The 57,365-nt window shown below is 66.3% G+C and carries 46 protein-coding genes and 1 riboswitch (1 of these 47 cut by a window edge); of the genes, 25 read left to right on the forward strand and 21 right to left on the reverse strand.

Annotated features, from left to right (window positions below; genetic code table 11):
- A riboswitch (cobalamin riboswitch) is annotated at nt 1–78 on the reverse strand; it reaches 125 nt to the left of the window's first position.
- Between the two features lie 572 nt (nt 79–650).
- The 8 genes from astA to BTN82_RS10340 form a co-directional block, all read right to left on the reverse strand.
- The gene (gene astA, locus BTN82_RS10305; protein WP_075119018.1) at nt 651–1,685 is read right to left on the reverse strand and encodes an arginine N-succinyltransferase; all 1,035 of its coding nucleotides are present in this window, start codon (nt 1,683–1,685) and stop codon (nt 651–653) included.
- Between the two features lie 55 nt (nt 1,686–1,740).
- The gene (locus BTN82_RS10310) at nt 1,741–2,757 is read right to left on the reverse strand and encodes an arginine N-succinyltransferase (RefSeq protein WP_075119019.1); all 1,017 of its coding nucleotides are present in this window, start codon (nt 2,755–2,757) and stop codon (nt 1,741–1,743) included.
- 190 nt (nt 2,758–2,947) lie between these two features.
- On the reverse strand, nt 2,948–4,291 hold the full coding sequence (locus tag BTN82_RS10315) for an APC family permease (protein ID WP_075119020.1): 1,344 nt from the start codon (nt 4,289–4,291) through the stop codon (nt 2,948–2,950).
- 190 nt (nt 4,292–4,481) lie between these two features.
- Nucleotides 4,482–5,234 carry an N-formylglutamate amidohydrolase gene (locus tag BTN82_RS10320; RefSeq protein ID WP_075119021.1) on the reverse strand — a complete coding sequence of 251 codons (753 nt, stop codon included), beginning with the start codon at nt 5,232–5,234 and terminating at the stop codon, nt 4,482–4,484.
- The gene (locus tag BTN82_RS10325; protein ID WP_075119022.1) at nt 5,218–6,564 is read right to left on the reverse strand and encodes a glutamine synthetase family protein; all 1,347 of its coding nucleotides are present in this window, start codon (nt 6,562–6,564) and stop codon (nt 5,218–5,220) included. The genes BTN82_RS10320 and BTN82_RS10325 overlap by 17 nt, the downstream gene beginning before the upstream one ends.
- Nucleotides 6,561–7,205 carry an isochorismatase family cysteine hydrolase gene (locus tag BTN82_RS10330; protein WP_075119023.1) on the reverse strand — a complete coding sequence of 215 codons (645 nt, stop codon included), beginning with the start codon at nt 7,203–7,205 and terminating at the stop codon, nt 6,561–6,563. The genes BTN82_RS10325 and BTN82_RS10330 overlap by 4 nt, the downstream gene beginning before the upstream one ends.
- Before the next feature lie 2 nt (nt 7,206–7,207).
- Nucleotides 7,208–8,062: a MurR/RpiR family transcriptional regulator gene (locus BTN82_RS10335; protein ID WP_075119024.1), complete on the reverse strand. Its 855-nt coding sequence runs from the start codon at nt 8,060–8,062 to the stop codon at nt 7,208–7,210.
- A gap of 169 nt (nt 8,063–8,231) precedes the next feature.
- The gene (locus tag BTN82_RS10340) at nt 8,232–9,098 is read right to left on the reverse strand and encodes a LysR family transcriptional regulator (protein ID WP_075119025.1); all 867 of its coding nucleotides are present in this window, start codon (nt 9,096–9,098) and stop codon (nt 8,232–8,234) included.
- Nucleotides 9,099–9,192: 94 nt separating this feature from the next.
- On the opposite strand from BTN82_RS10340, the gene BTN82_RS10345 reads away from it, so the two are divergent.
- From BTN82_RS10345 to BTN82_RS10370, 6 genes are all read left to right on the forward strand, one after another.
- A complete protein-coding gene (locus BTN82_RS10345; protein WP_075119026.1) occupies nt 9,193–9,756 on the forward strand; it encodes a DUF4865 family protein in 564 nt (187 codons plus the stop codon).
- A gap of 162 nt (nt 9,757–9,918) precedes the next feature.
- The gene (locus BTN82_RS10350; RefSeq protein ID WP_075119027.1) at nt 9,919–10,482 is read left to right on the forward strand and encodes a histidine phosphatase family protein; all 564 of its coding nucleotides are present in this window, start codon (nt 9,919–9,921) and stop codon (nt 10,480–10,482) included.
- 161 nt (nt 10,483–10,643) lie between these two features.
- On the forward strand, nt 10,644–11,408 hold the full coding sequence (gene cobF, locus BTN82_RS10355) for a precorrin-6A synthase (deacetylating) (RefSeq protein WP_075119028.1): 765 nt from the start codon (nt 10,644–10,646) through the stop codon (nt 11,406–11,408).
- Between the two features lie 458 nt (nt 11,409–11,866).
- Nucleotides 11,867–12,646: an ABC transporter substrate-binding protein gene (locus BTN82_RS10360; protein ID WP_075119029.1), complete on the forward strand. Its 780-nt coding sequence runs from the start codon at nt 11,867–11,869 to the stop codon at nt 12,644–12,646.
- Nucleotides 12,647–12,802: 156 nt separating this feature from the next.
- Complete coding sequence (locus BTN82_RS10365) at nt 12,803–13,915, forward strand: succinylglutamate desuccinylase/aspartoacylase family protein (RefSeq protein WP_075119030.1); 1,113 nt, start codon at nt 12,803–12,805, stop codon at nt 13,913–13,915.
- 92 nt (nt 13,916–14,007) lie between these two features.
- Entirely contained in the window at nt 14,008–14,724 is a 717-nt protein-coding gene (locus BTN82_RS10370) for an alpha/beta hydrolase (RefSeq protein WP_075119031.1), read from the forward strand.
- A gap of 9 nt (nt 14,725–14,733) precedes the next feature.
- Here BTN82_RS10370 and BTN82_RS10375 read toward each other — a convergent pair whose 3' ends face one another.
- Nucleotides 14,734–15,312: a hypothetical protein gene (locus tag BTN82_RS10375; protein WP_075119032.1), complete on the reverse strand. Its 579-nt coding sequence runs from the start codon at nt 15,310–15,312 to the stop codon at nt 14,734–14,736.
- 354 nt (nt 15,313–15,666) lie between these two features.
- On the opposite strand from BTN82_RS10375, the gene BTN82_RS10380 reads away from it, so the two are divergent.
- The 3 genes from BTN82_RS10380 to BTN82_RS10395 all read left to right on the forward strand — a co-directional run bounded on the left by BTN82_RS10380 (nt 15,667) and on the right by BTN82_RS10395 (nt 18,540).
- On the forward strand, nt 15,667–15,984 hold the full coding sequence (locus BTN82_RS10380; RefSeq protein WP_148169499.1) for a hypothetical protein: 318 nt from the start codon (nt 15,667–15,669) through the stop codon (nt 15,982–15,984).
- Complete coding sequence (locus BTN82_RS10385; protein ID WP_075119034.1) at nt 15,960–16,808, forward strand: hypothetical protein; 849 nt, start codon at nt 15,960–15,962, stop codon at nt 16,806–16,808. The genes BTN82_RS10380 and BTN82_RS10385 overlap by 25 nt, the downstream gene beginning before the upstream one ends.
- Before the next feature lie 412 nt (nt 16,809–17,220).
- Entirely contained in the window at nt 17,221–18,540 is a 1,320-nt protein-coding gene (locus BTN82_RS10395; protein WP_075119398.1) for an Nramp family divalent metal transporter, read from the forward strand.
- Between the two features lie 102 nt (nt 18,541–18,642).
- Here the strand turns inward: BTN82_RS10395 and BTN82_RS10400 are convergent, their stop codons facing one another.
- From BTN82_RS10400 to glcD, 4 genes are read right to left on the reverse strand one after another with little or no spacing between them, the layout of a single operon-like run.
- Nucleotides 18,643–19,044, reverse strand: coding sequence for a heme-binding protein (locus BTN82_RS10400; protein WP_075119036.1), 402 nt, complete (start codon nt 19,042–19,044; stop codon nt 18,643–18,645).
- 12 nt (nt 19,045–19,056) lie between these two features.
- Nucleotides 19,057–20,307 (reverse strand): glycolate oxidase subunit GlcF, encoded by a 1,251-nt coding sequence (gene glcF / locus BTN82_RS10405; RefSeq protein ID WP_075119037.1) that lies wholly within the window; start codon nt 20,305–20,307, stop codon nt 19,057–19,059.
- A 17-nt stretch (nt 20,308–20,324) separates the two neighbouring features.
- Entirely contained in the window at nt 20,325–21,389 is a 1,065-nt protein-coding gene (gene glcE / locus BTN82_RS10410; protein ID WP_075119038.1) for a glycolate oxidase subunit GlcE, read from the reverse strand.
- Nucleotides 21,389–22,888 carry a glycolate oxidase subunit GlcD gene (gene glcD, locus BTN82_RS10415; RefSeq protein ID WP_075119039.1) on the reverse strand — a complete coding sequence of 500 codons (1,500 nt, stop codon included), beginning with the start codon at nt 22,886–22,888 and terminating at the stop codon, nt 21,389–21,391. Before glcD ends, glcE begins: the two co-directional genes overlap by 1 nt.
- Before the next feature lie 232 nt (nt 22,889–23,120).
- Here glcD and glcC point away from each other — a divergent pair, with 232 nt between their 5' ends.
- Nucleotides 23,121–23,885 carry a transcriptional regulator GlcC gene (gene glcC, locus BTN82_RS10420; protein ID WP_075119040.1) on the forward strand — a complete coding sequence of 255 codons (765 nt, stop codon included), beginning with the start codon at nt 23,121–23,123 and terminating at the stop codon, nt 23,883–23,885.
- 103 nt (nt 23,886–23,988) lie between these two features.
- Complete coding sequence (locus BTN82_RS10425; RefSeq protein WP_075119041.1) at nt 23,989–24,159, forward strand: metallothionein; 171 nt, start codon at nt 23,989–23,991, stop codon at nt 24,157–24,159.
- Between the two features lie 47 nt (nt 24,160–24,206).
- Here BTN82_RS10425 and BTN82_RS10430 read toward each other — a convergent pair whose 3' ends face one another.
- Nucleotides 24,207–24,434, reverse strand: a complete 228-nt coding sequence (locus BTN82_RS10430) for a DUF6555 family protein (protein ID WP_075119042.1) — start codon at nt 24,432–24,434, stop codon at nt 24,207–24,209.
- Nucleotides 24,435–24,632: 198 nt separating this feature from the next.
- On the opposite strand from BTN82_RS10430, the gene BTN82_RS10435 reads away from it, so the two are divergent.
- The 3 genes from BTN82_RS10435 to BTN82_RS10445 all read left to right on the forward strand — a co-directional run bounded on the left by BTN82_RS10435 (nt 24,633) and on the right by BTN82_RS10445 (nt 26,904).
- Nucleotides 24,633–25,412 carry an AraC family transcriptional regulator gene (locus BTN82_RS10435; protein ID WP_075119043.1) on the forward strand — a complete coding sequence of 260 codons (780 nt, stop codon included), beginning with the start codon at nt 24,633–24,635 and terminating at the stop codon, nt 25,410–25,412.
- Between the two features lie 322 nt (nt 25,413–25,734).
- Entirely contained in the window at nt 25,735–25,908 is a 174-nt protein-coding gene (locus BTN82_RS10440; RefSeq protein ID WP_075119044.1) for a DUF1427 family protein, read from the forward strand.
- Nucleotides 25,909–25,947: 39 nt separating this feature from the next.
- A complete protein-coding gene (locus tag BTN82_RS10445) occupies nt 25,948–26,904 on the forward strand; it encodes a zinc-binding alcohol dehydrogenase family protein (RefSeq protein ID WP_075119045.1) in 957 nt (318 codons plus the stop codon).
- A gap of 194 nt (nt 26,905–27,098) precedes the next feature.
- Here the strand turns inward: BTN82_RS10445 and BTN82_RS10450 are convergent, their stop codons facing one another.
- Nucleotides 27,099–28,142, reverse strand: a complete 1,044-nt coding sequence (locus tag BTN82_RS10450) for a purine-nucleoside phosphorylase (RefSeq protein ID WP_075119046.1) — start codon at nt 28,140–28,142, stop codon at nt 27,099–27,101.
- A 53-nt stretch (nt 28,143–28,195) separates the two neighbouring features.
- Nucleotides 28,196–29,176, reverse strand: a complete 981-nt coding sequence (locus tag BTN82_RS10455) for a nucleoside-specific channel-forming protein Tsx (protein ID WP_075119047.1) — start codon at nt 29,174–29,176, stop codon at nt 28,196–28,198.
- A 505-nt stretch (nt 29,177–29,681) separates the two neighbouring features.
- Between BTN82_RS10455 and BTN82_RS10460 the strand changes: the two genes are divergently transcribed.
- From BTN82_RS10460 to mnmH, 3 genes are all read left to right on the forward strand, one after another.
- Nucleotides 29,682–40,223, forward strand: coding sequence for an autotransporter-associated beta strand repeat-containing protein (locus tag BTN82_RS10460; RefSeq protein WP_075119048.1), 10,542 nt, complete (start codon nt 29,682–29,684; stop codon nt 40,221–40,223).
- Between the two features lie 167 nt (nt 40,224–40,390).
- Nucleotides 40,391–41,425, forward strand: a complete 1,035-nt coding sequence (gene selD, locus BTN82_RS10465) for a selenide, water dikinase SelD (RefSeq protein WP_075119049.1) — start codon at nt 40,391–40,393, stop codon at nt 41,423–41,425.
- Nucleotides 41,425–42,528 carry a tRNA 2-selenouridine(34) synthase MnmH gene (mnmH, locus tag BTN82_RS10470; RefSeq protein ID WP_075119050.1) on the forward strand — a complete coding sequence of 368 codons (1,104 nt, stop codon included), beginning with the start codon at nt 41,425–41,427 and terminating at the stop codon, nt 42,526–42,528. The genes selD and mnmH overlap by 1 nt, the downstream gene beginning before the upstream one ends.
- 124 nt (nt 42,529–42,652) lie before the next feature.
- On the opposite strand, the gene BTN82_RS10475 is transcribed toward mnmH, so the two are convergent.
- Together BTN82_RS10475 and BTN82_RS10480 are read right to left on the reverse strand one after the other, a co-directional pair.
- Nucleotides 42,653–43,708 carry a permease gene (locus tag BTN82_RS10475; protein ID WP_075119051.1) on the reverse strand — a complete coding sequence of 352 codons (1,056 nt, stop codon included), beginning with the start codon at nt 43,706–43,708 and terminating at the stop codon, nt 42,653–42,655.
- Nucleotides 43,709–43,978: 270 nt separating this feature from the next.
- Entirely contained in the window at nt 43,979–44,653 is a 675-nt protein-coding gene (locus BTN82_RS10480) for a histidine phosphatase family protein (protein ID WP_075119052.1), read from the reverse strand.
- 328 nt (nt 44,654–44,981) lie between these two features.
- Between BTN82_RS10480 and BTN82_RS10485 the strand changes: the two genes are divergently transcribed.
- Entirely contained in the window at nt 44,982–45,686 is a 705-nt protein-coding gene (locus BTN82_RS10485; RefSeq protein ID WP_075119053.1) for a glutathione S-transferase family protein, read from the forward strand.
- A 199-nt stretch (nt 45,687–45,885) separates the two neighbouring features.
- Nucleotides 45,886–46,728, forward strand: a complete 843-nt coding sequence (locus BTN82_RS10490) for a PhzF family phenazine biosynthesis protein (protein ID WP_075119054.1) — start codon at nt 45,886–45,888, stop codon at nt 46,726–46,728.
- Nucleotides 46,729–46,935: 207 nt separating this feature from the next.
- On the opposite strand, the gene ppk2 is transcribed toward BTN82_RS10490, so the two are convergent.
- Nucleotides 46,936–47,835, reverse strand: a complete 900-nt coding sequence (gene ppk2, locus BTN82_RS10495; protein WP_410002803.1) for a polyphosphate kinase 2 — start codon at nt 47,833–47,835, stop codon at nt 46,936–46,938.
- A 264-nt stretch (nt 47,836–48,099) separates the two neighbouring features.
- Between ppk2 and BTN82_RS10500 the strand changes: the two genes are divergently transcribed.
- The 5 genes from BTN82_RS10500 to BTN82_RS10520 all read left to right on the forward strand — a co-directional run bounded on the left by BTN82_RS10500 (nt 48,100) and on the right by BTN82_RS10520 (nt 54,313).
- The gene (locus BTN82_RS10500; RefSeq protein ID WP_075119056.1) at nt 48,100–49,035 is read left to right on the forward strand and encodes a Ppx/GppA family phosphatase; all 936 of its coding nucleotides are present in this window, start codon (nt 48,100–48,102) and stop codon (nt 49,033–49,035) included.
- Nucleotides 49,036–49,264: 229 nt separating this feature from the next.
- On the forward strand, nt 49,265–49,678 hold the full coding sequence (locus BTN82_RS10505; protein ID WP_075119057.1) for an arsenate reductase ArsC: 414 nt from the start codon (nt 49,265–49,267) through the stop codon (nt 49,676–49,678).
- A 566-nt stretch (nt 49,679–50,244) separates the two neighbouring features.
- On the forward strand, nt 50,245–51,660 hold the full coding sequence (locus tag BTN82_RS10510; protein ID WP_075119058.1) for a sensor domain-containing diguanylate cyclase: 1,416 nt from the start codon (nt 50,245–50,247) through the stop codon (nt 51,658–51,660).
- A gap of 293 nt (nt 51,661–51,953) precedes the next feature.
- Nucleotides 51,954–53,051 carry a carboxynorspermidine decarboxylase gene (locus BTN82_RS10515; protein ID WP_075119399.1) on the forward strand — a complete coding sequence of 366 codons (1,098 nt, stop codon included), beginning with the start codon at nt 51,954–51,956 and terminating at the stop codon, nt 53,049–53,051.
- A gap of 26 nt (nt 53,052–53,077) precedes the next feature.
- Nucleotides 53,078–54,313, forward strand: coding sequence for a saccharopine dehydrogenase family protein (locus BTN82_RS10520; RefSeq protein ID WP_075119059.1), 1,236 nt, complete (start codon nt 53,078–53,080; stop codon nt 54,311–54,313).
- 82 nt (nt 54,314–54,395) lie between these two features.
- Here BTN82_RS10520 and BTN82_RS10525 read toward each other — a convergent pair whose 3' ends face one another.
- Together BTN82_RS10525 and hchA are read right to left on the reverse strand one after the other, a co-directional pair.
- A complete protein-coding gene (locus BTN82_RS10525) occupies nt 54,396–55,088 on the reverse strand; it encodes a PA1136 family autoinducer-binding transcriptional regulator (RefSeq protein ID WP_261792948.1) in 693 nt (230 codons plus the stop codon).
- Nucleotides 55,089–55,111: 23 nt separating this feature from the next.
- The gene (hchA, locus tag BTN82_RS10530) at nt 55,112–55,990 is read right to left on the reverse strand and encodes a glyoxalase III HchA (protein WP_075119061.1); all 879 of its coding nucleotides are present in this window, start codon (nt 55,988–55,990) and stop codon (nt 55,112–55,114) included.
- 345 nt (nt 55,991–56,335) lie between these two features.
- Between hchA and BTN82_RS10535 the strand changes: the two genes are divergently transcribed.
- The gene (locus tag BTN82_RS10535) at nt 56,336–57,346 is read left to right on the forward strand and encodes a GlxA family transcriptional regulator (protein ID WP_075119062.1); all 1,011 of its coding nucleotides are present in this window, start codon (nt 56,336–56,338) and stop codon (nt 57,344–57,346) included.
- Nucleotides 57,347–57,365 lie beyond the last annotated feature (19 nt).

The following is a 57,365-nucleotide window of genomic DNA, read 5'->3' on the forward strand; positions in this document are numbered from 1 at the left end:
TTGCCTGTGGAAGGCGCACCGGTTTCCCGTTTCACCCCGTGCACGGCGGCAGGGGGCACCTGAAACTGGGCGGCATCTGAACATTCGGCCGACCGTTCGTCAATAACATGGGGCGGTGTTGGCCCTGTAGGAGCGGGGCTTGCTCGCGATGGCTTGGGTCCAGGTGCTGTAGTTTTTGGATGGTGTACATATCCGTTGCTGCGGGTGTGGCGGCTTAGGGTTCCGCCCTTACGGCGGGTCACTTTTGATAGAGCGCAAAAGTAACCAAAACGCTCTTGCCCCTCCATTCGGTGCCTCGCCTAGGCTCGGCATGCCCTCGCTCCGGTCTTGCTCCGGGGGCCGCCGCGAGGGGCCATCCCTGGCCCCGCGCGGCTACCTCGGCATCCCTGCCGAGGTGCCCCCTGCGCAAGACCTGCGCTCGGCCTCTGGGAACGGGGCGGGTAGATCAAAAGCCAAGCGCGACCTGCCGGTCGGCGCGAACCCTGTAGCCGCTGCCGAGCCTGCGAGGCTGCGTACGGCCGCGTAGCGGTCGCAACACCGGGCGCCGCGTTCTTCCTGGTAAAGCGCGTGAGCCGGTTTGGCGAGGACTGCGTCCCCGTACGCCGCCGCGCCGGGGCTTGGCGGCGGCTACAGGGGCGGTGTCGGGGCTGTCAGGCTGCTGCCGCCTTGGCCTGGGTGGCCAATAGCGGTACGGCGCGTACCGAGTCGCCGGGTTGCAGTTGCAGGCGTTTGGCGCTCAGGCGGTCGACCAGCAGGCAGCCGGACACCAAGCGTGCGCGCACGCAGCTGATGCGGCAGCTTTCCAGGCGGCGGTTGTGCACCAGCCAGCTCGGCGCGTCGTCGTCCGGGGTGCCGACCAGCAGGGGCAGGACCTGGCTTTCGCGCACCGCGCGGACTTTCCCCACATCGGCCTCGAGCACCGGCCCACCGTCGAAGATGTCGATGTGGTCCTGATGGGCAAAGCCTTCCTGGCGCAGGATGGTCAGCGCCGCCTCGGTGTTTTCGTGAGCCTGGCCGATCGCGGCCTGGGCTGCGGCGCTGAGCAGGCAGGTGTACAGCGGCTGGCGCGGCAGCAGCTCGGCGATAAAGGGTTTATGGCCGAGGCTGGACAGGTGGTCGGCCTGGACGAAATCCATTTGCAGGAAGTGCCGGCCCAGGCTGTTCCAGAACGGCGAGCAGCCGTTCTCGTCGCCTTTGCCGCGCAGTTCGGCAATCAGCTTGTCGCCGAACAGGTGCGGGAATTCGGCGACGAACAGCAGGCGCGCCAGGGACAGCAGCCGGCCGTTGCTGTCGCGGCGCTGGTCGGGGCGCAGGAACAGCGAGCAGAGCTCCGATTGGCCGGTCATGTCGTTGTTCAGGAACAGCGTCGGGATCTGCCGCTGGATGCCCAGGTGCGGCGCCGAGTTGACGGTGGTGCCGACCCGGTAGCTGTACCAGGGTTCGCGCAGGCCGACGGCGCCGGTCAGGGCGCTGATGCCGATGACTTGCTGGTCCTCGTCCTCGAGGACGAACAGGTAGTCGGCGTCGGCCCGCTCCACCTGCTCGGCGAAGGTCCGCTGGGCCCAGCGGACCCGATGGCTGAGGCGCTCCTGGTTGGCCGGCAGGCTGGTCAGCCCCAGGCCCGCGCGCTGGGCCAGGGCCATCAGCGCGGGGAGGTCGGTCACACGTACCGGACGAACGATCATGATGCAGCTCCTTCTGCGGGCCTTCGCGGGCCGCGAACGCCAACCTGTCCGATATTCATAGGGCGACTAACCGTACCGGGTCGCCGGGTTGCAGTTCCAGGGCCTGGAAGGCATCGGCGTCGAGGTTCACCAGGTCCCCCGGCGCCTCGTCCAGGTGCACCAGGATGGCCCGATAGCCCGCCAGCCGTTCGTTGCTCGCCAGCCAGGCGCGGCCACGGCCGCTGTGCTGGCCGGGGCAGGCGTTGGCCACTCGGCTCTGGCCGATCGAGCGAATGTTGCTGTGGCGGGCGTACAGGGTCGGGCCGCCGTCGAACAGGTCGACGTAGTGGTTGGCCTCGAAGCCCTCGCGCAGCAGGATCTCGAACGCTTCGCGGCCCTGGGGATGGACCTGGCCGATGCAGTCCTGGGCCGCCTGCGGCAGCATCGGGATGTAGATCGGGTACTGCGGCATCAGGTCGGCGAGAAAGTTGCGGTTCTGCAGGCCGCACAGGCGCTCGGCCTCGGCGTAGGGCAGGTCGAAGAAGTGTTTGCCCAGGGCGTCCCAGAACGGCGACTGGCCGTCTTCGCTGCTGTAGCCGACGATCTCGGTGATGCTGGTGTCGGCGAAGCGTTGCGCATGGGCGGCGATGAACAGCAGGCGGGCCCGGGAGAGCAGCTCCGCGAGGGGCGTGCCGACCAGGTCCGGGTCGATATGGAAGCCGCGCAGCAGGCTGTGGTTGCTCAGGTCCTGGCACAGCGACAGGGTCGGCACGCCGTGCTGCACGTTCAATTCCCGCGAGTTGCTGACGAAGGGCCGGTTGCGCAGGCTGTAGAACGGCGCGGAAAATCCGGCCATGGCGAGGATTTCCGAGCAGCCGCGCAGTTGCCCGCGCTCGCGGTCGTGCAGGACCAGAAAGTAGTTCTCCGGCCCCGGCGCCTGCACGCTGGCGGCGAAGGAGGCGCAAGAGTCGAGGATCTTGTCCAGCAGGTGCTGGCGATCGTCGGGCAGGGAGGTCACTCCCACCAGGCTTTCACGGGCCAGCCGTTGCAACTCCGGCAGATCGTCTGGGGCAACTGGGCGTAAGACCAGCATGGATGTACTCCTGTATCAAAATGGTCCGCGCCTGGCCGCGAGGCCAGGGCGCAGAACCTGACAATCACTGTCGGTTTCCACGCATTGGTGCCGTCGCCCGCGTGCGCGGGCGGCGGCAAATGGGCACTGCTCGGCGCCCGTTCGGATTCGCCGAAGCCCCTTCAGGGGGCCGCGGCGGCCGGGTGTTGAATCACAGCGGATCGGCCAGCGCCGTATTGGCGCCCAGCTTGTTGAGGAAAAACAGGTAGACCAGGCCGACGGCGATCCAGATGCAGCCGAGTTTCTGCGCGTCGACCCCCATGTTGTACATGATTGCGCAGACGATCAGGAAGCCGATCGCCGGGCAAATCAGATGCCGGACCACCTGGGCGGATTTCTGCCGGCGCCAGTAGTGGTTGATCACGGTGAGGTGCAGCAGCATGAAGCCGCTCAGGGCGCCGAAGTTCACCAGCGAGGTGAGGGTGTCCACCGAGTCGATGAACAGGTAGCAGATCAGCAGCGAGAGCACGGCCACCAGGTAGATGCTGATGTGCGGCGTGTTGTGCGTCGGATGCACCTTGGCCAGGATCTTCGGCAGCTTGCCGTCGCGGGCCATGCCGAACAGCAGGCGCGACACCGCGGCCTGCGAGGTGATGGCCACCGCCACGCCCCAGGCCAGCGCCGTGGCGACCGCGGTCAGGGTCGCCAGCCAGCTGCCGCCGGCGATTTCGGCGATCTCGTAGAACGCCGTGTCGGCCGACTTGAAGCCCATGCCGGCGGCGAGATCGGTGGCGATCCAGGTCTGCGCGACGAAGATCGCGCCCATCACCAGCAGGGTGATCAGGGCCGCGCGGCCGACGTTCTTGCCCGGCTCGCTCTTGATCTCTTCGGCCAGGGTGGAAATGGCATCGAAACCGAGGAACGACAGCACGGCGATCGACACGCCCTGCATCAGCAGGCCGAAGTGGAAGTTCTGTGGGCTGTACAGCGGCGCCAGGGTCAGTTGGCCGTTACCGGTGCCGCCGTGCAGGGCGTTCCAGGCGTAGAACAGGAAAATCCCCAGCACCACCAGCTGCGCCAGTAGGAAGACGATGTTCATCCGCGCGGTGAAGGTGATGCCGCGCAGGTTGACGAAGGTCGCGCTGACCAGGAACGCGAGGATGAAGCCGACCTTGGGAATGTCCGGGTACAGGTGGTTCAGCGCCATGGCCGCGTAGACGTACAGCAGCGGCGGAATCAGCAGGTAGTCGAGCAGCATCAGCCAGCCGGCGAGGAACCCGACATGGGGGTTGAGCCCGCGCTGGGCGTAGGAGTAGACCGAGCCGGCGATGGGAAAGGCGCGGGCCATGGCGCCGTAGCTCAGGGCGGTGAAGATCATCGCCAGCATGCCGATGATGTAGGCCAGCGGCACCATGCCCGGGGCTTCCTGGTTCACGTAGCCATAGACCCCGAACGGGGCGATGGGAATCATGAAAATCATCCCGTAGACCACCAGGTCGCGCAGCGTCAGGCCGCGCTTGAGTTCCTGTTTGTAGCCGAATTCTTCAATCTCCATGAAGAGGTTCTCCTTGTCAGCCAAAGGGTGGGCGGATGCCTGTCGCCGGGGTCGTCGTGACCCTCGGCGGCAGGCAATGTATTTGAACCTGGCAGGTTTAAAGACACGCCACGGCGGTTTTTATAGTTGTTGTACCGGTACAGCAAACAGCTTGTGCAACGACAGCTTCTTTCGGGGCGCACGCCTTGCCTTACAGCAGCGGCGCCAGGTAATCGGTCCAGCACTGCACGGCCTGCGGGGTGCGCAACAGGTCGTTGCGCACCTCGATCAACACCGAATCCAGGCCGCGGGCGTCGCCGTGGGCCGGCACGGTCATGTCGCTCAGGGCGTCGATCTTGTACGGCTCGTTGCCGGCGATCTTCACGTCATGCACCGACATGCCTTCCAGCAAGCGCTCGGCGTAACGTTCGGCGCGACCGAACAGCACGCCCATCTCCAGGGTGCGGCGCTGGCCGTAGTACAGCGGGGTAAAACTGTGGATGCCCACCACGCGCACCGGCCGGCCCGCGGCCAGGCGCGCGTCGATCAGCCCGCTCAAGCGCGTATGGAAAGGCTTGAACAACTGCTTGCGCCGGTACTCGCGAGTGGCTTCGTCGAGGTTCTGGTTGCCCGGAATCTGGTAGATCTCGCTTTGCAGCGGGATGCTGTCGTGGGCCTGGGTCGGGCGGTTGAGGTCGACCAGCAGCCGCGAATAGTTGGCGAAGATCAGCGTCGCGCCCAGGGTCTGCGACAGGTTTTGCGCCAGCTCCAGGGCGCCCGGGTCCCAGGCGATATGCTCGCGCGCGGCTTCCGGGGTCAGGCCCAGGTCGTCGAGCGCCGCCGGGATATAACGGCTGGCGTGCTCGCAGACGAGGATCAGCGGGTGCTCGGAGTCTTCGCGCAGCAACTGGTAGGCCGGTCGGTTGTAGAGCCCCAGTTCGGTGGATTCAGTACAGGTTTGCATAGTGTTCACAGAGCTCGGCAGGGGTCAGGTGCTCGGTCAGTTTCACTTCCTGGTGTTTGACGGCGAAATAGGTGTCCAGCAGCGGCGCTGGGATGGCGTGCAGCAGTTCCGGGCAGTTGCGCAGGCAGTCCAGCGCTTGGGGCAACGAGGCCGGGAGGGCGAGGATGCCGCGTTCCTGGCGCTGCTCGGCGCTCAGGTCGTGGGGCACTTCGTCGGTGGTGGCGCGCAGCAGCAGGCCTTGCTCGATGCCCAGGCGTCCGGCGATCAGCAGCGCGGCCATGGCCAGGTGCGGCGAGGCGGTGGCGTCCAGCGCGCGGAATTCCAGGTTGTACTGTGGCGCCACAGGCCTGCCGCCGATGCTCACGGTCGGGCAGATGCGCAGCGAGGCTTCGCGGTTGCGCTGGCCCAGGCAGGCGTAGGAGGCGCTCCAGTGATGGGGCTGTAAACGCGCGTAGGAAATCGGCGTCGGCGCGCTGAAGGCGCAGAGCGCCGGCAGGTACTTGAGCACCCCGGCGGCCCACTGCCGGCCCAGGCGCGACAGGCCGTTGGCGCTGTGTTCGTCGTAGAGCACCGGCGCGCCGTCCAGGTCTTGCAGGCTCAGGTGCAGGTGCACGCCATTGCACACCGCTTTTTCGCCGGTCTTGGGCGCGAAGCTGACGCCGTGGCCGAGCTGCCGGGCGATCTCGCGGGTGATCTCGCGCACGTTCACCGCGCGGTCGGCAGCGGCCACGCCGAGGGTCGGACGGCAGGTGATTTCGTACTGGTGCTTGCCGTATTCGGGCAGGAACATTTCCGGCTCGACGCCTGCGGCGCGCAAGGCCGCGAGCAGCCAGCCGCCGAAGTCCGCGCCTTGGCGTTGGGCCTGCAGGGAAAACGCCAGCCGTTCGGGCTGGACGAGGGCGTCGCGCAGGTTGAATTCGTGTTCGAAGGCGGCGTTGATCTGCAAGCCCAGGTCGCTGGCATAGCGCTGCACTTCGTTGCGCAGCAAGGTGCGCGGGCAGGCGGCCCAGGGCTGGCCATCGGTCTCGCAGAGGTCGGCGTGGATGAAGTCCAGCGGCGAGGCGCTGGCGTCCGGGCCGTTGCCGACCAGCACCCGGCTGGCCAGGTCGGGAATCAGCCGCAGGTCGCCGCGGGCGCCCCAGGGGTTGGGTTCGGCAATGCTGTCCTGCGGGGTCAGCGCGCTGTTGGCCGGCACCCAACCGCAGCCGGCGCTGGCGTAGCTGTCCAGTTCGTCGCTAGGGAACGAGCGGCCGCGGCTGACGCCGATCAGGTCGGTGGTGAGCAGGGTGGTCATGGCCACCGGCCGCAGCGCCTGGGTGTCCCGGCTCATGCCTGCATCTCCCGCAGGCGGTCGAGCACGGTCCGGGTGTCGGTGATCCAGCAGTAGCCCTTGATCGCGTTCAGGCAGGCCTGGTGGCGGGCGTCGGTGTAGGTGGCGCAGGCGTCTTCCACCAGGGTCACCAGGTAACCGCGGTCGGCGGCGTCGCGCACCGCCATGTCGACGCACTGGTCGGTGACGATGCCGGCGACGATCAGGTGGCGGGTCTGCAGGTTGCGCAGCACGTAGTCGATGTTGGTCGAGTTGAAGACCCCGGAGGAGGTCTTGGGCAGGACGATTTCGTTCTCCCGCGCCGTCAGTTCGTCGATGATCGCCGCCTGCGGGCTGCCCTTGGGCAGGTGCATGTCCGACAGCTTGTGGTCCAGCGAGCGGTCGCGGCCGTCGGCGGTCAGGCTTTCGATCAGGGTGTGCAGCACGTTCTGCCGCGCCTCGCGCACGGCCGCCAGGAGTTTCTGCTGGTTGGGAATCACCTGCTCGCGGGTACGCTGGAGGAAGTACGCGGCGTCCGGGCCCTGCAAATGCGGGTCGAGTTGCGGGTCGAGCCAGGCCCGTTGCATGTCCACCAGCAGCAGCGCGGTGTGGTCCAGGGCGAACGGCAGGTCGCGGGGCGAGTGATGAGGCAGGCTGAACATCCTTATTTGTCCTCCAGCAGGTGAGTGGCGAATTCGTGACGCAGGGCGTCGATGCCCTCCAGCCGACGATCCAGGTCGGTGCTGCGCCGGGTCAGGCTGGCGATCAACGCCTCGACCTGGGCCAGAGCCGGCACCAGGGTGTCGAAGGCCGAGGCCGACTCCACCGGGGCGCTGATGATCAGGTCCGCCAGTTCCCGCAGGGGCGAGGCGTAGATGTCGGTGAACAGCACCACCCGCGCGTGCCGTGCCTTGGCCGCGGTGGCCACGCGCAGGGCCTGGGCCTGGTAGCGGCGGTAGTCGAACAGCAGGACCAGGTCCTGGCGCTGCACGTCGTACAGGCGGTCCGGCAACTGGCTGTTGTCTTCCAGGGCGAAGCAACCGGTGCGCAGCAGGCGCAGGTGATTGAGCAGGTAGCTGGCGAGGAAGCTGCTGAAGCGCCCGCCGTAGCAATACAGCTGATGCCGGCTGTCCAGCAGCCAGTCGACCAGGATCCGTACGTCTTCGGGCTGGGTCAGCGCCTGGGTCTGTTCCAGGCTGCGCAGGCTGCCTTGCAGGTAATGGTGCCAGGCGTCGTCCTGGTGGGCGTGGGCCCGCGGCTGCAACAGGGTGCTGGGCGAACGCAGGCGGTCGTCCATGTCGCTGAGCAGCGCTTCCTGGAATTCGCCGTAGCCGCCGAAGCCGAGTTTCTTCACCAGGCGCACGATGGTCGGGTCGCTGACGCCGGCGTGTTCGGCCAGCCGCGACATGGGCCCCAGGCCGTTGCGCGGGTAATGGTCGAGCAGGGCGCGCACCACCTTGCGCTCCGCGGGCGTGAGGTCGAGGGCCGGGTCGGTGATCTGGTCTCTGAGGGACGGCATGGAGCGCCTTCGCTAGGGAATGTCGTTTTTGTTTCACTGAAAGTAAAAACAGTATTTATGTAATTTACGCTACATGTCTAGCGAAAAAAGCACTCGGCCAGCGAATGCCCTGGAATGGCGCATGGAAGCCGGCGTTCACTGGGTGTTTGCGGCTTTTCGGCGCAAGGAATCAGCGTGCCAGGGTGCCGCGAAAGGCCGCGCTGAGGGCGCGCAGGGTGGTGTCGGAACGGGCGTCGGTGGGGCGGGCGTGGAGGACGATTTCGCTCACCGGCAAGGCGGGCAGGCCAAGCCGTTCGCCGACCTCGACCGCGTCGGCCGGCGCCACCCGCTGGGCCAGCGCCGCGACGCCGAGCCCGGCGCTGACCGCCGCGCCGACGGCCATGACCCCGCCGCCGACGAACACTTCGGTCCAGGGGATGCCGGCTGCGTCCAGCACCCGCACGGCAAGCTGGCGCACGCCGCAGGGCGCGGCCATGGTCGCCAGGCGCAGCGGGGCGTCCGGGGCCTGTTGCCAGGCCGGCGCGGCGAACCAGCCGAAGCGCTCGGCCACCAGCACTTCGCCGTCCTGGCGCAGGCCCTCGTTGCGCACGATGACCGCGTCCAGCTCATCGCGGTCGAAGGCCGCCGTCAGTTCCCGGGACGAGGCGATGCGGACTTCGATCACCAATAGCGGGTCGTAGGTGGCGATCCGGCTCAGCAGCTGCGGCAGTTCGGGGCCGGCCACATGATCGCTGATACCGATCACCAGGCGCCGCGCCGGCGCGCCCGGCAGGTCGCCCAGGGCCCGCTCGTGGGCGCGCAGCAGGTCGCGGGCGGCCGGCATGAACTGCTCGCCCACCGGCGTCAGGCGCACATGCCGCGGGGTGCGCTCCAGCAGGCGATAGCCGAGGCGTTCCTCCAGGCGCTTGAGCTTGAGGCTGATGGCCGCCTGGGACGTGTCCAGCGCCTGGGCGGCGCGGGTAAAACTGCCGAAGTCGGCGATCAGCACGAAGGCGTGCACGGTGTCGATGTCCAGCGGCCTGAGGGGTTCTGTCATATCGAGTGCTTATCACAGATATATTTATTGATATCTTGTTGTAATTGTTCGGTATGCGCAAGCTGGCAACACTTTCCCGCACCGGAGCACTGCCATGTTAGCCAAACAGTATTCGCACCGCCTGCCCGCCGATTACGACATGGGCGTCATTCGCCACCGCGCCAGGGACCGCGGCCCCTTGTGGGACGAGGTCGACGGCCTGCTGTTCAAGGTGTTCGCCGGGCAGGAGCGCGGCGTGCACGGCGCGCGGCACAACCTGTATGCCTCGATCTACCTCTGGGCCGACCCGGCGGGCGCCGCGCGTTTTCTCATGGGCAGCGGCTTCGACAGCGTGATCGACTCCTTCGGCCGGCCGCAGATCGAATCCTGGTTGCCCCTGGACTGGCGTCGCGGCCCCAGCGATCGGGCGCGGACCCTGTACCGCGAGCGCCTGGCCATCGACCCGCAGGCGGACCGCGCTGCGCTGCTGGCCGAACAGGTCGAACACAACCGGCGGCTTGCCGACGACCCGGACACCTTCGCCGTGTTCGTCGCCCTCGACCTGCAAGCCTGGGAACTGGTGCGGTTCACCCTGTCGACCGGCGTGCCCGACAGCGCGCGCGGCGCCGAACGCTACGAAGTGCTGTACCTGGCCCGCCCCGGCATCCCATTCCTGTAGGCGCGAGCTTGCCCGCGATAGCGATCTACCTGCCACATCCCTGGCCCGGACCGCCACGCGATTGTCCGGGCCGCTGGCATTCGGTTAGGAATCTGGCGGCGACAAATGATAAAAACCCAGCCACATTCAGCACTGCGTCCATTCACCACCGAGAGATTCCCCGTGCAGGCCACCCGCTTGACCCTGATCTGCCATGCCCGCACCGTCGCCTGGAAACGGGCGCGGTTCCCCCTGGACGAACCGCTGGAAATGGACTGGCAGGCACTCGCCGGTTCGCGGGCCGGCGCGTTCGAACGGGCGCCGCGGCTGCTGTGCGGGCCGGAGTTGCGAACGCGGCAGACCGCAGCCCTGTATGGCGCCGCGGTGGAAAGCGTGGCGGCCCTGCGCGACTGTGACCTGGGCCGCTGGCAGGGCCTGGGCCTCGACGCGTTGCAACAGGAGCAGCCCGAGGCCCTGCACGCCTGGCTGGCCGACAGCCACAGCGCGCCCCATGGCGGCGAGTCGGTGGCGCAGCTGTGCCAGCGCGTCGCCGCCTGGCTCGAGGCGCTGAGGGAACAACCGGGGCATGTGCTGGCGGTGACCCACCCGCTGGTGATCCGCGCGGCGCTGGTGCATGCCATGCAGTGCCCGTTGGCCAGTTTCAACCACATCGATATCGAACCGCTGGCCCAGGTCGAGCTGCGCTTCAACGGGCGCTGGCGCTTGCGCCTGGAGCCGCGCGATTAGCGGGGTGGGCGGGTTTTTTTCGCGAGCCAGCTCGCTCCTCCAGGGTTGGCGCAATCATGGTAGGAGCGAGTTCGCTCGCGATAGGCCGCAGGCCGTCCTGTGACGCGCGACCACAACCCAGCCATACTCCATCCCCCGAGCAGCCCCCGAGATCCGCTTCCATGAAAACCCTCCTGATCATCGGCATCGGCGCCGGCAACCCCGACTACATCACGATGCAGGCGGTCAAGGCGCTCAATCGCAGCGACGTGTTCTTCCTGATGGACAAGGGCCAGAGCAAGGACGCGCTGATCGACCTGCGCCGGGAGATCTGCGAACGCTACATCGAGCGGCCCGGCTACCGTTTCGTCGAAGCGCAGAGCCCCGAGCGGCGGCGCGGCGCCGAGGTGGATTACCGGGCCAGCGTCGCCGAGTTGAACCGCGACAAGCAGCGCACCTTCGAGCGCCTGATCGACGAGGAACTGGCGGAGGGCGAAACCGGGGCGTTCCTGGCCTGGGGCGATCCGGCGCTGTACGACAGCACCATTCGCATTCTGCAGGCGATCCTGGCCGAGGGCCGTTGCGCGTTCGAGTTCGAGGTGATCCCCGGCATCACCAGCGTCCAGGCCCTGGCGGCGCAGCACAAGGTGCCGTTGAACCGCATCGGCCGCTCGGTGGAGATCACCACCGGGCGCCGGCTGGCGGCGGGGCAGGTGAGCGACGCCGACAGCCTGGTGGTGATGCTCGACGCCGAGGACTCCTATCGCCAGGTGGCGGACCAGGGCCTCGATATCTATTGGGGGGCCTACCTCGGCACGCCGGAGGAAATCCTGATCGCCGGCAAGCTGGCGGACGTCGCCGACGAGATCGAGCGGGTACGCAAGGACGCGCGCCAGGCCAACGGTTGGATCATGGACACTTATCTGCTGCGTAAACCGCAGGAGTGACGGCGCCCCGCAGGAGTGAGGCGTGCCGGGTTTAGCTGAAATACCGTGTTGCCTGATGGGGCGGCCGCTGCGCGCCCGTGCGCAGCCTCGCTGGCGCTCGACAGCGGCTACAGGCTGGCGTCGTGCGCGGGTAGCCGCTGCCGAGCCTGCGAGGCTGCGTACGAGGTGGGCGGCATTCCGACGCAGTCCTCGCAAAACCGGCGTGCCGGATCGACCTGAAACACCGCGGTGCAGGCATCGAAGCCCGGAAAAATGCCGGGATCGAGGGCATTGTCCAGGGGCCTCGCACCCCCGTGGGGCAGGGTGGTCGATGCCTGGATTTCTCGGTGTTTTTTCTATAAGTATTTGTCGCATAAACACAATTTGCATCCCGGACGCCGCTCTAGACTGCTGGCCACTTCGATTTCCCCCAATCGAACCTTTCTGCCAATAAAAGCCTCCGTCTACGGGAGTTATAAATGAAGAAGCTTGTGCTGTTCGGTGCCCTGGCACTGTCCATGTTGTCCCTGACCGCCGTGGCTGACGATGCCAAGCCGATCCGCATCGGTATCGAAGCCGGCTACCCACCGTTTTCGATGAAGACCCCCGACGGCAAGCTCACCGGTTTCGACGTGGATATCGGCGATGCCTTGTGCGAGCAGATGAACGTCAAGTGCACCTGGGTCGAGCAGGAGTTCGACGGCCTGATCCCGGCGCTGAAAGTGCGCAAGATCGACGCCATCCTGTCGTCCATGACCATCACCGACGACCGCAAGAAGAACGTCGACTTCACCATCAAGTACTACCACACCCCGGCGCGCTTCGTGATGAAGGAAGGCACCGAGGTCAAGGACCCGCTGACCGAACTCAAGGGCAAGAAAGTCGGGGTGCTGCGCGCCAGTACCCATGACCGTTTCGCCACTGAAGTGCTGGTCCCGGCCGGGATCAACCTGGTGCGCTACGGTTCGCAGCAGGAAGCCAACCTGGACATGGTCTCCGGTCGCGTCGACGCGCTGTTGGCCGACTCGGTCAACCTCGATGACGGTTTCCTGAAAACCGACGCCGGCAAGGGCTTCGCCTTCGTCGGCCCCGAGTACAACGATCCGAAATACTTCGGTGGCGGCGCCGGCATCGCCGTGCGCAAGGGCGATACCGCCCTGGCCGAGAAATTCAATACCGCCATCACCGAGATCCGCGCCAACGGCAAGTACAAGGCCGTGCAGGACAAGTACTTCAAGTTCGACGTCTACGGCGAGTAATTCGCCGGGTTGAAAAAGGCGGCTGGCGTTAACGCGCAGCCGCCTTTTTTGTGGGCGCCATTCGACACGGCTCCTACAGGGGAGGCCGTCTTCCAATGGCCCGGTAAATGCCTCAGTCTACGACCCCCGCCGCACTCCAATTTTCCGGAGCCTTTCATGCAACGCATCGACCATAACCTGCCCTGGAGTCACCTGGGCACCCAGCGCCAGCTCAGCGTGTTCCGCTTCGGCAGCGGCAGCCGCAAGGTCTATATCCAGGCCAGCCTGCACGCCGACGAGTTGCCGGGCATGCGCACCGCCTGGGAGCTGAAAAAGCGCCTGGCCGAACTGGAAGCCCAGGGGCAGCTCAAGGGCGTGATCGAGCTGGTCCCGGTGGCCAACCCCATCGGCCTCGACCAGCACCTGCAAAGCAGCCACCTGGGGCGTTTCGAAAGCGGCAGCGGGAAGAACTTCAACCGCGCCTTCGTCGAACTCAGCGGCCCGGTGGGCGACCTGATCGGCCCGCGCCTGGGCAGCGACGCGACGGCCAACGTCGCCTTGATCCGCCAGACCATGGGCGAAGTCCTCGACGGCCTGCCGGCCCCGGCCTCGCAGCTCGAAGGCCTGCAACGCCTGCTGCTGCGCCATGCCTGCGACGCCGAGATCACCCTCGACCTGCACTGCGATTTCGAAGCGGCGATCCACCTCTACGCCTTGCCCCAGCACTGGCCGCAATGGCAGCCCCTGGCCGCGCGCCTGAAGGCCGGCGTGGCGCTGCTTTGCGAAGACTCTGGCGGCAGCTCGTTCGATGAGTCCTGCTCCACGCCGTGGCTGCGCCTGGCCCGGGACTTTCCCAAGGCGGCGATTCCCCCGGCCAACCTCGCCACCACCTTGGAATTGGGCAGCATGGGCGACACCCGGGTCGAACAGGCCCAGGCCAACAGCGAGGCGATCCTGGGCTTTCTCGCCGAGCAGGGTTTGATTGACGGACAGTGGCCCGCCACGCCGGACGCCTGTTGCGAGGGCATGCCGTTCGAGGGCACCCAATACCTGTTCGCCCCGCACCACGGGGTGGTCAGCTTCCTGCGCGAAGCCGGCGAATGGGTGGAGCGCGGCGACGCCATCTTCGAGGTGGTCGACCCGCTGCGGGACATCGTCAGCGTGGTGCGCGCCGCCACCAGCGGCGTGCTGTTCGCCCTGGACCGCAGCCGCTACACCGAGCCGGGCATCTGGCAGGCCAAGGTCGCCGGCCGCGAGCCGATCCGCAGCGGCAAGCTGACCAACGACTGAGCCCCCTGTAGGAGCGAGCTCGCTCGCGATGGCCGCTTGCGGCCCAAAGGATCAGGCAGTGCTTTCCCTCTGGAAAATTGAAGGACGTCCCCATGCTCAAGTTCCTGGCCCTGCTGACACTCTGCGTGGCGAGCGCCGTCCAGGCCCAGGACCGGCTGCACCACGACTTGCCGCTGCCCTACCTGGAACAGGCCCCGGCCGACTCCCGCGACCGGCCGCTGGTGATTTTCCTCCACGGCTACGGCAGCAACGAAGAGGACCTGTTCGGCCTCAAGGATTCGTTGCCGGCGGACTCCACCTACCTTTCGGTGCGGGCGCCGCAGACTGTGGAAGAGGGCAGTTACCAGTGGTTTCACAAGCAGGGCGAAGGGGCTTACGACGGGGTGACCGCCGAGCTGGCCGACAGCGCGCAACTGATTGGCGAGTTTGTCCGCCAGGCCATCGCCAAGTACCACACCCGCGCCGATCGGACGTTCCTGGTGGGATTCAGCCAAGGGGCGATCATGTCTTACGAGGTGGGGCTGCGCCATCCGCAGGCCGTCCGCGGGATCGCCGCGCTGAGCGGGAAGATCCTGCCGGTGCTGCGTTCGCAACTGACGTCGGGCAAGGGGTTGGAGCCGCTGGCGATCTTTATCGCCCATGGCACGGCGGACATGCGCCTGCCCTACAGCGACGGCTCCGAGGCCGCTGGCCTGTTGCGCGGGTTGGGCCTGCGGCCGCAGTTCCATGCCTACCCGGGCATCGGCCACACCATCAGCGCCAACGAGGTCCGGGACCTGAACCGCTGGTTGCTCAGCCTCGAGCCCTGAGCAGAGGGCTTATTGCTTGCCGACGATCTGGCCGATCAGCTTGTCGTGATTGGCCTTGTCGTTGATCCGCGAAATCACCTGCACCACCGCCATGCGGTTGCCCGAGCCGGCCAGCAGGGTCGAGCTCTGGGTCATGCCGCCGCCCTGGGTCGCGGTGCTGTCGACCTGACGCAGGCCGAGGCCGCGACGGGTCATGCTTTTCTCGCTCTGTTTGCTGAAGTCCGGCAGGGCCGCGGCCTGTTGCGAGAGGAACCCCGAGACCGCGTTATCGAGAAAGGCCGTGTCGTTGTCCTTGACCTGCTGCGCATCGGGGATGAGGTTCTCGGCGGCGATGACCACGGTCTTGGTGGCGGCGTTGGTGTACAGGGTGCCGGTGGCGCCGGCGGTGCCGCTGGCTTCGTCGCCGGCCGGCAGCGGGTTGGCGATAAACCCCTTGGGCAGGCTGAACGCGAACTTGCCGCCGAGCATCGAGACCTTCTCGAGCGCGGCGCTTTTTTTCGCCGGCTGGGCCGCGAACGCGCCCAGGGTACTGAAACCGGCCAGCGCTGCGAGGACCAGGATCGCGGCGGGTTTACCGAACAGGGACATGCAAAGACTCCAGTGGGCACGAAAGGCGCGCATCATCCCACGGCGCTTGCGCGGCACTCCAGCGCGATCTGGGGCTTCGGATAAAAGGCCGGCATTCGCGGCGTAGCGGCCTTGGCGGGGGCGAGCCGGGCAGGCTGCCGCGGGGCTCGAACCGACTTATTTCCTGGCGCTATTGACGACCGATCAAAACGTTCTAACCATCCCCGAGCCGCTAATGGCTAAAGAGTGGCCGACTGCTACTTTGGTGATATCAGACGGCAGTTGACCCGCACAAAGGCCTCTCGGGAGTCTTGGGATTCATGGCGCAAGGGGGCAGGCCGGGCTATGCGAATAACTCCATGTTGGGCGCCCTTGTTGTTGGTTTTCTTAAGCGTGCCCGGTTGTTTCAGTGTCGACGCACGCCGCTCCACCGAAGGGGCGACGTACTACCTGGGCCTGGTCAGGCTGACCTCCGATGAGCAGGACAACGTTCAGCGCAACGCCGTACAAAGCGTCGGGGCACGCATAAAGGACGGTTTCACGCTGGGCTACGTCGATGAGCGAAAGCTGCTGGTGCCCCGAGGCTGCCAGGTGATTGTGTTTGTCCGTACCGCGGAAGATTTGCAGCACGCCGATGCGCTTTTTAAAACGCTTAAGGGAGAAGGGCTATGCACGGTTCGGGATTCAGACTGATCGCTCTGTGCTTCGGGCTGGCGGGCCTGGCGGGCTGCTCGGGCCTGGGCAGCAATACCCTGGTGTTCGGCACGGACACCAAGGTCGCTCTGGATGTATCGGGGGATCCGGCCGGGCAGCCGTCCTTCACCCTGGGTTACAAACGGCGCGAAACGATCTGGCTGCCCTTGTCTTCCGGGAATTGGGGCTCACCGACCCATTTGTGCATCATGGACTCGAGCGGCAAGTTGCTGTGCGAGTCCGTCGCCAAGGAGCCCACCAGAGGTTCGCATGTCTGCGTCGAGATGCAGGACGCCAGCAAGGCTAATGCCTACACCTCGGGTAACCAGCCATTGCTCTGCGATTCGTCGGCCAATGTGCGGGGCCATCTCTACCAGGGCACGTCGGCGGACAATGCCCAAACGGATGCCTACTCGGTCATGGCCAGCTTTGGCCTGGACACCTACGGCGGAGACCGGACCGGCGCCAAGGTCGCCCAGTTCATCGCCACGGGCATCGCCGCGCGCAACCTGACCAGCAAGAGCGTCGCGCCGCTGATCAACCCTGAGTCCGCGACGCTGGGCGTTTCTCAAGAGGCGGTAGCGAAAACGAGCAAGTCCCAAAGTGAATACCTGGCCAACATTGCCAGTTACCTGCTCGTTTCAGACAAGGCCGATAAAGCCCGGCTGGATGCGTTGGGCGCCAAGATCAAGCTGAGCCCGGGCAGCCAGACCCTGTTCTCAAGTTATGCGGGACAAACCGAGGCGCAATTGAAGCTCAGCCTGAAGACTGAGTTCTCTTCCGATCTGGAAAAAATGGATAAGGCCCTGGAGGTCGAAGGATAAAATGACTCTATTTATCACGGTCCATTCAAGTCGCGCAGACGCTCAGGCATGGGCTGAGGCCAGGCTCCAGGAACTGCCGGGAGCGATACAGGTGCTGGCGCTCAATGGTCCTTATGCCAGGGTGACCCTGCATGACCATGTACAGAAGCCGCCGGCCGAGCTGGGGAGTGTCATGCATGCGCAATGCTGGGTACTGACGATGGGTACCCAGTAAGCGCAAGCCGCTTCGCTCAACGGGCGATGCTCGACAGGGCCTCGCGCGAACAAGCGGCACCGTCCCTGTAGGAGCGAGCTCGCTCGCGAAAAAACCTCCGGCTCGCCCTGGGCAATGGCCGAGCGTCCCGGGAGAGGCTTGGGTCGCCGCGCCGAAACCTCTAAGCTGGGCCTTCGTTCCAGCCTGCCGGATGCCCGCGTGAAATTCACCCTCCCGAAAATCGGTACCGCACCGTTCTGCCCACCGGAAGTCGCCGGCACCGTCGTGGTCGACCCCCAGGCGCCGCTGCTCAAGCGCCTCCTGCGTTTCGCCGGCCCCGGCCTGCTGATCTCCATCGGCTACATGGACCCTGGTAATTGGGCCACTGCCATCGAGGCCGGCTCGCGTTACGGCTACAACCTGCTGTTCGTGGTGCTGCTGGCGAGCCTGGCAGGCATGGCCGTGCAGTGCCTGTGTTCGCGCCTGGGTATCGCCACCGGGCGCGACCTGGCGCAGCTCTGCCGGCAGCGTTACAGCCCCCGCGCGGCGCGCACCCAATGGTTGCTGGCAGAGGTGTCGATCATCGCCACCGACCTTGCCGAAGTGCTGGGCTGCGCCCTGGCTTTCCACCTGCTGCTCGGGGTTTCGCTGACCACCGGGATCGTCATCACCGCCTTCGATACCCTGTTGATCCTGGCCCTGCAGAACCGCGGCTTCCGCCGGCTGGAGGCGATCATGCTGGTGCTGGTGGGCACCATCGGCCTGTGTTTCTTCGTCGAGCTGTTGCTGATCAAACCCTACTGGCCGGACGTGGCGCGCGGCTTCACGCCGTCGCTGGCGGCGATCAGCGACGCGGCGCCGCTGTACCTGGCGATCGGCATTCTCGGCGCCACCGTGATGCCGCATAACCTGTACCTGCACACCTCCATCGTGCAAACCCGCCTGGTGGGCCGGGACGAAGCCAGCCGGCGCGACGCGATCAAGCTGGCGCGCATCGACACCCTCGGTTCCCTGGCGCTGGCGCTGCTGGTCAACGCAGCGATCCTGATCCTCGCCGCCGCGGCTTTCCATGGCAGCGGGCACACCGAAGTGGTGGAGCTGCAGGACGCCTACCACCTGCTCGACCCGCTGGTGGGCGGGGCGCTGGCCAGCGTGCTGTTCGGCGTGGCCCTGCTGGCCTCGGGGCAGAGTTCGACCTTCACCGGGACCATCGCCGGCCAGGTGATCATGGAGGGCTACCTGAACCTGCGCCTGCCGTGCTGGCAGCGCCGCCTGATCACCCGCGGCCTGGCCCTGGTGCCGGCGTTCGTCGGCGTGTGGCTGCTGGGCGACGGCGCGGTGGGCCAGTTGCTGGTGCTGAGCCAGGTGGTGCTCAGCCTGCAACTGCCGTTCGCCCTGTACCCGCTGATCCGCATGACCGGCGACCGGCAACTGATGGGTGTGTTCGTCAACCGCTGGCCGACCCGGGTGCTGGCCTGGACTCTGTTCGCGGTCATCAGCGGGGCCAATGCCTGGTTGATTGCGCAGTGGGTGGTGTAGGGCTGGCGGGCCCTATCGTGAGCAAGCTCGCTCCTGCATGGACCGCGCAGAACCTTGTAGGAGCGAGCTTGCTCGCGATGGACCGCATAGCGGTCCCAATCTTCAATCCAATGCCTGCGCCGCGAACAGCGCCACCTGCGCATCCTGCCCGGACTTGACCCCGGACACCCCGACGGCGCCGATCACCTGGCCGTCGAAGCGCACCGGCACGCCACCTTCCAGCGAGGTCAGCAGCGGCGCCGAGAGAAACGCGCTGCGCCCGCCGTTGACCATCTCTTCGTACGCCCTGGACTCGCGGCGCCCGAGTGCGGCGGTGCGGGCTTTTTCCAGGGCGATGTAGGCGCTGATCGGCGCGCAACCGTCGAGACGTTCGAGGGCCAGCGGGTGGCCGCCGTCGTCGACGACAGCGATGCTCACGGCCCATTGGTTGCGTTCGGCCTCGTCGCGCGCGGCGATCAGGATGCGCTGGACTTCGCGTTGGCCCAGTACGGCTTTGCTGTGCATGGCGTGCTCCTTTCAGGGGGTAGGGGGATGCGAGGCGGGGCTCGACGGCGGCAGGGCGGCCTCGACCAGTTCGATCCAGTGCCGCACCGGGGTCCGGCCGGCGCCGTCGAGGTGGGTCTGGCAGCCGATATTGGCGGTGACGATAACCTCGGGCCGGCCGCTTTCCAGGGCATTGAGCTTGTTGTTGCGCAGTTGGCGCGCCAGTTCGGGCTGGGTCAGCGAGTAGGTGCCCGCCGAGCCGCAACACAGGTGGCTGTCGGGCACGTCCGTGAGTTCGAAACCCAGGCGCTTGAGCACGGCTTCCACCGCGCCGCCGAGCTTTTGCGCGTGTTGCAGGCTGCACGGGCAGTGGAAGGCCAGGCGCCGGTCGCAGCGGGCCTGCAGTTGCTCCAGCGGTTCGTCGCGCAGCACTTGCACCAGGTCCCGGGCCAGGGCGCTGACCCGCTTGGCCTTGGCCGCATACCGTGGATCGTGGGCCAGCAGGTGGCCGTAATCCTTGATAAAGGCGCCGCAGCCGCTGGCGGTCTGGACGATGGCTTCGGCGCCGTTTTCCAGGTGCGGCCACCAGGCGTCGATAGTGTTCCGGGCCCGGTCGAGGCCGGCTTCTTGAGCGTCCAGGTGATAGTCCACGGCGCCGCAACAGCCGGCTTCGCTCACGGCTCGCACGGCGATGCCCAGGCGGTCGAGGACCCGTGCCGTCGCCGCGTTGGTGTTGGGCGACAGGCTCGCTTGCACACAGCCTTCCAGTAGCAACACATGCCGCGCGTGGGCCGTGGCCGGGCGCGCCTTGGCTGGCGGTACCTGGCGTGGCAGTTTGTTCTGCACGGCGGCCGGCAACCACGGACGCAACGTGGTGCCGCTGCCGAGCAGCGCCTTGAACAGCGTAGGGTTCGGCGCCAGGGCGCGCAGGCCCTGGCGCAGCAGGCGCTGGCCGAGAGGACGCGGCACGCTGGCGTCGACCACGGCGCGGCCGATGTCCAGCAGGTTGTGGTAATCGACCCCGGACGGGCAGGTGGTTTCGCAGTTGCGGCACGACAGGCAGCGGTCCAGGTGCAACTGGGTCTTGGCGGTGGCCGGCTGGCCTTCCAGTACTTGCTTGATCAGGTAGATGCGCCCTCGGGGCCCATCCAGCTCGTCGCCCAGCAGTTGGTAGGTGGGGCAGGTGGCGTTGCAGAAGCCGCAGTGCACACAGCTGCGCAGGATGCTTTCGGCTTCGGCGGCGCGGGGCAATTGGCGCGCCTGTTCGCTCAGGGTGGTTTGCATGGGTGAGCGTGCTCCGTTCAGATCTCGGCGTACATCCGGCCGGGGTTGAAGAGCCCTTGCGGGTCCAGTTGCGCCTTGAGCTGGCGGTGGTAGCGCAGCAGCGGCGCCGGCAGCGGCTGGAACGGGCTGTCGAGCAGGCCATGGGTGTAGCAGGTGGCATGGCCGCCGACGCGCTCGACGCGTTCGTGGATACGTTGCGCCGGGGCGGCGGACTTGAGCCAGCGCTGGGCGCCGGCCCAATCGATCAATTGCTCGCCCGGCAGCTCCAGGGGACCGGTGTTATGGGGCAGCGACAGGCGCCACAGCGGCAGGCCTTCGTCGAAGAACGCCAGGCGCTGCTCGTTCAGGTCGCTCCAGTAAGCGCTGTGCAGCGCTTCGCCGCCGAGACGGTCGCGGGCCGCGGCCACCGAACCTTCGCCGCCCTCCAGGCGCACATTCAGGCACCGCCCATCGTGGCTGGCGGCGCTGATGGGCAGCGGCTGCTGGCCCCATTCGGCGAGCTTGGCCAGGGCCTTGGCGCTGTCCATTTCCAGGCTCAGGCTCACGCATCGGCGCGGTTTGGGCAGGACCTTGAGCGACACTTCGGTGAGCACCCCGAGGCAACCGTAGCTGCCCGCCAGCAAGCGCGAGAGGTCGTAGCCGGCGACGTTTTTCATCACCTCGCCGCCAAAGCGCAGGTGCTGGCCGGTGCCGCTGATCAGCCGGGTGCCGAGGACGAAATCGCGCACCGAACCGGCCCACGGCCGGCGGGGCCCGGACAGGCCGCTGGCGACCATGCCGCCGACGGTGGCGCCCTCGCCGAAGGCCGGCGGTTCGCAGGCCAGCATCTGCCCGGCGGCGTCCAGCGCGGCCAGCAGTTCGTTGAGCGGCGTGCCGGCGCGTGCCGTCACCACCAGTTCGGTCGGGTCGTAGCTGACGATGCCGCGATGGGCGCGGGTGTCGAGCACCTCGCCGGCGCCGATACGGCCGAGAAAGGCCTTGCTGTTGCCGCCCTGGATCAGCAGCGGCGTGTTGCCGGCCAGGGCCTGTTCGACCTGTTCTTGCAGCGCGGCGCTGGCGTCGTGGTCCATGGGGGCCGTCATCAGAAACGCTCCAGGTCGGGGAAGGGCAACTGCCCGGCGTGCACGTGCATGGCGCCGAATTCGGCGCAGCGGTGCAGGGTCGGGACGTTCTTGCCGGGATTGAGCAGGCCGCTGGGGTCGAAGGCGCGCTTGACCGCGTGGAACAGGCTCAACTCGTCGCCGTTGAACTGAGCGCACATCTGGTTGATTTTCTCGCGGCCGACTCCGTGTTCGCCGGTGATGCTGCCGCCGACCGCCACGCACAGTTCGAGGATCTTGCCGCCCAGGGCTTCGGCGCGGTCCAGCTCGCCGGGCCGGTTGGCGTCGAACAGAATCAGCGGGTGCATGTTGCCGTCACCGGCGTGGAACACATTGGCCACCCGCAGCCCGTATTCGGCGGACAGCGCGGCGATGGCCTTGAGCACCCCCGGCAACTCGCGCCGCGGGATGGTGCCGTCCATGCAGTAGTAGTCCGGCGACAACCGGCCCACCGCCGGGAAAGCGTTCTTGCGCCCGGCCCAGAAGCGCACTCGTTCGGCTTCGTCGCGGGCCTGGCGGACTTCGGTGGCGCCGGCCCGCTCGAGCACCGCGCGGACCCGCTCGCAGTCGTCGTGGACATCGGCTTCGACGCCGTCCAGCTCGCACAGCAGGATGGCCTCGGCGTCCACCGGGTAGCCGGCGTGGATAAAGTCCTCGGCGGCGCGCAGCGCCAGGTTGTCCATCATTTCCAGGCCGCCGGGGATGATGCCGGCGGCGATGATCTGGGCCACCGCGCGCCCGGCCTGTTCGACCGAGGCGAAGGCCGCCAGCAGCACCTTGGCCAGCGGCGGGCGGGGCAGCAGCTTGACCGTGACCTCGGTGATGATGCCCAGCAGCCCCTCGGAGCCGGTGAACAGCGCCAGCAGGTCGAAACCCGGGGTATCGAGGGCGTCGCTGCCCAGGGTCAGGCGTTCGCCCTCGACGCTTAAGATCTCCACCTTGAGCAGGTTGTGCACGGTCAGGCCGTACTTCAGGCAATGCACGCCGCCGGCGTTTTCCGCGACGTTGCCGCCGATGGAGCAGGCGATCTGCGACGACGGGTCGGGGGCGTAGTACAGGCCGAACGGCGTGGCGGCCTGGGAGATCGCCAGGTTGCGCACCCCGGGCTGGACCCGCGCGGTGCGGGCGGCAGGGTCGATATGCAGGATCCGGTTAAAGCGCGCCATCACCAGCAGCACGCCGCTTTCCAGGGGCAGGGCGCCGCCGGACAAACCGGTGCCAGCACCACGGGCGACCACTGGCACGCGGCGCTCGTGGCAGATCCGCAGCAGCGTCTGCACCTGCTCGATCTCGCGCGGCAGGGCCACCAGCAGCGGTGTGCTGCGATAGGCCGAGAGGCCATCGCATTCGTAGGGCTTGAGGTCTTCGGCCTGATGCAACAGGTCGAGGTCGGGCAACTGCTCGCGCAGGGCCTTGAGCAGCGCGTTTTTGTCGACCCTGGGCAGGGCGCCGTCGACGCGTTCGTCGTAGAGGATATTCATCGGTTGTCAGCGACCCCAGCATTGTTTTTATGGGCGGTCGGCGGGCGGGCCGCGCTGTTGCATGATTGGCCCGGCTGGCCTTACTGTCCACGGGGCCGGGTGCTGGTCGAACCAGTTTGTTGCGCCGGGCGTGCCTGGATTTCTATAAAAATAGCGGTATTTCAAAGGGATGGCGGCAAGTTCCGGGCGAACGGGTTTTTACCGGATGGCTGGTCATACCAGTGGAGGGCGCATGCACAAGAACGATTCGGGCCGGCACCAGGTGGCGGATGTGGTCTGCGAGCGCATCGAGCGATTGATCGTCGACGGCGTGTTGAAAACCGGTCAGTTGCTGCCCTCGGAGCGCCGGCTCACGGAAAAGCTCGGGGTGTCGCGCACGGCCCTGCGCGAGGGCCTGAAGCTGTTGCGGGCGCGGGGCATCATCGAGACCGAACAGGGTAAGGGTTCCTTTGTCGCCCAGCTGTCGGGGCAGGGCCCGCCCTCGGCGCTGATGCACCTGTTCAGCTCCCAGCCGCGCACCCTCTACGACCTGTTCGAGGTGCGCAGCCTGCTGGAGGGCGAGTCGGCGCGGCTGGCGGCGCTGCGCGGCACCGACGCCGATTTCGTGCTGATCGGTCGTGCCTACCAGGCGCTGCTGGATGCTCACGACCAGACCCTGGAGGCCTCGGCCCACGCCCGGCTGGACCACGCGTTCCACTTGGCGATCTGCGAGGCCTCGCACAACCCGGTACTGGTGCAGACCCTGCGCTCGCTGACCGACTTGCTGCTCAATTCGGTGTTCGCCTCGGTCAACAACCTCTATCACCGCCAGGCGCAGAAACGCCAGATCGACCGCCAGCACGCGCGGCTCTACAACGCCGTCACCGGGCGCCTGCCGGAACAGGCGCGCAAGGCGGCCATCGCGCATATCCAGGGGATCTGCGACAACCTGCGGGAAATCGAAAACGAGGAGCAGCGCCTGGTGCGCGCCACGTTGCGGCTGGAAGGGTGGAACTGAGGCCTGGGCGAGCGCAAACCCGTGGCGGCGCCGGGCAGTCACTACACTGCTAGAGGCGCGGTAGCCATCGCGCCGTCGACGACCACCACAAAGGAGTCATCCCATGTCCAACCAGACCTGTGCCTGCCCGAGTTGCACCTGCAAGGTCGGGCCCCATGCCGTCGTGCGTCACGGCAAACACTACTGTTGCCAGGCCTGCGCCAACCACCACGCCAACGGCGAACCCTGCGCGTCCACCGAAGGCTGCGGCTGCGCCAAGGGCGCGCACCACTGAAGGCCCGATCACCCTGGCCGCCGAGGCGGGCAGGGTGAACCCGGCGTTCAGGTCGAGGGCCGCCAGGTGACGTTCTCGATGCCGAATTTCTCCGCCAGGGGCTTGCTGGTCTTCTTCACCCGCTCCAGGCCGAAACGGCCGATGCGGCCGAGGCCGGCGTCGCAACTGGCCCAGTGCCAGGCCTCGGCGTTGTCCATTTTTTCCGAGCGGATGATGAAAGACTTCGGTGCGCCGTGCAGGGTGTAGTCGATGACGAAAAGTTTTGCGTTGTTCATAGAGCCTCTGATCCTCCCTGTGATGGTTTAGTGACCCACAGGGTTTGGAAAAAATTCATTCGGATTGTCGAGCGGGATGACTGGCGGCAGGGCCGGCGGACGAGGTTGACCGGCTTGCGGTGGCGGTGCGCGTTCGCGGTTTTCCGGGCGCCGCGGCGCGGTTAACATGGGCCCTCCCGTTCGACGACGATGCCCGCCATGGCCCTTGCCGCACCCCCCGACCTGAGCGATACCGATGTGCCGGTGCAACCCCTGGCGCGTACCTACCCGCGCGGTTTGTTCATCGAGCCCCACGAACATGCCTGGGGCCAATTGCTGTACGCCATGAGCGGGGTGATGTGGGTCGAGACGCCGAACGAGGCGCTGGTCGTACCGCCGCAACGGGCGGTGTGGTTGCCGCCGGGCGTGCCCCACGGGATTCGCGTGGTCAGCGACCTGCAGATGCGCAATATCTACCTGCGCCCGTGCCTGGCGGCGACCCTCGACAGCCAGGTGCAGGTACTGCAGGTGGACAACCTGCTGCGCGAGCTGATCGTGCGGCTGGTGGAGCAGGTCGCCGCGCCGCAGCCCGACTACTACGAGGCGCTGGTGGGCCTGGCGCTGCTGGAACTCAAGCGCGCGCGGCGCTCGCACTTGAAGATCGTCCTGCCGGACAGCTCCGACCGGCGCCTGATCAGCCTGTGCCAGGCGGTGATGGCCGCGCCGTCCCTGGACATTCCCTTCGAGCGCCATGCCGAGGCGGCGGGCGCCAGCGTGCGGACCCTGGCGCGGTTGTTCAAGGAGGGCCTGGGCATGGGGTTCGCCGAATGGCGCCGCCAGGTGCAACTGGCCACGGCCGCCGCGGAGCTGATCCAGGGCGTGCCGGTCAGCCGCATCGCCCGCGAGTTGGGCTACGCCCCCGGCAGTTTCAGCGACATGTTCCGCCGCGAACTGGGGCTGGCGCCGTCGCAATATGCCGCCGGTGAAGCTCGCGCCTGAACCCCGCGTCATCCCTGCCGTCGCGATTATCCTGACCGACCGCGTTCTCAGGTTTTGCGCCTGCTGCGTCGGAATGCCGCCCAAGTCGATCGCAGCCTCGCGGGGCTCGGCAGCGGCTACAGGGGCGGCGCTGGGCTTTGTGTAGCCGCTGCCGCAGGCTGCGTACGGCCCGCAGGGCAGCGGCGAGCTCAAGACCGCTGAAGGCCCTGCAGATTGGCCGAAATCCTGAAGTGCTTGGCCGGTTGCCGAGGACGGCGCTCCCTAGACTCCCGGCATGCCCAATCGGCGCCGTTCAAGCACGGCGCCCTGCACGGAGTCCGTCATGAATTACCTGATTTCCCTGGCGATCGGCCTTGGCGTCGGCCTGCTCTACGGCGCCCTGGACGTTCGCTCGCCGGCGCCGCCGGCCATCGCCCTGGTGGGCCTGCTGGGCATGCTCGCCGGCGAACAGTTGTGGCCCATGGGCCGGCAGCTGGTGAGCGGCTGGCTGTCTTGAACCCCTTGCTGTCTTTTATCCCCGTTGATGGAGGTGCCGATGCACGCCCTGCAATTTTCCAAGACCGGCGATCTTTCCTCGCTGCACTACGTCGAGGTGCCGACCCCGGTGCCGGCGGCCGATCAGGTGCTGGTGCGGATCAAGGCCGCGGGCCTCAACCCCAGCGATGTGAAGAACGTGCTCGGGCGCTTTCCCTACACCACCTTGCCGCGCATTCCCGGGCGCGACTTTGCCGGGGTGGTGGTGGAGGGGCCGCAGGCGCTGCTGGGCCAGGAAGTCTGGGGCACCGGTAAGGAGCTGGGTTTCTATGCCGACGGCGCCCATGCCCAATACGTGGTGCTGTCGGCCAAGGGCGTGGCGCATAAACCCACGCACTTGAGCTTCGCCCAGGCCGCCAGCCTCGGCGTGCCTTACACCACCGCCTGGGATGCCCTGGAACGCAGCGGGGTGAACGCTGGCACCACGCTGTTGGTGATCGGCGGCGGCGCGGTGGGCAATGCCGCGTTGGCCCTGGCGAAGGTTCGCGGGGCCCGGGTGCTGGCCGCCGCGCGCCGTCCGGAGCAGGTCCAGGCCTTGCAGGCGCAAGGGTTCCAGGCCTTGCAGCTGGATAAACCGGAAACCCTGGGCGCGCAGGTCAATGAGGTGTTCGCGGGCGGCGCCGAGGTGATCTTCGACACCACCGGCTTCTGGCTGCCGGCCGCGGTCGCGGCGCTGGCGCCGTTCGGCCGCATCGCCATCATCGCCGCGCCGGTGGACGGCCACGTGCAATTGCCGGCCCTGGCCCTGTATCGCAAGGGTGGCTCGGTGGTGGGGATCAACTCGTTGCTGTACGGCGTGCAGGCCTGCGCGGCGATGCTCGAGCAGTTCGGGCGCTTCTTCGACCAGGGGTTGCTGCCGTTGCCGCAGGGGTTGCTGGAGTCGCCGCTGGAGCAGGGCGTCGCGCGTTATCACGAGGTCAACGCGGGTAGCGGCGAGAAGGTGATCCTGCTGCCGTAAGGCAAGCGCAGCGTTCTGTAGCCGCTGCCGAAGGCTGCGCAAGGTCCGAAGGACCTCGGCGGGTCGGTAATCGCTGCGCCCCTTCGGGTCGATCGCAGCCTGCGGCAGCGGCTACAGGTGGGCCGGTGTGCCTCCTGTTAGGAGCGATGGCGTCGGCCCGGGCAACCCGCTCATGAAGGTCGCCGGGCCTGCGATCAGGCCTCGGGCACGCCGTTCTCCCATGCCGACCAGTTCTTGAGGATGTCCTGCACCAGCGGATTACCGGTGCGATAGAGGTTTTCCAGGGCCGGGACGAAACCGCCCTGGTCGGCGTACTTGAGCAGGTTGTCGACCTCGCTGCCGCCCGGTTCGGGGCGGTCGAAGTCGGAGCCGGCGCGCACCACCGCCAGGCGCTGGATGTCCACCCGGCCTTCGCGGCTGGCACGCAGCAGGGCCTCGAAGGTCGAGTTGTCTTCCTGCTGGGTGGTGCAGTACTCGCCCTTGTTGTCGGTCAGCAGGCGGGCCCAGGTTTCGGCCCGCTCGCTCAGGCGCGTGCCGGAAAACCAGGTGTTGCCCGCCAGGGTGTCGCACTGGGTCACCACCGGCGGCTGGTTGGCCGGCGCCGCCGGGTACTTGAGGCGCCAGGCCGCCGATTCCTTGCTTTCGCTCAGGGCCACATGGCGCGACAGGGCGAACGCCTTGGCCTGCAGTTTCGGGTTGAGCTCGAAGACCTCGGTCTTGTAGTCCAGCGGCGGTTTCTCGTTCGGCCCCTTGGTGTTGATCCCCAGGTAGCCGGTCGGCCAGTCCTTGGGCGCATCGCGCGAATCCAGCTCCCACTGGGTGCCGAATTCCACCAGGTAATGGGCCCAGGCGGCGGTGCCGATGGTCCCGTGTTTCGGGCTGATGCCGGCGATCCCGGCGACCAGGAAATAACTTTTGCGCAGGTCGAACTGCGGCGACAGGGCCAGGGCCAGGGTCGAGGCCGCGGCATTGGTCTGGCCCATGCCGGTGACGAGCAGGCAGACCTCCTTGTCGTTGCAACGAATGACCGGATATTCCGCGGACAGGCCCGGTACGCGCACTTGTTTTTTCAGCTCCAGGCGCTCGACCCAGTGCTGGGCCTCGGGGGCGAACATGGTGATCAGCATCACCTTGGGTCTGATCGGCGCGGACGCCGTTTCGGTCGCCCAGGCGCCGCAGGAAAGCAGGGTGCTGGCAGCCAGGCCAACCGACAGGGAAAGACGGGTCATTGCATTCATAAAACCTCCATGGCTCTTAACGTATGGCTTGGCGCTTGAAGCTCGCCGCTGCATTAAAACTGATAACCGATACCCGCGTAGTAACCCCAGCCGTTGGAACGGGCGCGGAAATCGCCGTCGCCGAAATTCAGCTCGCTGCCGTCCTGCCAGTTGCCGCCGTTGTGGAAGTAGCGGCCGACCAGGGTGAAGCGCAGGTGGGTGAAGGAGTACAGCAGCACGTTGGTGGCCACCGTGGCGTTGGCGGTACGGGCCGGGTTGTCGTTGTGCAGGTCGGAGCCGAAATCGAAGTTGGTGAAGCCGATGTAGGTCAGCGAGGCGCCGTTGCTGAAGGTGTCGATGGGCACGATGTATTTGAGTTGGGCGCGGTAGCCGTCCCACGAATACTCGTTGCTGGCGCCGTAGTTTTCCCACTGGTAGCGGCCGTAGAAGTTGGCCGACAGGTTGACCCGCGAATGGGTGTCGATGTCGGTGCCCAGGCCGCTGTACAAGGTGTTGGCGCGGTTGGCGCTGTTGCTGCCGTGGTCGTAGATCCAGTCGAAGGCCACGTACCACTCCTTGAACGGGCCGATGGCCAGGCTGCGCCCGGCGAGGTAGTCGATGGAGATCCGCGGTTCGTGCTCCATGAACAGCGGCGAGCCATGGTCCCACGCGCCTTTGTCATGGCTGTTGCCGATGCCGAGGATCTTCGGCACGTCGATATAGCCGTACAGTTCGAACGGCCCCTTGCGCCCGAAGTACTCGTATTCCAGGTAGACGTCGTCGGCCGGCTGCGGGCCGAAACTGATGTCCTTGCTACCGATCAGGGTCAGGTCCTGGTTGTACCAGTCCGACAGATACGCCCCTTTCTTGGGCGGGCTGGCCTCCGGGCTGAGGGTTTCGCCCTGGGCCGAGTCATCGACGCCGGTGTTCTGGGGGGCGCCGGGGAGGTTTTCCCGGGCCTGGGCAGCGCTGCTGAGTACTCCCGTAACGGCGCTCAGTAGCAGGGAAACAGCCAGCGTGCGACAGGACGCCGAGGAAGAAAGAGGTCGATGCATTGAAAATCCCTGTTCGTGCAATAAAAAGCCAAGGCTGGCCGGGTTGAGGCGAACGTGCACGGATTGTCCGGACAATAAGTTCGCGCAAACGTTTGCATATGCTGTACCAACCTTGGCCGCCCGCACGAAAAATGTTCTGCAGTCAGCCTGTTCCGACCGATTGATGTTCAGTGGTTTCGCAAATCGTCGAACGGCAAGGGGGGAGGGTAGGCAGCGGGGTAATTGTGAAGAAACGTGTCTGTTTTGATAAGGCTTAAAATATTCAACTTATTGATATTTAAGTATTTATTGGATTTTATCGGCGTTTTTTCAGTCAATTCTTACCATAGTATTAATGCTATTTAATCCCCGCCGCACGCTCAAAGCTCGTCTAGGTTTCTGGCACGGAGCACATTTCGCCACGGTCAGGTATTCGAAGTCAGTGCGTGTGGATTCAAGACGTTTTCGAGCGAGCGCTACACGCATTCATGGATGAACGGCTTGGCCCCTTAACAAGGAGTTGAGCGTGGAAACAGTTCAGGTCAGGGACGCTGTCAATCATCTTTCCCCCCTTTCTTTGGCGGTTCGCCTGGGTCTCGCCGGGTTGCTGCTCAGCCTGGTCAGCCCATCGGCGATGGCCACCTGTTCCACCGTCGGCAGCGTGGTGACCTGTACCGGGGTGCCCAGCCTGCCACTGTTTCTGAACAACTTTTCCAGCGCCACCGATGGCCTGACGGTCAACGTCAACAGCGGCGCGCAAATGAACGCGACCCTGGGCGGCAAGGTGCTGAACCTGACCGGCAGCACCCTGACCCTGAACAACTCCGGGACCCTCGATCCGGCGTTGCTGGGCCTGGTTTCGGTGCTGAGCGGCGGGGCTTTCCTCGGCAACGGCGCGGCGGGGGTGGTCAACGTCACCAACACCGTCACCGGGATCATGCGCGGGACCGGGCAGTTGCTCGGCCTGAACCTGAGCAGCCTGGACGGCGCTGCGCTGAACATCAACAACGGCGCCGGCGGCACCACCACCATCGTCAACAACGGCACCATCACCTCGACGGGGCTGTCGCTGCTCAGCGTGACCCTGGCGGATACGCCGGTGGTGGCGGTGTACGGCGGCTCCCAGGTGAACATGACCAACAACGGCACGCTGGAGGGTCGGGTGGCCTTCCAGAGTTCGGCCGGCGGCAACACCTTCGTCAACACCGGCGCCATCCTGGGCGGGGTGTCGATGGGCGAGAGCAGCACCAACACCTTCACCGCGGTGACCGGCTCCAGCGTCAGCGTGGGCGACGGGATCAACATCAGCCTCGGCCTCGGCGGCCTGCCGGGGATCGACCTGACATTCGCGCCCACCGGCAAGGTCGACGGCGGCGCGGGCGGCACCAACACCCTGATCCTGCAGAACACCATCGGCCCCGGCGGCGGCACCAGCGGCAGCGGTACGGTGTCGAGCGACAACTACATCAACTTCAACAACCTCACGCTCAACAGCGGCACCTGGACCCTGCAAGGGCCTCTGGTCAGCGGCAGTGCCACCCTCAACGGCGGTGTGGCCCTGTTCAACAACAGCGGTACCTTCGGCAGCGGCGCACTGACCAGCAATGGCGGGATACTGCAGGCCAGCAGCGGCGGCCTGACCCTGAGCAACCTGATCACCCTGGCCAGCGGCGGCCTCACCGTGCAAGGCGGCAACGACATGAGCCTGGCCGGAGTGATTTCCGGCAGCGGCGGCCTGACCAAGAACGGCGCGGGCCAACTGACCCTCAGCGGGGCCAACACCTTCACCGGCAACACCAGCATCGGCGCCGGTTCGGTGCAACTGGGCAACAACCTGGCGTTCGGCAGCGGCACGGTGAGCATCAATGGCGCGGCGACGCTGTCGACGCCCGGCACCGTCAGCCTGAACAACCTCGTGACCCTCAACAACAGCATGATCGCCACCGGCGCCGGCAGCCTGACCCTGGCGGGGCTGATCAGCGGCAGCGGCGGCATCACCAAGAGCGGCGCGGGCAGCCTGGCCCTCAACGGCAGCAACACCGGGTATTCCGGGACCACGACCCTGAGCGCCGGTACCCTGAGCGTGGGCAACAACAATGCCCTGGGCAGCGGCGGCCTGACCGTGAGCGGAGCCGCCAGCCTGGACAGCAGCACCGGGGTGAGCCTGGCCAACGCCGTGACCCTCAACGCCAACCTGACCACGCCGGGCAGCAACGCCTTGACCCTGGGCGGCGTACTGTCCGGTACCGGCGGCCTGATCAAGAACGGCAGCGCCGACCTGACCCTGAGCGGCGCCAACAGTTTTTCGGGGGGCACCTCGCTCAACGGCGGCAAGCTGCTGGTCGGTTCCGGCACTGCGCTGGGCAGCGGCGCCCTCAACGCCGGGGCGGGCACCACCCTGGACGCGACCACGGCCCTGAGCCTGGGCAACGCCATCAACCTGAGCGGCAACCTGACCCTGGGCGGTAGTCAGGCGCTGAGCCTCGGCGGGGTGATCAACGGCGCCGGCGGGTTGGTCAAGGACGGGGCGGCGGCCTTGACCCTGGGCGGCGCCAACGGCTACCTGGGCGGCACGTCGCTCAACAGCGGTTCGCTGATCCTCGGCTCGAACACGGCGTTGGGCCTGGGGGCGCTGAACACGGCGGCCGGCACCACCCTGGACACCAACACCAGCGTCGTGCTGGGCAATGCCCTGAACCTCACCGGCAACCTGAACCTGGGCGGCAGCGCCAACCTGACCCTGGGCGGCCTGGTCGGCGGCAGCGGCGGCTTGACCAAGAACGGCGCGGCCAACCTGGTCCTCAACGGCGCCAACACCTTCCTCGCCGGCACCACCCTCAACGGCGGCACCCTGACCCTGGGCAATGCTGCGGCGCTGGGCAGCGGCGCGCTGACCGTGGGCGGCGCGGCGACCCTCGACAATAGCGTCGGTATCAGCCTGGCCAACGATGTCGCGCTCAATGCCGACCTGACCCTGGCCGGCAGCAACGCCCTGACCCTGGGCGGCGTGGTCAGCGGCGCCAGCGCGCTGGTCAAGAACGGCGCGGCGACCCTCACGCTCAACGGTGCCAACACCTTCCAGGGTGGTATCACCCTGAATGCCGGCGGCCTGACCCTGGGCAACGGCGCGGCGCTGGGCAGCGGGGCCCTGACCGTGGCGGGCGCCAGTACCTTGAGCAGCAGCGGCGCGCTGACCGCGAACAACGCCGTGCACCTCGATGCCAACCTGACGGTGAACGCCGGCAACCCCCTGACACTGAGCGGGGTCATCGACGGCGCCAACGGCTTGATCAAGAGCGGCGCTTCGAGCCTGACCCTGAGCGGCAACAACAGCTACCAGGGCGATACCGCGCTGAATGCCGGTACGCTGCTGGTCGGTTCCAATACCGCACTGGGCACCGGTGCCCTGAACGCCGCCGCTGGCACCACCCTCGACGCCAGCGCCGCGGTGAGCCTGGGCAACGCCATCAACCTGGGGGGCAACCTGACCCTCGGCGGCAGCCAGAACCTGACCCTGGGCGGCGTGGTCAATGGCGCCGGCGGTTTGATCAAGAACGGCGCGGCCGACCTGATCCTGGGCGGCGCCAACGGTTTCCTGGGCAACACCGCGCTCAATGCCGGGCGCCTGGTGGTCGGCGACAACGCCGCGCTGGGCGGCGGAGCCCTGAATACAGCGGCGGGCACCACCCTGGATGCCAGCACGGCCGTGACCCTGAACAACCAGGTGAACCTGGGCGGCGGGTTGAACATCGGCGGAACTGCCGACCTGGGGCTCAGTGGCCTGGTCGCCGGCGCCGGCAGCCTGATCAAGAATGGCACGGCCAACCTGACCCTCGCCGGCAACAACACCTATGCCGGCGGCACCACCCTGAATGCCGGGACCCTGACCCTCGGCAGCAATTCGGCGCTGGGCAGTGGCGCCCTGACCGTGGCCGGGGCGGCCAACCTGGACAGCAGCGGCGCCTATGTCCTGAACAACAACCTGACCCTGAATGCGGCCCTGAGCGTGCTCGGCAGCAATGACCTGAGCCTTGGCGGCGTGATCAGTGGCAGTGGGCAACTGGTCAAGAACGGTGCCGGCAACCTGACCCTCAACGGCATCAGCACCTATGCTGGCGGCACTACCTTGAACGCCGGGACCCTGACCCTCGGCAACGGCAGTGCCCTGGGCAGCGGCGCCCTGACCGTGGGTGGCGCCGCGACCCTCGACAACGGCGCGCCGCTGAGCCTGGCCAACGATGTCGCGCTCAATGCCAACCTGACCCTGGCCGGCAACAATGACCTGGTGCTGGCCGGAGTCGTCAGCGGCAGCGGCGGGCTGATCAAGAACGGCCTGAGCGACCTGAGCCTGTCGGGCAACAACACCTTTACTGGCGCCCTGGACATCAACGCCGGTAGCGTCAGCACCCTGAGCACCGGTGCCCTGGGCAATACCTCGGGGGCCAACATCAGTGCCGGGGCCAGCCTCAACCTGGGGGCCGACAGCAGTCTGGCCGGCCTGACCGGCAGCGGCGGGGTGCAGATCGCCGGGGGCGTCACCCTGAGCGTCGGCGGGGCCAGTTCCAGCAGCACTTTCGACGGCGGTCTCAACGGCAGCGGCGGCCTGACCAAGGTCGGCAGCGGCACCCTCAATCTCACCGGCATCAATGGCCTCACCGGCGCTACCCAGGTCAACGGCGGCACCTTGAATGTCAGCGGTTCCCTGGGCAGCGCCAACGTCGGCGTCGCCAGCGGCGCGACCCTGACCGGCAGCGGCTCGCTGCTGGGGGCGCTGAACGTCGCCGACGGCGGCCACCTGGCCTTGAGTTCGGGCAGCCTGCTGTCGGCGAACTCGCTGCTGTTGAACGCCAATGCCAACCTCGATGCGAGCCTGGGGGCGCCGTCCACCACCTCGCTGCTCAATGTCGGTGGCAACCTGACCCTCGACGGCAAGCTGAACGTCAGCGACGCCGGCGGCTTCGGCGTGGGCGTGTACCGCCTGATCAACTACACCGGCAGCCTGGTGGACCTGGGGCTGGACATCAACAGCGTGCCCCTGGGTTTCAGTCTCGGCGACCTGCAAGTGCAGACCTCGGTGGGCAACCAGATCAACCTGCTGGTGGCCGCGCCGAATACCAACATCCGTTTCTGGGACGGTAGCCAGACCGTCGCCAACGGCAGCGTGGACGGCGGCAGCGGCACCTGGAACGCCGCCGGCAGCAACTGGACGTCGGCCAACGGCACGCTCAACCAGGCCTGGGCCGGCGACTTCGGGATCTTCCAGGGCACGGCGGGCACTGTCACGGTCGATGGCCCGCAGAGCTTTACCGGTCTGCAATTCACCACCACCGGCTATAACCTGGTGGCTGGCGCCGGCGGCGTGCTGACCGCGGTCAACGGCACTGGCGGCAATACCGCGATTCGCGTCGACCCGGGCGTGACCGCGACCCTGGGCGTGGGCATCAATGGCAGCGGCACCCTGGCCAAGCTCGACGCCGGCACCCTGGTGCTCAACGGCGCCAATACCTACAGCGGCGGCACTGCGCTGAACGGCGGGACCCTGGTGGTCGGCAACAACACTGCGCTGGGCAGCGGCCAACTGACCGCTGCCGCGGCGACCACCCTGGACAGCAATGCCGCGGTCAGCCTGGGCAATGCCGTCACCCTCAACGGCAACCTGACGGTCGCCGGCAGCAATGCCCTGGCCCTGAACGGCGCCATCGGCGGGACTGGTGGCTTGATCAAGAACGGTGCGGCCAGCCTGACCCTGGGCGGCAACAACAGTTACCTGGGGCCGACCGCGTTGAATGCCGGCGGCCTGATCCTGGCGTCCAATACGGCGCTGGGCAGCGGTGCGCTGAATGCCGCCGCCGGCACCACCCTGGATGCCGGCAGCGCGGTCAGCGTGGCCAATGCCGTGAACCTGGCCGGCAACCTGGGCATCGGCGGCAGCGCCGACCTGACCCTGGCGGGGGCGGTCAACGGCGCCGGCGGCCTGACCAAGAACGGCGCGGCCAACCTGGTCCTCAACGGCGCCAACGGTTTCCTCGGCGGTACCACCCTGAACGCCGGGACCCTGACCCTGGGCAATGCCGCGGCCCTGGGCCTGGGCAACCTGACGGTGGCCGGCGCCGCGACCCTGGACACCAACACCGGCCTGACCCTGGGCAATGCGGTGGTACTGAACGCCAACCTGGGGATCGGCGGCAGCCAGGCCCTGACCCTGGGCGGCGTGGTCAGCGGCACCGGCGCGCTGGTCAAGAACGGCGCGGCCACGCTCACCCTCGACGGGGTCAATACCTACCAGGGCGGTACCACGCTCAACGCCGGCGGCCTGACCCTGGGCAACAGCGCGGCGCTGGGCAGCGGTGCCTTGACCGTGGCGGGCAGCGCGACGCTCGACAACAGCGCGCCGCTGACCCTGGGTAACGACCTCAACCTCAATGCCGGGCTAAGCGTGGCCGGCAGCAACAACCTGACCCTGTCCGGCACCCTGGCCGGCAGCGGCACCCTGACCAAGAACGGCGCGGCCGACCTGACCCTCAGCGGCAACAACAGCTTCTCCGGCCAGCTCAACGTCGCGGCCGGCAGCCTGAGCACCCTGGGCGGTTCGGCGCTGGGCAACAACGCCGGGGTCAACCTGGCCAACGGCACCCAGCTCAACCTGGGCGGCTCGGCGAGTATCGCCAGCCTCACCGGCAGCGGCTCGGCGCTGGTGGGGGCGGGCAACACCCTGAGCATCGGCGGCAACAACCTGAGCAGCAGCTTCGACGGTGTCCTGAGCGGCAGCGGCCAACTGAGCAAGCTCGGCAGCGGCAGCCTGACCCTCAGCGGCAGCAATACCCTGACCGGCGACACCAGCATCAACGCTGGCACCCTGAATGTCAGCGGTTCCCTGGCCAGCGCCAATGTGGCGGTCAACAACACCGCGACCCTGACCGGTAGCGGCAGCCTGAGCGGCGCCGTGACGGTGGCCGATGGTGGCCATCTGAGCCTGAGCAGCGGCACCACCCTGAGCGTGGGCTCGCTGGTGCTGGCGCCGAACGCCAACCTGGATGTGGGCCTGGGAACCCCGGTGCTGGGTGGTGGTACCTCGCTGCTCAACGTCGGCGGCAACCTGACCCTCGACGGCACCTTGAATGTCAGCGATATCGGCGGCTTCGGCAGCGGCGTGTATCGGCTGATCAACTACACCGGGGCCCTGACCGACAACGGCCTGACCGTCGGCAGCGTACCGGGCAGCGTGGTGCCGGGCGACTTGCAAGTGCAGACCGCCGTGGGCAGCCAGGTCAACCTGCTGGTGACCGCGCCCAATACCACCGTGCAGTTCTGGGACGGCGGCCAATTGACCGGCAACGGCGCCATCGACGGCGGCAACGGCACCTGGGCCAGCGGCACCACCAACTGGACCAATGTCGACGGCACCCTCAACCAGGGCTGGGGCAACAGCTTCGCGGTATTCCAGGGCACGGCGGGCAACGTCACGCTCAACGGCGCGCAAAGCATCACCGGCATGCAGTTCGTCACCGATGGCTACAACCTGCTGAACGGCACCGCCGGCTCGCTGACGGCGGTCAATGGCAGCACCGGCAATACGGCGATCCGCGTCGATCCGAACGTCACCGCCACCATTGGCGTGGCCATCAACGGCGCCGGCACCCTGGCCAAACTCGACGCCGGCACCCTGGTGCTCAACGGCAACAACGCCTACACCGGCGGTACCGCGCTCAACGGCGGCAAGCTGGTCCTGGGCAGCAACAGCGCCTTGGGCAGCGGTACGCTGACCGCGGCCAACGGCACCACCCTGGACAGCAACGCCGCGGTCAGCCTGGGCAATGCGGTGGTCCTCAACGGCGGGTTGAGCGTGGCCGGTTCCAGCGACCTGACCCTGGGCGGCGCGGTCAGCGGCAGCGGCAGCCTGCTGAAGAACGGCGCGGCGAACCTGACGCTCAACGGCAGCAACAGCTATCAGGGCGGTACCACCCTGAACGCCGGCAGCCTGACCCTGGGCAACAACGCGGCCCTGGGCACGGGGGCCCTGAGCGTCGGCGGCAATGCGCAACTCGACAGCAGCGCCGCCCTGCAACTGGCCAACGCCATCAACCTGGGCGCGCAACTGACCCTGGCCGGCACCCAGGACACCACCCTCAGCGGCGCCATCGGCGGCAGCGGCAGCCTGGTCAAGAACGGCGGCGGCGCCTTGCTGCTCAGCGGCGCCAACAGCTACACCGGCGGCACCACCCTCAACGGCGGCAGCACCACGGGCGATACCGCCAGCCTGAAGGGCACGATCCTCAACAACGCGGCGCTGACCTTCGCCCAGAACGGCAATGGCACCTACAGCGGCAACCTTGGCGGTAGCGGCACCCTGACCAAGAGCGGCACTGGCGAGCTGTTGCTGACCGGCACCAACAGTTTCAGCGGCACCACCCAGGTGCAGGCCGGCTCGTTGCGGGTCAACGGGACCTTGAACAGCGCCACGGTGAATGTCGCCTCTGGGGCATCGGTGGGCGGCAGCGGGCAGTTCGGCGGGACGCTGCAACTGGCCAGCGGCGCCACCCTGAGCGCTGGCGGCGCGGCCACGCCGTTGTCGGTCGGCGGCCTGAACCTTGCCTCCGGGACGACGCTGGACTTCACCCTGGGGCAAGCCAGCGGTTCCACCACGGTGGTCGATGTGGCTGGCAACCTGACCCTTGACGGTACCCTCAACATCACCAATGGCGGCGGGTTCGGCGTCGGCATCTATCAGCTGTTCCGCTACGGCGGCAGCCTGACCGACAACGGCCTGGTCTACGGCACATTGCCCGCGGGCGTGCTGCCGGCGAGCCTGACCCTGCAGACCGCCCTGGCCAACCAGGTCAACCTGCTGGTGCAGGGCGCGCCGGGCACGGTGCAGTTCTGGAACGGTGGCAAGACCACCGCCGACGGCACCATCACTGGCGGCAGCGGTGTCTGGGGCCCCGGCACCAACTGGACCGACCCGAACGGCACTCAAAGCCTGGGTTCCAACAATCAGTTCGCGGTCTTCGGCGGGCAGGGCGGCACGGTCACCGTGGTCGGCAACCAGGGCTTCACGGGCCTGCAGTTCCTCGACGCCGGCTACAGCCTGGTCGCCGGAGCGGGCGGCAGCCTGAGCCCGACCAATGCCGCCGACGGCACCCTGGCCGCGGTGCGGGTCAACGCCGGTGTGACGGCGCAGGTCGATGTGCCTCTGGTGGGCAGCGGCGGGATCGAGAAACTCGACGCTGGCACCTTGCTGCTGACCGGGGCCAACACCTACAGCGGTGGCACCACCGTCAGCGGCGGGACCCTGGCCGGTAACACCACCAGCCTGCAAGGCCGCATCCTCAACAACGCGCGCCTACTGTTCCTGCAGAACGGCGCAGGGCGTTTCAACGGCGTGCTCAGCGGTACCGGCAGCTTGGTCAAGCAGGGCAGCGGCCTGTTGTTGCTGACCGGCAACCAGCCGTTCAGCGGCAGCGTCGCGGTGGAGCAGGGCGTGTTGCAGGTCGGCGATCGCAGCACCCCGAGCGTGCTCGCCGGCCAGGTCACGGTGGCCAACGGCGCGGGCCTGAGCGGTAACGGCAGCGTCGGAGCGCTGGACAACCATGGCCTGACCCAGTCCGGCGGCAGCGCCGGCACCCTGAGCGTGGCGGGCAACCTCAGCAATGCCGCGGACGGCGTGCTGGACCTGACCGTGACGTCGCCGACCAGCACCCCGCTGGTCGTGGGCGGCACCGCGACCCTCGGCGGCGGCCTGCAAGTGCGCTCGCTGGCGCCTTTCAGTGGCAACACCAGCTACTCGCTGATCACCGCCGGCGGCGGGGTCAACGGCACCTTCAGCAGCACCGACCTGCCGTCGCTGGCCTTCCTCGACACCTCGCTGGTGTATGGCGCCAACCAGGTCAACCTGGCGGTCAGCCGTAACCAGACCGCTTTCGCCGATGTGGCGGCCACCGCGAATCAACGGAGTGTCGCGGCAGCGCTGGAGCACTACGTCGGTGCCGAAGGTTCGGGGGGCGACGTGCTCAACGACCAGGTTCTCAACCTGAGCCGCGCCGGGGCCCGCTCCGCGTTCGACAGCCTGTCGGGGGAGATCCACGCCAGTACCGCCAGTTCGCTGCTCGAAGACTCGCGTCATGTCCGCGATGCCCTCAACGATCGCATGCGCCAACCGGGCTGTGGCACCGACGAGGACGAGCTGCGGCGCACCCTGGCACCGGGGGAAAACCGCCTGAGCCGCGAAGGCTGCCAGGGTCAGGACGAACTGGTCGGCTGGCTGCGGGTACTCGGGTCGTGGGGCGACATGGAAGGCGACAGCAACACCGCCGGCCTGGATCGCAATCTGTCCGGCTTCATGCTCGGCACCGACCGCCAGTTGGGCGATCAGTGGCGCGGCGGGGTCGCGGCCGGCTACACCCACAGCGATATCGACGCCCAGCGTCGCCAATCCGATGCGACGATCAACAGCACCCATCTGGCGGCCTACCTCAACTCCCAGCACGACGCCCTGGCGGTACGCCTCGGCGCGGCCTACAGCTGGCACCGCATCAGCACCAAGCGCAACGTCAGCGTCGGCAGCTACAACGATCGCCTGAAGGCCAACTATGACGCACGCAGTGCCCAGGTCTTCGGCGAGGTCGGGTATGCCCTGGAAGCGGCGGGCGTGGCGCTGGAGCCCTTCGTCGGCCTGGCGTATGTCGACTACGACAGCGATACCGGCCGCGAAAAAGGCGGTGCCGGGCGCCTGAGCGCCAAGTCGAGCCAGGACATCACCTTCTCCACCGTGGGCCTGCGGGCCGGCAAGCGCATCACCCTGGGCAACGGTTCGCAGATCACTCCGCGCGCCGCCCTGGGCTGGCGCCATGCCTACGGCGATACCAAGCCCGATGCCGACCTGACCTTCATCGAGGGCGGTGGCTCGTTCACCACCCAGGGCGTGCCGATCGCCAAGGACAGCGCGTTGGTCGAGGCCGGCCTGGACTACCAGATCAGCCCCGCGGGCAAACTGGGCATCGGTTACTCGGGCCAGCTGTCCCACGACAACCGCGACCATGCGATGACCCTCAGTTTCACCCTCGGCTTCTGATTGTCCGAACGCTCCTTGTCACCGCCCGAAAGGGCGGTTTTTTTTCCGCTCTGCTGTTCGCCTGGAGCGCAAGGAGGATCGACAGGCAACGGCACGCGGGCAGCACTCAAGGTGGAGGGCGAAGGGCTCTGGTAGAATCGCCGGTCCACGAATTCCAGAGGTGTCCCATGAGCGAGCCGATTCGCCTGACCCAGTACAGCCACGGCGCGGGTTGCGGTTGCAAGATTTCTCCCCAGGTGCTGGAGGTGATTCTGGCCGGCAGCGGCGCGCAGAACCTCGACCCGAAACTCTGGGTCGGCAACGCCTCGCGCGACGACGCGGCGGTGTACGCCATCGACGAAGAGCGCGGCGTGGTCTCGACCACCGACTTCTTCATGCCGATCGTCGACGACCCGTTCGACTTCGGGCGCATTGCCGCGACCAACGCCATCAGCGACATCTACGCCATGGGTGGCGACCCGTTGATGGCCATCGCCATCCTCGGCTGGCCGGTGAACGTACTGGCGGCGGAAGTCGCCCGCGAGGTGATTCGCGGCGGGCGCGTGGTGTGCGACGCCGCCGGCATTCCCCTGGCCGGCGGCCATTCGATCGACGCGCCGGAACCGATCTTCGGCCTGGCCGTGACCGGCCTGGTGCAGAAGCGCCACATGAAGCGCAACGACACCGCCAGCGCCGGCTGCCTGCTGTACCTGACCAAACCCCTAGGCATCGGCGTGCTGACCACCGCCGAGAAAAAGGGCAAGTTGCGCGGCGCCGACATCGGCCTGGCCCGCGACTGGATGTGCACCCTGAACAAGCCCGGCAGCCGCTTCGGCAAGCTCGACGGCGTGACCGCGATGACCGACGTCACCGGTTTCGGCCTGCTCGGGCACCTGGTGGAAATGGCCGACGGCAGCGGCCTGACCGCGCGCATCCATTACGACCGGGTGCCGCGCCTGCCGGGGGTCGAGTACTACCTGGACCAGGGCTGCGTACCGGGTGGCACCCAGCGCAATTTCGACAGCTACAGCAGCAAGCTCGGGCGTATCCAGCCGCTGCACAAACTGGTGCTGTGCGACCCGCAGACCAGCGGCGGGCTGCTGATCGCCGTCACCCCCGAGGGTAACGCGACCTTCCTCGCAGCGGCCGCCGAACTGGGCCTGGAACTGGCGCCGATCGGCGAACTGGTGGAACGACAGAGCCACGCGGTCGAGGTGATCTGATGCCCATCGATATCACCGACTACCGCGACATCTTCCTCAACGACCGGCCGATGATGGATACCCGCGCGCCGATCGAATTCACCAAAGGCGCGTTCCCCGGCGTGCTCAACCTGCCGCTGATGACCGACCACGAACGCCAGCGGGTCGGCACCTGCTACAAGCAGCAAGGCCAGCAAGCGGCGATCGTCCTCGGCCATCAACTGGTGTCGGGGGCGACCAAGGCCGAGCGCATCCAGGCCTGGGCCGATTTCGCCCGGGCCCACCCCGACGGCTACCTGTACTGCTTCCGTGGCGGCCTGCGTTCGCAGATCGTCCAGCAGTGGCTCAAGGACGAGGCCGGCATCGATTACCCGCGGGTTGGCGGCGGCTACAAGGCCATGCGCACGTTCCTGCTCGATACCCTCGAGGGCGCGGTGGCCGAGTGCGATTTCGTCCTGCTCGGCGGCATGACCGGGATCGGCAAGACCGAGGTGCTCAAGCAATTGGCCAACGGCCTGGACCTGGAAGGCCACGCCAACCATCGCGGGTCCAGTTTCGGCAAGCGGGCCAGCGGCCAGCCGTCGAACATCGATTTCGAGAACCGCCTGGCGGTGGACCTGCTGAAAAAGCGCGACCGCGGCATCGCCGGCTTCGTGCTCGAAGACGAAAACCGCATGATCGGCAGCTGCGCCTTGCCGCTGCCGCTGTACCAGGGCATGCAGCGGTTTCCCATGGTCTGGCTGGAAGACAGCCTGCAAGGGCGGGTCGAACGGATTCTGCGCGACTACGTGATCGACCTGTGCGCGGAGTTCGTCGCGGCCTATGCCGAGGACGGTTTCGCGCGGTTCTCCGAGCGTCTGCTGGAGAGCCTGAACAACATTCGCAAACGCCTGGGCGGCGAGCGCCACCAGCGCCTGTACCGGCTGCTGGAGGCCGCGCTGGCCGAGCAGGCCCGCAGCGGCAGCGTGGACGTGCACCGGGCCTGGATCGAGGGGTTGCTCAAGGAGTATTACGACCCGATGTATGCTTTCCAGCGCGAAAGCAAAGGCGCACGGATCGAGTTCGTCGGCGAGCAGGCGGCGGTGCTGGAGTACTTGCGCGAGCGGGCTCGCCAGCGCGCTTGAGTCAACAGAAGGGCAGGGCCTTTGGCCCCATCGCGAGCAAGCTCGCTCCTACAGGGTTGGTGTTGTTCCTTGTAGGAGCGAGCTTGCTCGCGATGACGTCCGTCAGGACGCCATCAATCCATGCCTACAGCAATGCCGCGCCGATCAACCCGCTGACCACGCCAACCAGCATGGTCAACCCGGCCACCGTCACCAGCACCCGGGCGTCGAAATCCTTGCGCAGCATCAGCAGCGACGGCAGGCTGATGCTCGGCAGGGTCATCAGCAGCGCCACCGCCGGGCCGGTGCCCATGCCCAGGGTCATCATGGTCTGCACGATGGGGATTTCCGCCGCGGTAGGAATCACGAACAGGGTGCCGACAATCGCCAGCGGCACCAGCCACAGCAGGCTGTCACCAATCGCGCCCTCGACATGGGGGAACAGCCAGACCCGCGCCGCGCCCAGCACCAGCACCGCCAGCACATAGACCGGAATGGTGCTCCAGAACAGTTGCCAGAGGCTGCGCGCCCAGCGGCTGAAGAACCCGCCGGCGTTATCCGCGCTGGCCTCGGCCACGGCTTCCACCGCGGCTTGCGGCAGTTGTTCGGGACGCGAGATGCGCTGGGCCACCAGCGATACCCCGAGCACCAGTACGATGCCCGCCACCAGCCGCAGCGCGGAAAACCCCCAGCCCAGCACGAAACCCATGAACACCAGGGTCGCCGGGTTGAGCACCGGGTTGGCGATCCAGAAGGCCAGTGCCGCACCCACCGAGACATTCTGCCGGCGCATGCTCGCCGCCACCGGCGCCGCGCAGCAGGAACACATCATGCCCGGCAGGGCGAACAAGCCGCCGCGCAGGGTCGAGCCGAAACCGGCGCGGCCGAACAGGCGCAGCAGCCAGTCACGGGGGATCAGCACCTGCAAGAGCGAACCGAGGATCACCGCCAGCACCGCGGCCTTCCAGATCGCCAGGAAATACACCTGGGCGTAGGCCAGGGCAGCGTTCAACGGGGAGCTTGGCTGATCGTTGATGATCGAGGCGCCGATGCTGTGGCTGTCGGCGGCGACAAAGGCCTTGGCGTAGTAGGGCGACCACTTGACGAAGTACAGGCCGACACAGGCGACCAGGACAAACAGGGCGGGTTTCCACCAGAACGACCAGCCCCGAGTGGGGCTGGCAGGGGCAAGGCTGGACATCGAGGCAATTCCGGACAAAGACAGTAGGCGGCAATCTTAACGCAACGCCCCGGGCGGCGCTCTTGTAGCCCAGGCAACGCCGTTTACCCGAATCACCGCGTACCCGGTTTCGCGCCTGCTGCGCAGGCGTACAGGATTGTCTGCCGTTTTTACCTCTGTAGGAGCGAGCTTGCTCGCGATGGGGCGCCAGCCCCTGGGGACGGGCAACCGTTTGTGTGTTTCGGTGCTGGCGCTATCGCGAGCAAGCTCGCTCCTGCAAAAAACGGGGCATCAGGTCGGGCAGTTTTCCTCGCCGTTATCCAGGCCCTGCTTGTAGCTGCGGCTGTCGAGGGTGGCCTTGCCGTTGTGCCAGGTCAGGGTCAGCACGTACAGCGAGTCGAAATCGTTGGAGGCCCAGTCGTCGGTGATGGTGCGTTTTTCGCCGACGGCCTCGCGCGCCACCTTGTTGATCAGCTCCGGCAGGTAGCCGTGGGACCAGGCGGTGTAGATGGTCGAGTTGTGGTAGCGGTCGTGCAGCAGTTCGTCGGCCAGTTCGCTGGTGTCGTTGGCCGAGAACTCGATGTTCACCGGCAGGCCGAGCTTGATCGCGCTGGGGCTGATGGTCATCAACGGGCGGATGTAGCTGTAGGAGTTGTCGAGCTCGCCTTCCTCGACGTTGCGCGTCGGGTTGGCGGCGAACACGTAGTTGGCCTTGCCGAATTTCTCCGGCAGCAGGGACGCCAGGTCGATGGCGCGGTTCAGGCCCTGGCAGTTGAGCTGGCCGAGGCCGCCGGCGGGTTTTTCCGCATGGCGCAGGAAGACCAGGGTCTGGGTGCCGTCCACCGGCTGGGCGCGGCTTTCGCTGGACTCCAGCGACAGCAGCAGCGCACTGGTCAGCAGCAGCGCCGGGAAAAACACATAGGACCGGCGTTGCAGGCGTTGGGTGAAACTCAGCAGGTTCTTCATTGATTGTGGGTACTTCAAGCGCAATCGGTTAAGGCTGACAAACCTTTCCACGGCGAGCTCCCGGCTTCGCGTGGTTTTCCCTGTCATCGAACGGGCGTTCTGCCCGCAGGTAGCTCAGAGTCCCGGGACCGCTTTTGGTTCGATCCTGGCGAGACGCCGCGCATGAACCCGTTACTTTATCCGCACCGTACTCCGGCTGCCGGGGAGCTTAACCACCGGATGTTTCCAATTTAAGAATGCACGCCGCCGACCGATGCCTATAATCAAGCGCCGTCGCCGCCCGGTCCCGGGCCACGGTCTTTCATCTGACTGTCATCGGAAGCCTGTCATGACCGACCTCTCTGCATTCCCCATCACCCAGAAATGGCCCGCGCAGTACGCCGACTGGATCCAGCTGTATTCCTTGCCGACCCCCAACGGCGTCAAGGTCTCGATCATGCTCGAAGAGATCGGGCTGCCCTACGAGCCGCATCGCGTCGGTTTCGAGAGCAATGACCAGATGTCCCCCGAGTTCCTCTCGCTGAACCCGAACAACAAGATCCCGGCGATCCTCGACCCCCACGGCCCGGGCGACCAGCCGCTGGCGCTGTTCGAGTCCGGGGCGATCCTGATCTACCTCGCGGACAAGAGCGGGCAGTTGCTGGCCCAGGACTCCGCCGCGCGCTACGAAACCTTGCAGTGGCTGATGTTCCAGATGGGCGGCATCGGCCCGATGTTCGGCCAGCTGGGGTTCTTCAATAAATTCGCCGGCAAGGACTACGAGGACAAGCGCCCGCGCGACCGTTACGTTGCCGAATCCCGGCGCTTGCTGAGCGTGCTCGAAGGCCGCCTGCAAGGCCGCGACTGGATCATGGGCGAGCGCTATACCATCGCCGATATCGCCACCTTTCCCTGGGTGCGCAACCTGATCGGTTTCTACGAAGCCGGCGACCTGGTGGGCTTCAAGGACTTCCCTAACGTACAGCGCGTGCTCGAGCGTTTCCTCGCCCGACCGGCGGTGATCCGCGGCCTGGAAATCCCCAAGCCCGTCTGACTTCCACCTGACCCTGTCGCCGCTGCCGCAGGTTGCGAACGGCGGCGCGGCTTGTCTGGCACAACGCGTCGGCCTCTTTTGCGACGACTGCGTCGCCGTACGCAGGCTTCGCCAGCGGCTACAGGGCGCGATTTTGCCCCCGCCTATTGAGCTACAGGCTGGCCATTTTCTGTCTCATCTCATCAGCCAAGGACCCGCAATGAGCCGTTTCGATTTCAAGCAGGTGGATGTCTTCAGCCGCGAGCCGCTCAAGGGCAATCCGCTGGCGGTGGTGCTCGGCGCCGACGAGTTGAGCGAGGCGCGCATGGCGGCCTTCGCCAACTGGACCAACCTCAGCGAGACCACCTTCATTCTCGAACCCCGCGATCCGCGCGCCGACTATCGCCTGCGGATCTTCACCACCCTGGGCGAGTTGCCGTTCGCCGGCCATCCGACCCTCGGCAGTTGCCATGCCTGGCTCGAGGCCGGCGGCGTGCCCAAGGGCGAGGAGATCGTCCAGGAGTGCGGCGTGGGCCTGGTGCGTATTCGCCGCAACGGCGGCGAGCTGGCGTTTCTTGCGCCGCCCCTGCTCAAGTCCGGTCCGGTCGAGACCGGGCTGCTGGAGCAGGTGTGCCAGGGCCTGCGGTTGGCGCCGGGGGCCATCGTCGACGCGCAATGGGTGGACAACGGCGCCGGCTGGCTGGCGGTGCTGCTGGCCGAGCGCGATCAGGTGCTGGACATGCAACCCGACCATGCCCGGCTCAAGGGGCTGGCGGTGGGGGTGATCGCGCCCTGGAACGCCGAGCGTGACGGCGACGCGGCGCAGTTCGAGGTGCGCGCTTTTATTTCTGGCGACGGCATGCCCGAAGACCCGGCCACCGGCAGCCTCAACGCCGGCATTGCCCAGTGGTTGCTGGGCGCCGGTCTGGCGCCGGTGTCTTACGTGGTCAGCCAGGGCCTGAGCATGGGCCGCGCCGGGCGCATCCAGGTCGAGCAGGTGGGCGACGAGATCTGGATCGGCGGCGCGACGGTGACCTGCATCGAGGGCAGCCTGCGCTTGTAGAACGACGTTCTCGAACTCGAACCGCTCAGGCGCGCAGGGGAAGCGCCGAGCAAAAAAAAACCGCCCAGGAGGGCAGCTTTAAAGGAGAGCACGCGGTGTAGATAAGCCGAGTGTCGCCGTGAATAATGACAAAATGATGACAGTTGCAGGGGCCTGGCTGCACTCGGACAGCCAGGCAAGGGCGGCGAGGTTGTCCGGCGACCCGCCTCAATACACCTGCGGCACGATCAGTTCCGGCGGCGTCGGGCTGCGGCTGTAGTCTTCCTGGCGCAGGCGTTGCGGCAGCTCGATCATCGGTTGTTCGACTTCCTCGTACGGCATCTGCCCGAGCAGGTGGTGAATGCAGTTGAGGCGGGCCTTCTTCTTGTCGTCGGCCTGCACCACCCACCACGGCGCCTCGCTGATGTGGGTGCGCTCCAGCATGATTTCCTTGGCCTTGGTGTAGGCCTCCCAGCGCCGGCGCGACTCCAGGTCCATCGGGCTGAGTTTCCATTGCTTGAGCGGGTCGTGGATGCGGCTGAGAAAGCGCAGGTGCTGCTCCTGGTCGGAGATGGAGAACCAGTACTTGATCAGCTGGATGCCCGAGCGGGCGAGCATCCGCTCGAACTCCGGCACGGTGCGGAAGAACTCTTCGTACTGGTCGGCGTTGCAAAAGCCCATGACCTGCTCGACCCCGGCGCGGTTGTACCAGCTGCGGTCGAACAGGACGATTTCGCCGGCCGCCGGCAGGTGCGACACGTAGCGCTGGAAATACCACTGGGTGCGCTCGCGGTCGTTGGGCGCGGGCAGGGCGGCGACCCGGCACACCCGTGGGTTGAGGCGCTGGGTGATGCGCTTGATCACGCCGCCCTTGCCGGCGGCATCGCGGCCCTCGAACAGGATCACCACCTTGTGCCCGCTCTTGACCACCCAGCTCTGCAGCTTCACCAACTCGCCCTGCAGGCGGAACAGCTCGCTGAAATAGTGGCGCCGCGCTTCCTTCTCGCTGCTGTCCTGGATGTGCTCATGGAACAGCTCGTCGAGGTCGTGTCCGTCCTCCAGCAGTTCCAGTTCCAACTCTTCGTCACTGTGATCGAGCAGCTCGCGATGGATGCGCTGCATCAGCATTTCCTGGGTCGAAGGCATGGTGAATAACTCGCGTCGAGGGTGGCGGCGCCGATGTTAAGCGGGGTTTATGACGAAGTGGTGGCGGGCCGGGCGCCTGGAAAACGTCTGCCTGGGGGGCTTTTTCGCGGTTCGGGCGCGTTCCTTGCAAAAGCCGCGCGGCTGTCATCTTGGCGTCATGGAGGCCATGGCAAGATCGCCGCAACCCCCTTCGAGCAGTCGGCAGGCCGCGGCCTGCCAGTGGATGAACCGGCAAGGAACCCCCCCATGAAAGGCGACGCCTCGCTGTTCGCAGCCATCGATCTTGGGTCCAATGCGTTTCGCTTGATGATCGGCCAGCCGGTCATGCGCAACCAGGGGTTCATGATCCAGGAAGTGAAGACCCTGCGCGAGCCGGTGCGCCTGGCCGAAGGCTTCCAGGGCGGCACGCTGGACGAGCTGGCCCTGGACCGGGGCTGGCAGGCGCTGGCGCGTTTCGGCAAGAAGCTGCGCGGTTTCGAGGCCGGGCGGGTGCGGGCGGTGGCCACCAGCGCGGTGCGCGAAGCCGACAACGCACCGCTGTTTTTGGCCAGCGCCGAGCGTCACCTGGGGTTTCGCATCGATGTCATTTCCGGGCACGAAGAGGCGCGGCTGGTGTATGCCGGCGTGGCCCACACCGTGCCGGGCAGCGAGAGCATGCGCCTGGTGGTGGACATCGGCGGCGGTTCCACCGAGCTGATCCTGGGGCAGGGCGCCCAGCCCCTGCTCACCGAGAGCATCGCCATCGGCAGCGGCACCTTCGGCACCCGCTATTTTTCCGGCGGCGCGGTGTCGGCCCAGGCCCTGCAGGAAGCCGAGCGCGTGGCCAGCCTGCAGTTCGAGAAAGTCGCCCGGCGCTATCGCGAACTGGGCTGGCAGCAGGCCATCGGCTCGTCCGGGACCGCACGGCTGCTGGCCAAGGTGCTCAAGGCCAACGGCCTCAACGACTACGGCCAGGACGGCATCACCTACGGCGGGTTGTTGCGCCTGTCGCTGCGCCTGCTCGACGCGGGGCACGTCAAGCGCCTGCGCCTGGCGGGCCTGCCGCCCCACCGCCAGAGCATCCTGCCCGGCGGCCTGGCGGTGATGCTGGCGGCGTTCAAGGTGTTCGGCGTCGCCCACATGACCCCCTCCGAGCCAGGCCTGCGCCTGGGGGTGTTGCACGGCCTGATTTGTAACAACTGATTGCCGGTTGTTCTCCGCCTCCAGCGCTCCGGTGGGGCCTGCCTGCCGCCGGCGCCGGGCTCTGGCCCAATCTTTTTCCTCTTCTCAAATCGCGTCGGCGTCGACCGGCGCCGCGGCGTTCGCGCACCTCATCGGTCGGTAATCTGCCCGGCGAAACCATTGGCTGTCATAAAAAGTGCGATGAGCGAGGGCACTATCCCTGCTGTCCGAAACAGGGGGAAGCCATACCATGAGCGACACACGCCGCGTGCTGTTCGTCTGCGCCAGAAACGATGCCCGCTCGCTGATGGCCGAGGCGCTGCTGCGCCACGCCGATGCCGAGCATTTCGAAGCCTTCAGCGCCGGCCTGGTGGCCGGCGAGATCGACCCGCGCACCCTGGAGTCCCTGGAACATATCGGCATCGACACCGACGGGCTGCGCAGCAAGTCCCTCGACGAGTTCGCCGGGCAGCAGTTCCATCATGTCATCACCCTGTGCGACAAGTCGTCGGAAGAGGCGGCGCGGATGCCGTCCTCCGGCGAGGTGCTGGTGTGGAATTTCGCCGACCCGGCCACCAGCGACACACATGAACCGTTCCGCCACACCCTCCAGGAGATCCACGATCGCCTGCACATGTTCATCACCGTGAAGACCCGCTCGTGATGGCAAGGCGCATCGATCCTCGCTGCACTGAGCCGCCGATCCTGCCTCGCTGACCCGCACGGCCGGTTGTGCACCGGCCGCCCCGTCCCGAATCAAGCCCCCCGGCTAGCGCTGTCGCCGCCAGCGTCCGGCCCAGGGGCATCGTTTACCGGGGTTCCCTGCCTGGGGTTTCGCGAACCGCCGGACGTCTACACTTATCCGCAGGCCTCGCAGGGCTGCCGCCTGGGCGCATTCAACCAGTAAGAACAACGGTCTCGGGAGAAACCTGATGTTCGCCACCACCGAGCCCTGTCGCTCCGGTGTTCGCTGGCAGGTTGCCGGGCCAATGGCGCCAAGCAGCTGCGCAGCGCCTTATCCATCTGCCGCACGCCCGCAGCGGCAAAGGGCGCACGGAACCTCGGTACATCGCCAGGGTCAACGGCAGCGCTTCCCGGTAACCTCCCGAGCCCGGGCCGACATAAAGAAATGAAGAATGAGGGCGATCTCCTTGGTCTGACGAGGCGAAAAACGCGTTTACCCTCTGTCGGGAACCCTACGACCCATAACCATAAAACAGGGTGCCGGTGATGCAAGAAGTGGTAACCAAGGTGTTCTCAGGCCTGGACAAGATAAAAGTCTCGGTGGCGGTGTTTGTCCTGTGTGTGTTGGCGGGGGCTTTGATTGTCGTCAAGTTGAACGCAGCCGCGCGTGAGGCCGAGTCGGCCCACACCCTGCAAATAGCCGGCAGTTACGCCAGCTCGATCGAGAAAGTCATCCAGCACGCCTTGTCGTCGACCAATACCTTGGCGGTGATGGTCCATCAGGGGGAGGGCAGCGTGCCGCACTTCAATCGGCTGGTGCGCTACATGCTGCCTATGTACAAGGGCGCTTTCGCCTTGTCGCTGGCGCCGCAGGGCGTGATCCGGCAAATAGAGCCGGCCGCGCCCAATATCCTGGTCAAGAACCATGATCTTTTCGAGGGCAAGGACCGGGTCGACGTCATCAAGAACATTCGCGAGGGCGAGTTGCGCTTTCGCGGGCCGTTCACCTTGATCCAGGGGCCGCAGGGCGCGATCGGGACATTGCCGGTGTTCCTGCAAGAGCCGGATGGCAAGAAGTACTTCTGGGGTTTTACCGTCGTGACCTTGAAGTTTCCGGATGCCTTCGCCGACTCCGATTTGCCGTCTTTGGAGCAACTGGGTTATGCCTACAGGTTTTCCGGGGTGAACCCGGAAACCGGGCAGGAAGAACTGATCCAGGCATCCGCCGCGCCCTTGGATGTGGAGGCTGTACGCATTCCGCTGACCCTGTACGAAGCGCAGTGGGAACTTCGGGTTTCGCGGATCGCCGACTGGCGCAATACCGGCCTGCTGCTGTTCGAGGCGTTGCTTGTCCTGCTGGGGGCAACGCTGGTGGCCTGGCTCGCGTACTCCCTGACGGCCCTGGATCAGCAGCGCAAAAAGCTGCAGGAAATCGCCATGTACGACCCCTTGACCCACCTTCCCAACAGAAGGCTGCTGGGCATGAAGCTCGATGAGATTCTCGACAGAGCGCAAGGGCGCAACGCCAAGGTGGTGGTCTGTTATCTGGACCTGGACGGCTTCAAGTCGGTCAACGATAACCTGGGGCACGCGGCGGGCGATCAGTTGCTGAAAATAGTCGCCGATCGCCTGCAGTCCTGTTTGAGGGTGTGCGACCTCCTGGCGCGGGTGGGGGGCGATGAGTTTGTGGTCGTCTTGGATGACCTTGGGTCGATCGACGAAGTGGCGCCGATTCTCGACCGGATCATTCATGTGGTCGGCCAGCCCCTGACGATCTCGGGGGTGAGGGCCGACGTCTCCGCCAGTCTCGGCGCGGCGTTCTACCAGACCCATGGGGTGGAGGCGGACCAGCTGTTGCGTGCCGCGGACCAGGCCATGTACCTGGCCAAGAAACTGGGGAAAAACAGGTACGTGTTCGCGCAAAGCGAAGGACCGGGCAGGGTCGCCCAGATCGACCGATGACCGCCCGTCGTGGGGCTGCCTGCGCACCGGGCGCGCAGGGCGGTTCGAGCCCTTAGCGTATTTGTCATCAGGCCGTGGTTTTCTAGCCATCGACAGCGTGCACGGCGCACGCGACGCCAGGGATGATGCCCCCCGGGGTATCCGCCGGGGCCCGGAACGGACCCGCGGGCGGCGCGCGCCGCAGATGAGACTCAGCGTTGACTCGGCGAACTGACTGTCCGCCCTTTCGATATGCCGCCAGGGAAGGCACAATGCGCATCCTTTTTTTGGCTGGCCTGGCCGGAGGCCTCGAAATGATCAAAACGCCGTATTACCTCATCGACAAACAGAAACTGCTCGGCAACCTGGAAAAGATCGCCTACGTGCGCGAACAGTCCGGGGCCAAGGCCCTGCTGGCGCTCAAGTGCTTCGCCACCTGGTCGGTGTTCGACCTGATGGAGCAGTACATGGACGGCACCACCTCGTCGTCGCTCTACGAGCTCAAGCTCGGCCGGCAGAAGTTCGCCGGCGAGACCCACGCCTACAGCGTGGCCTGGGCCGACGACGAAATCGACGAGATGCTCGAGAACTGCGACAAGATCATCTTCAACTCCATCGGTCAGTTGCAGCGTTTTGCCGCCGCCTCCGAGGGCAAGGTCCGCGGCCTGCGGGTCAACCCCCAGGTGAGCAGCTCCGACTACCTGCTGGCCGACCCGGCGCGTCCGTTCAGCCGCCTGGGCGAATGGGACCCGGTCAAGGTCGAAGCGGTGATCGAGCAGATCACAGGCTTCATGTTCCACAACAACTGCGAGAACGGCGACTTCGGCCTGTTCGACCAGATGCTGGGCACCATCGAGGAACGCTTCGGCCACCTGCTGCACAAGGTCGAATGGGTCAGCCTCGGCGGCGGCATCCACTTCACCGGCGAAGGCTATGCCCTGGACGAGTTCTGCGCGCGCCTCAAGGCGTTCTCCGAGAAATACGGCGTGCAGGTCTACCTGGAGCCGGGCGAAGCGGCGATCACCCAGAGCGCCTCGCTGGAAGTCACCGTGCTCGACACTCTCTACAACGGCAAGCACCTGGCCGTGGTCGACAGCTCCATCGAAGCGCACATGCTCGACCTGTTGATCTACCGCCTGAACGCCAAGCTGGCGCCCAGCTCGGGCGAACACACCTACATGGTGTGCGGCAAGTCCTGCCTGGCCGGAGACATCTTCGGCGAATACCCATTTGATCGTCCGCTGACCATCGGCGATCGGCTGTCGTTCGTTGACGCAGCGGGCTACACCATGGTCAAGAAAAACTGGTTCAACGGCCTGAAAATGCCGTCCATCGTAGTGAAACAACTCGACGGCAGCGTCGAGGTGGTTCGTGAGTTTGGTTTCGAAGACTACCTGTCCAGCCTCTCGTAAGCGGGCAGAAAGGAGAGATAAAGAAATTGAAGAAGAACGTTCTTATCATTGGTGCAGGAGGTGTCGCCAAGGTGGTGGCCCACAAGTGCGCGCAGCACAACGACGAACTCGGTCGTATTGCTATCGCGTCGCGCAACATCTCCAAATGCCAGGCCATCATCGACAGCGTCAAGGCCAAGGGCAGCCTTAAACAGCCCGCACAAATCAAAGCGTTTGCGCTCAATGCGCTGGACATCGAAGCGACCAAGGCGCTGATCCGCGAGACCGAATCGCAGATCGTCATCAACGTCGGCTCGGCCTTCCTCAACATGTCGGTGCTACGTGCCTGCATCGATACCGGCGTGGCTTACCTGGACACCGCGATCCACGAAGAACCGGGCAAGGTCTGCGAGACGCCGCCCTGGTACGGCAACTACGAGTGGAAACACCTCGAGGAATGCCAGCAGAAGAACGTCACCGCCATCCTCGGCGTGGGCTTCGACCCGGGCGTGGTCAATACCTATGCGGCGCTGGCCAAGCAACAGTATTTCGACCGCATCGACTCGATCGACATCCTCGACGTCAATGCCGGTTCCCACGGCAAATATTTCGCCACCAATTTCGATCCGGAAATCAATTTCCGCGAATTCACCGGGCAGGTATGGAGCTGGCAGGACAGCCAGTGGACCAGCAACACCATGTTCGAAGTCAAGCGCACCGACGACCTGCCGGTCGTGGGCTCGCAGAACCTGTACCTGACCGGCCACGACGAAGTGCATTCGCTGTCGAAGAACCTCGACGTGCCCAACGTGCGCTTCTGGATGAGCTTCGGCGAGCACTACATCAATGTGTTCACCGTGCTGAAAAACCTCGGCCTGCTCTCCGAGCAACCGGTCAAGACCGCCGAAGGCCTGGAAGTGGTGCCGCTGAAACTGGTCAAGGCCGTGCTGCCCGATCCGTCCTCGCTGGCGCCGGGCTACACCGGCAAGACCTGCATCGGCGACCTGGTCAAGGGCACCAAGGACGGCCAGCCGCGCGAAGTGTTCATCTACAACGTGGCCTGCCACGAAGAAGCCTTCGCCGAAACCGACAGCCAGGGCATCTCCTACACCGCTGGCGTGCCGCCCGTGGCTGCGGCCCTGCTGGTGGCCCGTGGCGAGTGGGACGTGCAACGCATGGTCAACGTAGAGGAACTGCCGGCCGAGCCGTTCCTCAAGGCGCTGGACGTGATGGGCCTGCCGACCCGGGTCAAGGACGAGCACGGCGATCGTCCCTGGAACTGAGTGCGCTCGGGTTCTGGAAATAACGCTGTAAAAAAAGGTGCGCCCATTCGGGCGCACCTTCGTCGACTCTTCCCGCTTTTGTTCAACCCTCTATTTCGCCGTTACGAATCGCCATCCTGATGGCTTGGGCTGTCGTCGCCACTCCCAGGCGTCGTCGCGCCGAGCGCAAATGATTTTCCACCGTACGCTCCGACAAGCCGAGGGTTGCCGCAATATCCGCGTGCCGCCGTCCGGCCGCTGTCCACGCCAGCACTTCACGTTCTCGCCGCGAAAGGCTTCCCAACGCTTTGCCCGCTGGCGCCTCGAGCAACCGGCGCGCGGAGAAAAAAGCCGCCGCCGCGACAAGGCTCAAGCCCAGGCGCACTCGCGCCGATCCATCCACCGACTCGCCGCCCAGGCTCATGGCGCCTTCAAGCCCCAGCGGGCCGAACACCGGCACCTGCAACCCCTGAACCCCCGGGCCGCCGGGAGAACGAATCACCTGGTAGCGCTCCTTTCCCTGGCCTGGCTCTTTCTTCCAGAAGAAGGCTTCGCGGGCATTCAGGATATGGCGAGTCACCGGGCAACGCCGAACGTAGGTCTGGGCATCGACGCCTTGACCGTCGCCGAGCCAATCACCTTCGACCCAATAGATTCGCTCAACCACGTCCTCGTTTGCCGAAGACGCGGAAAACAGCACGAATCGGTCATAGCCGTAGGGCCCTGCGAACCCGCGGACAGCCGCCTGGATCGACTCGAGCTTGCGCGCTGACTCGATCTCGAGAGCGGCGCGCATGGCCGCCTCGGCAGCCCCGTCGTTCACCCTGCCGCGACCTCTTTGAGGAGTGCGTCAGCGGCCAGCTTGCCCAGGTTATTGCCCGCCAATGGGCTGTCGCCCGTCAGCAGCTTGCGGTCCCTGAGCGTTGCCCCGGAAATATCCTGATTGACGATCTCGACCCCCAGCGCCTGCAACTGCTCGCCGAACTTCCAGGTCAGGTGCCCCGGCATGTAGCCGATGTCGGGCGTCTGCGCGTCGAGGGCGTCGGGAAACGCGCAGATCTTGTAGCCGGAGAAAATGTAGGAATGCTTCGACTCATCGATGCCCGCCGCCAACAGCGCCGCCGGACCGTGGCACAGGGAAATGACGAACTTGTCCTGGTCGACCGCCCATTGCAGGACAGACTTCACCTCGGCGCTTTCCGGCAAGCCGATCAGGGCACCGTGGCCGCCCGGTATGAAGACACCGATGTAGTCCGAGTCTTCGCCCAGGGCCTGTTCAATCACGTCAGCCAGCTTGAGCGGTTGCTTGAACTGCTCACGGTACTTGGCGTAGAAGCCCTTCACCTCGGTGTCTTGCGAGGGCATGGCCCAGAACTCGAACTTCACCGGGTTTCCGGACAGCGTCGCGACATCGAAAGTGAAACCGGCCTTGTCGAGGTGATACATGGGCAACAGGGTCTCGACCGGGTGGTTGCCGGTGGAAAACATCGTGCCGTTGTCGGTGAGCAGATAGCGCTCATCGGCGCCGATCAGCAGAATCTTCCAGCGGCCGCCTGTGTAGGGATTGGGGTAGTCGGCATCACTGAGATCGGATGTGGGAGCGGTGAATTGGCTGAGCGAATAGGGCGAGGGGAAAAAAGCATTGTCCTCTGCCTGGTCCGGGGTTGGGCGCTTGTCGTCACTCTGCGGGGTAGCCATGGTTTTCTCCTTCGAATGGGCCGGTGCGAGATCCATCCTAGTAGTGCGACATAGCTCCCGCAATGAGGGATTTCCCTCAACGGGATGGGCGAAAGCCAAACCCGGGCGGCCTGGATCGAGGCCCCTCCAGGCCAATCACAGCGCTGCATCGGATTGCGAAACGCACATAGGTATCTGGTCATGCCCCAGGCCCTGAACGACCCCCAACGGACACTGATGCCCGCTTTGGCTTTACCCGGATCCCTGGCGAAAATTCCGGAATACGCCAGGTTGCAGTCGCCACGTCGGGCCAAGCAATCTGTGGTATTTGTTACGCGAACTCCCCCCACCCCGAGGTGATCGCGTATGCCCGCCGAGCCTGTCGCTCCCTTCTCGATCCTCATCGTAGTGTTCCCTCACTACAACCTGGCCGCGACCTCGGCGTTTATCGATCCGTTTCGCGCGGCGAATTACTTGAGCGGGCACACCCACTTCCATTGGGAAGTGGTGTCGATGGCCGGCGGTGCGGTGGTGGCCAGCAACGCGATGTCGGTCGACACCCAGGCGTTGGCGCAGGTGCAGCAGGTGCCCGACATGGTGCTGCTGTCGTCCAGCTGGAATCCCGAGACCCTGCACAGTCCGGCCCTTGGCGCCGCGTTGCGGGGGTGGGCGAGGGCGGGGGTGTTGCTGGGGGCGCTGGACACCGGGGTGTATCTGTTGGCCGAGGCCGGGCTGCTCAATGGCAAGCGCGCCACCGGCCACTACGAGCATATCGATTCGTTGAAGGAACTGTACCCGGAGGTGGAGATCTGTGAGGACATGCTGGTGATGGATGGCAAGCGCATCACCTGCTGCGGCGGCGCGGCCTCCACCGATTGTTCGTTGCATATCATCCGCTCCCTGCACGGCGACACCCTGGCCAACGAGACAGCGCGCTACCTGTTCCACGAACGCCTGCGGCCGCTGGGCACCCAGCAGAACCCGGAGGCGCCGCAGCCGCTGGGCAATACCGTACCGGACCTGGTGAAACAGGCGATTCGCATCATGGAGCAGAACCTGGAGGAGGCGGTGGCGATTCCCGCCATCTGCGAGCGCATCGGTATCTCCCAGCGGCAGCTGGACCGGCTGTTCCACCAGATCGTGCAGAAGAGCCCCGCGCTCTATTACCGTGATATCCGCCTGGATCGCGCCCGTTGCCTGGTGACCCAGACCGACATGTCGCTGATGGAAATCGCCGTGGCCTCGGGCTTCCCCAATCAATCCCATTTCAGCCGTATCTATCGCGAGCGCTTCGGTCTCACGCCGCGCCGCGACCGGCTCGACGGGCGCATCCCGTTCGAGTTCCGGGCCTGGCCGATGCACCAGGTCACCTCCTGAGGCCGCCGTTCCCGGCTTT

Origin of the sequence: Pseudomonas chlororaphis, assembly GCF_001921865.1 — a bacterium.
Lineage (GTDB): Bacteria > Pseudomonadota > Gammaproteobacteria > Pseudomonadales > Pseudomonadaceae > Aquipseudomonas > Aquipseudomonas chlororaphis_D.

What these genes read in the sequence shown, in the direction of transcription:
- hchA (WP_075119061.1), bottom strand. Translation starts at nt 55,990, where the DNA reads ATGGCTACCCCGCAGAGTGACGACAAGCGCCCAACCCCGGACCAGGCA.
- BTN82_RS10485 (WP_075119053.1), top strand. Translation starts at nt 44,982, where the DNA reads ATGACCGACCTCTCTGCATTCCCCATCACCCAGAAATGGCCCGCGCAG.
- BTN82_RS10365 (WP_075119030.1), top strand. Translation starts at nt 12,803, where the DNA reads ATGCAACGCATCGACCATAACCTGCCCTGGAGTCACCTGGGCACCCAG.
- ppk2 (WP_410002803.1), bottom strand. Translation starts at nt 47,835, where the DNA reads ATGCTGATGCAGCGCATCCATCGCGAGCTGCTCGATCACAGTGACGAA.
- BTN82_RS10440 (WP_075119044.1), top strand. Translation starts at nt 25,735, where the DNA reads ATGAATTACCTGATTTCCCTGGCGATCGGCCTTGGCGTCGGCCTGCTC.
- glcE (WP_075119038.1), bottom strand. Translation starts at nt 21,389, where the DNA reads ATGACGGCCCCCATGGACCACGACGCCAGCGCCGCGCTGCAAGAACAG.
- BTN82_RS10325 (WP_075119022.1), bottom strand. Translation starts at nt 6,564, where the DNA reads ATGAGCCGGGACACCCAGGCGCTGCGGCCGGTGGCCATGACCACCCTG.
- BTN82_RS10480 (WP_075119052.1), bottom strand. Translation starts at nt 44,653, where the DNA reads ATGAAGAACCTGCTGAGTTTCACCCAACGCCTGCAACGCCGGTCCTAT.
- BTN82_RS10525 (WP_261792948.1), bottom strand. Translation starts at nt 55,088, where the DNA reads ATGCGCGCCGCTCTCGAGATCGAGTCAGCGCGCAAGCTCGAGTCGATC.
- BTN82_RS10400 (WP_075119036.1), bottom strand. Translation starts at nt 19,044, where the DNA reads ATGCACAGCAAAGCCGTACTGGGCCAACGCGAAGTCCAGCGCATCCTG.
- BTN82_RS10535 (WP_075119062.1), top strand. Translation starts at nt 56,336, where the DNA reads ATGCCCGCCGAGCCTGTCGCTCCCTTCTCGATCCTCATCGTAGTGTTC.
- mnmH (WP_075119050.1), top strand. Translation starts at nt 41,425, where the DNA reads ATGCCCATCGATATCACCGACTACCGCGACATCTTCCTCAACGACCGG.
- BTN82_RS10310 (WP_075119019.1), bottom strand. Translation starts at nt 2,757, where the DNA reads ATGCTGGTCTTACGCCCAGTTGCCCCAGACGATCTGCCGGAGTTGCAA.
- BTN82_RS10375 (WP_075119032.1), bottom strand. Translation starts at nt 15,312, where the DNA reads ATGTCCCTGTTCGGTAAACCCGCCGCGATCCTGGTCCTCGCAGCGCTG.
- BTN82_RS10345 (WP_075119026.1), top strand. Translation starts at nt 9,193, where the DNA reads ATGTTAGCCAAACAGTATTCGCACCGCCTGCCCGCCGATTACGACATG.
- BTN82_RS10490 (WP_075119054.1), top strand. Translation starts at nt 45,886, where the DNA reads ATGAGCCGTTTCGATTTCAAGCAGGTGGATGTCTTCAGCCGCGAGCCG.
- BTN82_RS10430 (WP_075119042.1), bottom strand. Translation starts at nt 24,434, where the DNA reads ATGAACAACGCAAAACTTTTCGTCATCGACTACACCCTGCACGGCGCA.
- BTN82_RS10435 (WP_075119043.1), top strand. Translation starts at nt 24,633, where the DNA reads ATGGCCCTTGCCGCACCCCCCGACCTGAGCGATACCGATGTGCCGGTG.
- BTN82_RS10500 (WP_075119056.1), top strand. Translation starts at nt 48,100, where the DNA reads ATGAAAGGCGACGCCTCGCTGTTCGCAGCCATCGATCTTGGGTCCAAT.
- glcC (WP_075119040.1), top strand. Translation starts at nt 23,121, where the DNA reads ATGCACAAGAACGATTCGGGCCGGCACCAGGTGGCGGATGTGGTCTGC.
- glcD (WP_075119039.1), bottom strand. Translation starts at nt 22,888, where the DNA reads ATGAATATCCTCTACGACGAACGCGTCGACGGCGCCCTGCCCAGGGTC.
- BTN82_RS10475 (WP_075119051.1), bottom strand. Translation starts at nt 43,708, where the DNA reads ATGTCCAGCCTTGCCCCTGCCAGCCCCACTCGGGGCTGGTCGTTCTGG.
- BTN82_RS10340 (WP_075119025.1), bottom strand. Translation starts at nt 9,098, where the DNA reads ATGACAGAACCCCTCAGGCCGCTGGACATCGACACCGTGCACGCCTTC.
- astA (WP_075119018.1), bottom strand. Translation starts at nt 1,685, where the DNA reads ATGATCGTTCGTCCGGTACGTGTGACCGACCTCCCCGCGCTGATGGCC.
- BTN82_RS10385 (WP_075119034.1), top strand. Translation starts at nt 15,960, where the DNA reads ATGCACGGTTCGGGATTCAGACTGATCGCTCTGTGCTTCGGGCTGGCG.
- BTN82_RS10320 (WP_075119021.1), bottom strand. Translation starts at nt 5,234, where the DNA reads ATGCAAACCTGTACTGAATCCACCGAACTGGGGCTCTACAACCGACCG.
- BTN82_RS10515 (WP_075119399.1), top strand. Translation starts at nt 51,954, where the DNA reads ATGATCAAAACGCCGTATTACCTCATCGACAAACAGAAACTGCTCGGC.
- BTN82_RS10450 (WP_075119046.1), bottom strand. Translation starts at nt 28,142, where the DNA reads ATGAATGCAATGACCCGTCTTTCCCTGTCGGTTGGCCTGGCTGCCAGC.
- selD (WP_075119049.1), top strand. Translation starts at nt 40,391, where the DNA reads ATGAGCGAGCCGATTCGCCTGACCCAGTACAGCCACGGCGCGGGTTGC.
- BTN82_RS10315 (WP_075119020.1), bottom strand. Translation starts at nt 4,291, where the DNA reads ATGGAGATTGAAGAATTCGGCTACAAACAGGAACTCAAGCGCGGCCTG.
- BTN82_RS10330 (WP_075119023.1), bottom strand. Translation starts at nt 7,205, where the DNA reads ATGTTCAGCCTGCCTCATCACTCGCCCCGCGACCTGCCGTTCGCCCTG.
- cobF (WP_075119028.1), top strand. Translation starts at nt 10,644, where the DNA reads ATGAAAACCCTCCTGATCATCGGCATCGGCGCCGGCAACCCCGACTAC.
- BTN82_RS10445 (WP_075119045.1), top strand. Translation starts at nt 25,948, where the DNA reads ATGCACGCCCTGCAATTTTCCAAGACCGGCGATCTTTCCTCGCTGCAC.
- BTN82_RS10455 (WP_075119047.1), bottom strand. Translation starts at nt 29,176, where the DNA reads ATGCATCGACCTCTTTCTTCCTCGGCGTCCTGTCGCACGCTGGCTGTT.
- BTN82_RS10505 (WP_075119057.1), top strand. Translation starts at nt 49,265, where the DNA reads ATGAGCGACACACGCCGCGTGCTGTTCGTCTGCGCCAGAAACGATGCC.
- glcF (WP_075119037.1), bottom strand. Translation starts at nt 20,307, where the DNA reads ATGCAAACCACCCTGAGCGAACAGGCGCGCCAATTGCCCCGCGCCGCC.
- BTN82_RS10360 (WP_075119029.1), top strand. Translation starts at nt 11,867, where the DNA reads ATGAAGAAGCTTGTGCTGTTCGGTGCCCTGGCACTGTCCATGTTGTCC.
- BTN82_RS10370 (WP_075119031.1), top strand. Translation starts at nt 14,008, where the DNA reads ATGCTCAAGTTCCTGGCCCTGCTGACACTCTGCGTGGCGAGCGCCGTC.
- BTN82_RS10425 (WP_075119041.1), top strand. Translation starts at nt 23,989, where the DNA reads ATGTCCAACCAGACCTGTGCCTGCCCGAGTTGCACCTGCAAGGTCGGG.
- BTN82_RS10510 (WP_075119058.1), top strand. Translation starts at nt 50,245, where the DNA reads ATGCAAGAAGTGGTAACCAAGGTGTTCTCAGGCCTGGACAAGATAAAA.
- BTN82_RS10335 (WP_075119024.1), bottom strand. Translation starts at nt 8,062, where the DNA reads ATGCCGTCCCTCAGAGACCAGATCACCGACCCGGCCCTCGACCTCACG.